This is a genomic window from Rothia sp. HMSC069C03, from assembly GCF_001811075.1.
GTDB lineage: Bacteria > Actinomycetota > Actinomycetes > Actinomycetales > Micrococcaceae > Rothia > Rothia mucilaginosa.
The window spans coordinates 114,443-172,113 of record NZ_KZ627135.1 but is presented as its reverse complement, the minus strand read 5'-3'; the positions used below and the strand labels follow the sequence as shown (position 1 = coordinate 172,113).

Below are 57,671 nucleotides of genomic sequence, written 5' to 3'. Positions count from 1 at the left end.
CTCAGATTCAGCTGACTTCCACTACCGGTGGTCGCGTGATGAGCGAGGCTCAGGTTCCTTCTTCTTCCTCAGCTCTCGGCCCGGTGAAGATGGGTATTGTTGGTGCTGTTGCCGGTCTGCTGATTGGTGCTGTGCTGGCGTACGGTCGTGACCGCACCATGCGTCACGTTGGTTACGCTGATCGCCTGGAGGATGCTGGTATCCCCGTTCACGAGCTGGGTTCCACCTCTGAGGCGAATGACGCGTTCATGCTGCTGCGCACCATCGGTGCTCCTGACGGCGATGTGAAGAGCGCGGGGGCTTCCGGCATTGTGATTCTGCCCGGCACCGACCGCGGTGTTGAGCACCTGTACCAGATGCTGCAGCGTGTTCTGCCCACTGAGTACGCACGTTTCACCGATTACGCTTCGGTTCGTGACGCTCTGACCCGCCACACTCCCGAGTCGCTGGTTGAGAAGAGCGAGACTCCTCTGGTGATTAGCCTGAGCACCGCTACTCCCCTGTCGACCCAGCTGCGTTTCGTTCAAGCTGGCGGCGTGGCTCTGATTCCGGTGACTGCGGCTACTTCTCTGCAGCAGGTTCGTGAGCTCTTCGCTCAGCTGGATCAGCTTGAGGGCGTGAACGCTCTGGCTGTGTTCCTGGACCGCGAGTAATTGCGGGTAATCGGGTTTCTGTTGATGGATGCCTCGCTTCTGTGCGGGTTAGTCCTTCGTCCTTGAGCGTGGGGTGAGGTAACGCCTGTTGAGGCGGATCTGTTGCGGCAGGTCTGTTGATACAGGTGTTGCCGGACCCGGCAGCTCACCCTTATCTTCTCTTCTTATTTTTCTCTTGTATTGGGGCTTTAGGAGAACACTATGACTGAGGCAACTTCCTCTCAGGCACCGAAGAAGAAGCTTCTGCTGGTTTCTAGCAGTGGCGGACACTTGAAGCATCTGACGGCTACTTCTGCTGCGTGGCAGGATTATGACCGTGTGTGGGTTAGCTTTAAGCAGCCCGATGTTGAATCTTCTCTTGCTGATGAGAAGACCTATTGGGCGTATTACCCGACCACTCGAAATATTAAGAACGCTATTCGTAATTTGTTCTTGGCATTTCGTATTTTCCCGAAGGAACGCCCGGATGCGGTTGTTTCTGCGGGTGCGGGTGTTGCTGTTCCTTTCTTTGTTGCGGCTAAACTTTTTGGCGTAAAGACTCTTTATATTGAGTGTTTTGACCGCCCGACTCTGCCGACGATGACCGGCAAGATGCTGTACACCTTTGCTGATCGAATTATTGTTCAGAGTGAGGAGCAGCAGGAGAATTTCCCTGATTCTCGTGTGATTCATCCCATTTTCTAAGAGTGATGAATTTATCCTGGAAATGGCGTCCCCGTGTGTGCTGGGGGCGTTATTTTCAGGGTATAGTATTTATTAAACATACAGATACGCATAAGTCGTGCGCTCCACTGTGGACTCACCATCCAAGCGAACTAACCACTCGCCAGAGAAGCGTATGCGGAGATTACTCACCATTTTCTCCGGCACGACGCCGCCGCGTATACCCATGATGCCCTCCGGATTTTTGCGTCAGGTATACGGGGTTACTACCGATAAATACATAGAGAGGAATAGGCGATGTCTATTCAGAACTTCCCCCACGTCAGTGTTGATACTTCCAAGTTCGACCTGCCCGTATTTACCCCTGCCGTCGCGCCCGTTCGTATTCCTACCAAGACTTACGATTTGGTGGTGTCCCTCGGCACCGACGTTCACACTTTTGATCGTCTTCTGCGCTGGGTTGAGGCTTACCTTGAGGCTCACCCGCAGGTCACCTGCCTCGTGCAGCACGGCCACACTGCGCCCATTAAGCACGCAGACAACCTTAAGCTTCTTCCCGCCTCCGAACTGCTGGACTACTACGCAACCGCACGCGTAGTGCTGGTTCAGGGCGGCCCCGGTTCCATCCAGGATGCACGCCGCACCGGCGCTCTGCCCCTGGCTGTTCCGCGCCGCGCAGAGTTCGACGAGGTCGTTGACAACCACCAGGTCCCCTTCACCGCTCTGATGGAGAAGCGCGGTCACGCTGTTGTTGTTGAAAGCCGCGAAGACCTCTTCGACAAGCTGGATTTTGCTCTGGCGAACCCCTCTCTGTTCCGCACCGCTGAGCCCTACATCTCCACCCCGGAGATTTCTGCAGCGCAGCTGGGCGAGGAACTGCAGAATCTGCTCGCTGGCAAGACCCACCGCAAGGATTCCTTCTGGGGTCGCCTGAAGCAGGCTGCTCGCGCACACCGTGCGGGTAAGGCTGAGATGGCTCGCATCGACGCAATGGCTCCTAGCACCTAACCAGCGTCTAAAAGCTTTAGCTTTCTAAACCCAGCATCCTTAGTGATGCGTTGTGGGAGCCACTCGGAGGTGTTTCCCGCATTTTTAGACCGGCATGCGAATCCTCCACCCCCCTGTGAGAGGCTGCGAACGTTTTCCCTTGTTCACGGCATATTCTCAGGTGGATTCGCGTCTTTACATTGGTTGCGAAACCCCGCGCACCGTATCCTTAGTAAGGGATAATGCGCGGGGTTTTCGCGCACTACGAAAGGAACAATTATGGCAGTTCAGGAATCGACCGTTATCAACGCAAGCGTTGAGCAGGTTATCGAGGCGTTCTCCAGCGAGGACTTCGCACGCTTCGTCTGCTCCGAGGTTGGCGTTGAGTTCAACAGCTTCTCCGTTTCCGGTGACACCTCCGCTGAGTTCACCGCAACCACCGAGCGCACCGTGCCCGCTGATCGCGTACCGGACATCGCTCGTAAGTTCGTCGGTAGCGGCGTCTCCATGACCCAGGTGGACACCGTGAGCGCACCGGCAGCTGATGGTGCACGCACCGTCTCCACCGAGGTGAAGGTCAACGGCGTACCCGTGTCCGCTCAGGCTACCCAGCACCTGATTCCCGAGGGTGACAAGACCCGCCTGGACGTCAACGGTGAGGTTTCCTGCTCCATCCCGCTGGTGGGCAAGAAGATTGCTGCCGCTGCTGAGCCGCAGGTTGGCCGTGTGCTGAAGGTTCTGGGCACCTCCGCTGAGAAGTGGCTGGCACAGCGCTAAAGCTTATGAGACGCTCGCCTTTGAGGTGTAGCTGATATACGGCTAGATACGCCAATATACAGAGGATCCCCGTCGTAAGTAATTACGGCGGGGATCCTCTGTTCTTTATGTGTCTCTATGAGCTCTAGCGCCCTGATAAGGGCCTATGCACGTTAGGAAGCGACAATCGCCTCGGAGTACTCGCGCTCACCGAGCAGCTCGGCGAAGCGGCGCATCTCTACGCGCAGGTCGTGCTCTGCTTCGAGCAGGTCAACGACCTTGCGGAGCTTGGTGCTGGAGGTGTGCTCGGTGTAGGGGAAGTAGTGTACTTCCACGCCGACCTCTGCGAAGCGTGCTTCGAGGGCGTTGCCCTTGTCGGTGCCCTTCCAGTCATCGCCCTTGAAGAAGACGTTGAAGGGCTTCTGCTTCCAGGTTTCGAGTTTGTCGGGGGTGGTTTCGACGTGCACTTCGTCCACGTAGTCGATGTGGCTGACGATAGCGGCACGCTCTTCGATGGGGATGACGGGACGGCGGCCCTTGGTCACTTCCAGGACGTCATCGTGCACAACGCCTGCAATGAGGTAGTCGCAGTTTTCCTTGGCCTTGCGGAGAATCTCGAGGTGGCCGTAGTGGAAAAGGTCGTAGGCGCCTGCGGCGTAGCCAATAATCATGGGGCTTCCTTGTGGTTGGTAGCGGCGATGGGTATTCCGGTGTGGTTGAGGTACCGGAGGGTGAGAAACATATCCGCAGTCTGGGGTGAGAGCCTAAGAATAAGTGAAGAATGTGCAATATTGAGAAAATATTTTCTTATTATTGCCCTATTTCTTCTCTCTGTCGTCCCAGAGTATGCGGGTCCGAAAAGAGTTTCTCGAGGGTGCTGGTTGGGCGCCCTTCGTCCTTTTATTTTACCAGTCACCTTTTTGGAGGAAAAAGGGAAAGATATAAATATGAGGCGGATACAGTGTAGTATCCGCCTCATATTTTCTATACGTCGCTTGAAATCAAAGAAAGCTTATATAGATAAACAATTAACCGCTAGATTTTAGCGAAGAGTTTTAGCCAGTATTTTCTGCAGGCTTTGACCGCACATGCTTACGTTCTCGTGCAATATTTTAGGTTGAGTAGCCATTCGGTATTTTCGATTGGCGTTCAAATACTAGCTACTCCCCCGCCGTTTCCGCCTACATTCTCAGCGAAGAGTTAGTTCTTGGCTGCTGCTTCCTTGGTAGCTTCTTCAACAGCAACCCACGAGAGCATTGCGCACTTCACGCGCGCCATGAACTTCGAAACGCCAGAGAATGCCGCCATGTCGCCGTACTCCTCTTCGTCCAGAGTCACCTTGCCACGCGAGCGTAGCATCTCACGGAACGCATCCACGTGGCTCTGCAGCTCGGAGATAGTCATACCGGGAGCCATCTCAGAAAGCACAGAAGCGGCAGCCATCGAAATGGAGCAACCGTCGCCTTCCCAAGAGATTGACTCGATGGTCTTCTCGCCATCCTTCAGCTCGTCAGAGAGCACCACGCGCAGGTTGATTTCGTCACCGCAGGTGGGGTTGTACTGGTGGTTATCGGCGCTTGCGTGACCGGCGGGTACCTCTACGAGGTGCTCGCCGCTACGCTGCTTGGAATGCTCCAGAATAATTTCCTGGTACAGGGATTCAAGAGACACGGTGATCTTCTTCCGTCAGTTGGTATGCTGAAAAATTGGGGCGTTAGCTTCTAACGCGTCTGCTTTAAAAGCCGAAGTAGGGGCGTACCTCGGCGAGTGCCTTCAGGAAAGCGTCCACATCTTCGGTGGTGTTGTAGATGTAGGTGGAGGCACGGGTCGACGCGGTCACGCCGGCGTAGCGGTGCAGCGGCTGGGCACAGTGGTGACCCACGCGCACGGCGATGCCCCGAGTATCGAGCAGCTGCCCCACATCGTGCGGGTGCACGCCGTCGATTGCGAGGGCTACCAAGCCAGCACGCTTGGAGGGGTCGGCGGGGCCGAGCAGACGCACGCCTTCAATCTTCTGAACACCCTCAACCAGGCGAGCGCCCAGTTCGTGCTCCCAGGCCTCAACATTCTCCATACCCAGGTGCTGCAGGTAGCGCACAGCGGCGGCGAAAGCTACCGCCTGGGAGACGCGCTGGGTACCCGCCTCAAACTTAATGGGGGCGGGCATGTACTCGGCGTCCTGCAGACCCACGCGGGTAATCATGGAGCCACCGGTCAGGAAGGGTGGCAGAGCCTCAAGCAGTTCCGCACGGCCGTAGAGGGCACCGATACCGGTGGGTGCCAGCATCTTGTGGCCGGAGAACGCCGCAAAGTCGACGTCCAGGGCGTGGAAGTCTACGGGCATGTGCGGCACGGACTGGCAGGCATCCAGCACAACGAGAGCGCCGTGCTTACGAGCCATGGCGACCATGCGGGGCACGTCGGTAATCGCGCCGGTCACGTTCGAAACGTGGGTGAACGCCACGATGCGGGTCTTCTCGTTGATGATGCCCTCGGCAGCTTCGTAGTCGAGCTGACCGTCCTCGGTGGAGGGAATGTGGCGCAGGGTTGCGCCGGTACGCTGGGCAAGAATCTGCCAGGGAATGAGGTTCGCGTGGTGCTCAATCTCGGTGGTGACGATTTCATCGCCGGGGCCCAGCGCGAAACGCTCAGCGGCGGGACCGCCAATACCCTGCGAGGCGTTACCAATGGAGTAGGCAACCAAGTTCAGTGCCTCGGTTGCGTTGGAGGTCCACACGATCTCTTCGTCAGTGGCACCAACAAAGTTCGCGACGGTAATGCGCGCATCCTCAAACAGGTCGGTTGCTTCGACCGCGAGGGTGTGGGCACCGCGGTGTACTGCGGAGTTAGCGTGCAGGTAGAAGTCGCGTTCTGCGTCGAGCACCTGAAGGGGTTTCTGGCTGGTCGCCCCCGAATCCAGGTAAACCAAGGGATGCCCGTTGACCTCGGTGTTGAGGATCAGGAAATCCTGGCGAAGCTGGCGTACGATGTCGTCGCTCAGCGGGGTGTTGGCGGGGGTGGAGTATTCAGCCACGGGTACCTTCTTCTCTCGCTCATACGCTCCACGGGTCGGGTATTTTCCTGTCGTGGAGCGTATAACGTCATTCTTTTCTAGCTTATTCCCTCACCGGGCTCTTGCATAGTTAGGTAGAGCCTAGTTCACGCATCGGCCCGCATCATGCGTCACCCCAGTTCCGCATTTACCCGGCACAGGTCATAGGGCTAGGAGCCTGCTCCGTGGTAGCGCTGCTGGGTTGCCAGCAGGCCTTCCTTCACGAGCATCATGGTTGCATCCGCTGCGTTTGAGATGAGGAAGGGCAGGTCCTTCGCTTCGGTGCTGCTGAAGGGCTTGAGCACGAAGTCTGCGGTGTCCATGCGTCCGGGAGGTCGACCGATGCCGGTGCGCACACGGTAGTAGTCCTTGGTGCCCAGTGCCTTGGTGATATCGCGCAGACCGTTATGACCGCCCTCTCCCCCACCAATCTTGAGCTTAATGGTGTCGAAGGGGATATCGAGTTCATCGTGCACAACAATGATATGGTCGGGGTCGATACCGTAGAACTTGGCGACGGCGCTGACCGGGCCGCCGGAGGTGTTCATGTAGCCGAGAGACTTCATGAGGATGACCTTGGGGCCACCAAAACCGAGGCGCCCCTCCACCACAACCGCGGAGGCCTTGGAATGCTTCTTGAAGCTGCCGCCAACTTCCTTGGCGAGCTCGTCCAGAACCATCTGACCAATATTGTGGCGGGTTTTCTCGTACTCCGGGCCCGGGTTCCCCAGACCAACAATGAGCCACGCATCAGACATATCTTCGCCCTTTCCACGGCGCTGTAAAAGGTTTTTTAGAAAATTCATGGACTACACCATTCTATGAGTATGGCCCGCTACCACCTCAGAAGAGAGGTAGCGGCGGGCCATCCACAGATCACTGTTGCGCTAGGCGCAGGGCGCGGTCTTAGTGCTTTGAGTTATCTGAGTCGTGAGCTTCGCCAGCCTAATCTGATTCCTCGGAAGCTTCAACGATGTCACCCTCGGGTGCGTTTTCGCCTTCTTCACCGGGCTCGGGAACGTCGAGTTCCTCGGGCTCAGAAACGTTAACGATCAGCAGTTCAGCGTCTGCAACCAGGGTTACGCCTGAGGGCAGTTCAACATCTGATGCCAGAACGTGAGCGCCAGCTTCGCGGCCTTCGATGCTCACGGTCAAAGCTTCGGGTGCCTTCAGTGCGTCAGCTTCAACCAGAAGAACGGTTTCTTCCTGGTTAGCAACGGCGCCAACAGCGGGCTCGCCTTCAACGTGTACAGGAACCTCGATCTCAACGCGCTCGCCGCGCTTAACGGTCAGCAGGTCGATGTGCTGCAGTTCGGGGCGGATTGCGTGACGCTGGATGTCCTTGATCATTGCGAGGTGTGATTCACCTTCGATGTCGAGGTCGAGGATAGCGTTGGGGACGCGGGCAGCCAGGGTGGTTGCGTGGCCGGGGAGTACTACGTGCTTGGGCTCTTCGCCGTGGCCGTAGATGACGGCGGGGATGTCGCCTGCCATGCGGATGCGGCGCGCGTAGCCCTTGCCGAAGTCGCTACGTACGGTAGCTGAAATTTTGATGGTATCTGACATGAGTTGTCCACCCTTTCTTGGTTAGAAGTTATGCGCCAAGTGGAATAGGGACTGGCGCCAGAAATCTCTTTCCAACCAGCCACCGTCAGTTACGGACCTACACGTTTCGTGTATTCCACCGCCTTGGCCAAGACAATATTGTACAGGTTCCCGGCTCTTCTTCAAGGGCCGGGAACCTGTGATATGGCGCTTTTCACGCCTTTTATGCTGTTGTCAGCAGATATAGGGCCAAATCCTAGAGGATTAGGAGCCCATTTCTGCAAGGTAGGCGGCGAGCGCCTCGCGGTGATCGCGCGGGGTGAAGCCTGCAGCAATCAGCTTGGACAGGTCCATTGCCGAGTTCGTCGGACGGTGAGCGAAGAGCTCAGCGTTGGCGAAGTATTCCTCGCTGGTGGTGTCGCTCACTCGTGCCGGGTCGTGGCCGGTGCCCTCGTACACTGCACGAGCGAACTGTGCCCAGTTGATGACTTCACCGGTGTTCGACACGTTGTAAGTGCCGTATTCAGCGCCGGAGAAGAGCAGGTGCAGGGCTGCTGCTGCCAGGTCCTGGGTGAAGGTCGGGCGGCCCCACTGGTCGGCGACCACGGAGGGGTCGATACCTCGCTCAGCCAGGGATGCCATGGTGCCAACGAAGTTCTTGCCAGCGCCAACAACCCAGCTGGTGCGCAGGGTGTAGTGCTTACGCCATGCGGTAGCGGCAACCTCACCGGCAGCCTTGGACGCGCCGTAGACGCTCAGCGGTGCCAGGGGGTAATCCTCCGGGTATTCCTCGCCCAGGGGCAGGGATCCGTCAAAGACGTAGTCGGTGGATACGTGAACCAGCGGCAGGTTAGCTTCTTCACAGATGGAGGCAAGAGCGCTCACGCCCAGGGCGTTAGTTGCCCAGGCGTCGCGGCGACCCTCGGGGGTTTCTGCCTGATCCACTGCGGTGTATGCTGCAGCGTTGATGACCGCGCGGAAGGAGCGCCAGCGGAATGCGTCGCGCCACTGCTCGGGCTTGCCCAGGTCGAGGCGGTCGCGATCCACAGCCAGGAAGGGTACGTTCTGCTCGGTGAGCTGGCGAACCAGCTCGGTGCCGAGCTGACCGCCCGCGCCAATGATCAGGATCGGGTCGGCTTCCAGGGGCTTGATCTCGTTCAGACGCGGATGGTTACGGTCCTTCTCGGAGAGCTCTGCCTTCGCCAGGTCGATGGGCCAGTCGATTGCGACGGTCTCATCGGCAAGGTTCAGGAAGCTGTAGCCGGATACTGCGTCCGCCGACCAGTGGTCGTTCACCAGGTAGGTGTAGGCGGTGTTCTCTTCCAGGGTCTGGAAGGAGTTACCCACGCCGCGGGGCACGAAGATTGCGGTGTCCGGGCCCAGCTCCACGGTGACGACCTTGCCGAAGGATTCGCCGGCACGCAGGTCAACCCACGCGCCGAAGATACGGCCGGTCGCGACAGAAACGTACTTATCCCACGGCTCGGCGTGGATACCGCGGGTGGTACCTACCGAAGCGTTGAACGAGATGTTGTTCTGGACGGGGTTGAAGTCGGGCAGACCGGCTGCGACCATCTTCTCGCGCTGCCAGTTTTCCTTGAACCAGCCGCGGTTATCACCGTGAACCGGCAGGTCAATGATGAGCAGGCCGGGAATCTCGGTTTCAGTAACCTTCAATTCCTTGGTCATTACTGGCCAGCCTTTGCGTACTTCGCCTCAACCTCAGCCTTCAGGGGCTCCCACCAGCCGCGGTTCTCGGTGTACCACTTAATGGTGTCGGCAAGACCGGACTCAAAGTCGGTAAACTTCGGCTCCCAGCCGAGCTCTGCACGCAGGCGGCTACCGTCGATTGCGTAGCGTAGGTCGTGACCGGGGCGGTCAACCACGTGCTCGAAGTCGTTCTCGTCCTTGCCCATCAGGCGCAGGATGGTGCGCAGAACGATGATGTTGTTCTCTTCGCCGTCTGCACCGATGAGGTAGGTTTCACCAATCTTGCCCTGCTCCAGGATGCGCAGCACAGCAGAAGAGTGGTCGGATGCGTGAATCCAGTCACGAACGTTCAGGCCCTCGCCGTACAGCTTCGGGGTCAGACCCGAGAGGATGTTAGTAATCTGGCGGGGGATGAACTTCTCGATGTGCTGGTAGGGGCCGTAGTTGTTGGAGCAGTTAGAGATGGTTGCTTCAATACCGAAGGAGCGGACCCATGCGCGCACGAGCAGGTCGGAGCCTGCCTTAGTGGAGGAGTAAGGGGAAGAGGGGTTGTAGGGGGTGGTTTCGGTAAACTTTGCCGGATCGTCCAGCTCGAGGTCGCCGAAGACCTCGTCGGTGGAGATGTGGTGGTAGCGAGTGCCGTGCTTACGGACTGCTTCCAGGAGGCTGAAAGTACCGATGAGGTTAGTGTGAATGAACGGTTCAGGGTTGGACAGGGAGTTGTCGTTGTGCGATTCCGCAGCGTAGTGGACAACAGCGTCTGCCTTGCCGACCAGTTCGTCAGCCAGCTCGCGGTCGGCGATGTCGCCTACGATGAGCTTGAAGCGGGATTCAGGAAGACCCTCCAAAGACGCAGCGTTTGCGGCGTAGGTCATCTTATCCAGCACAGTAATAGTATGATCAGTGTTATCGATGAGGTGGTGAACAAAGTTCGAACCAATAAAACCAGCACCGCCGGTAACAAGAATGTGAGCCATACGGTATATTTTACCTGCCTAAATAGCAATTTTTATGCCTCAACGAAGAGATAAACATGACACAATAAGAAGTTATGAAGGGAATTATTCTTGCCGGCGGCACCGGAAGCCGTTTGCACCCTATCACTCAGGGTATTAGCAAGCAGCTTACTCCGGTCTATGACAAGCCGATGATTTACTACCCGCTGTCCACTCTCATGCTGGCGGGTATCCGCGATATTTTGATTATTACCACCCCTACCGATCAGGAGCAGTTCCAGCGACTGCTCGGTGACGGTTCCCGTTTCGGTATTAATCTCGAATACAAGGTGCAGCCTTCTCCGGATGGCCTGGCACAGGCATTCATTCTCGGTGCCGACTTTATTGGCAACGACCCTGTAGCACTCGTGCTCGGTGACAACATCTTCTACGGCCCCGGCCTGGGCACTCAGCTTGCCACCTACGAGCAGAAGGACGGCGCGACCGTCTTTGCTTACCAGGTTGCTGATCCTCGCGCCTACGGTGTGGTGGAGTTCGATGAGGACTTCAATGCACTGTCCATTGAGGAGAAGCCTGAAAACCCCAAGAGCAACTACGCTATTCCGGGCCTGTACTTCTACGACTCGAAGGTTGTAGAGTATGCACGTCAGATCAAGCCTTCCCCGCGCGGTGAGTTGGAAATCACTGACCTCAACCGCGTCTACCTGGAACAGGGTAAACTGAAGGTTGAGGTTCTGCCTCGTGGTACCGCGTGGCTCGACACCGGGACCTTTGATTCACTCGCTGACGCCACTAACTTCATCCGCACTGTTCAGAGCCGTCAGGGCCTGTCAGTTGGTTGCCCGGAGGAAATTGCATGGCGCCACGGTTGGCTTTCCGATGAGCAGTTGCGCGACATTGCTACCCCCCTCGTCAAGAGTGGTTACGGTAGCTACCTGCTCGGATTGCTCCGCTAATAAACACCAGGGGATCTTCGCATCCCTTCACCGCCTGCAACAACACTCCACGTTGCAGGTACACTAACTCAAACTTTCTGGAGTATTCTCACTACCATGACCATCTTGGAATTTTTCCGCACCACGAGGGCTAACCTCTGGCTGCTGATTATTGGCATCGTTGTCGGTGCCGCAGCGGGCTTCGGCTATGCCTCTCTTCAGCCGAAGGTCTACGCTGCATCATCCTCGGGCTACGTGACCGTGGGTGAGTCCGGTACAGTGGATGTTCTCTCGGGCTCTACAGCCGCTAAGGAGCGCGCTCGCTCCTACGCTGCTATCGTCTCTTCCGAGGCTGTGGCACAGAAGATTAAGCAGAACAACCCCGAATTGTCGATGACCACCGGTCAAATTCGCGGTAGCCTCACCGCAACTGCAGGTGAAAATGCTGCACTGATTACCGTGAACGCTAAAGCTTCTTCCCCGAAGAACGCACAGTTGCTCGCTAACAGTGCTCTGCAGGCTACTGCCGACTACATCAAGGAAATTGAGCAGAACCCCGGTAACGCTCAGGCTCTGGTAAACGGCGACAATGCTGTTGTTTCTCCAACTGGTGGCAACACCGTTCGCGTGATTCCGCTGAATAACGCGAGCGTGAACCCGCCGCTGGTAGCTCCGAACTACAAGCAGAACGTGCTCATCGGTGCTGGCACCGGTTTGGTTCTGGTCTACGCGGCAATCTTCCTGCGCCGTGCACTGGATCAGCGCATCCGTACCCGTGACGACGCTACCAAGGCAACCGGCGCAAGCATCCTCGGTGTTCTGCCCATCAGTGACGACCTGAACGAAGAGAATATCGTTAACGGTGACACCGACGACCATATCGCTCAGGAATCCATTCGTCAGTTGCGCACCAACCTACGCTTCGTGAATGTTGACACTCCCCCGCGTTCGTTCATCGTCACCTCCGCAGTGCCCGGTGAAGGTAAGTCGACCGTGTCGCTGTCGCTGGCTCGCGCAATGGCTGATGCGGGTTCGCCCGTCATCCTCATTGACGCCGACCTCCGCCGCCCGACCGTGGCTAAGAAGCTGAAGCTGGACGCTAAGGTCGGTCTGACCCAGGTTCTGGCTGGCCAGGTTGAGATTGCTAACGCTGTACACCAGCTCGGTGAGTCGAACCTCTTCGTCCTGCCTGCAGGCCGTATCCCCCCGAACCCCTCCGAACTTCTGGGCTCGGATAAGATGCGCCAGCTGATTAACGAGCTCTCCGAAGAGTTCATCGTGGTCGTTGACGTTCCGCCGCTACTGCCCGTGACCGACGCTTCGCTGCTCTCCCACTCCGTGGATGGCGTGATTCTCGTTGGTTCTATCGGCCGAAGCCACCGTGAGCAGATGACTGAAGCTTCCAACATCCTGAAGAAGGTCAACGCTAACCTCCTCGGTATGGTTCTGAACCGTGCGCCCCGTAAGGGCCTGGGTAACTCCTACTACGGCTTCGGTTACGCAAGCGCCTACGTTGGTTATGCAACCTACTACGGTTACGGCAAGGAAGGCGACAAGAAGTCGTCGAAGAAGTCCTCGGCTAAGAAGTAATAACGTAATAAGCGCCCTAAACTATAGGGAGCGACTTAGGGGCGGGATGGGCAGTTTTTCTGCCCGTCCCGCCTTATACTTATCTGGTATACATGTGCACCGAAAGGCTATTGTGACCACTCACTCACCCAATACCCCGGAGCCGCAGACTACTCCTCTGGCGGCACGGATTCGGCTTGCGCACGCCTACTTCCAGCGAATGGCTGACATGCACTCCATCGATATTCTGCATGTCAAAGGCTACGCTTTCTCCCAGGAAATTTACCGCAAGGGTAGGTACAGCTCCGACGCTGACCTGCTGGTCCGTCCCTCTCATGTGGACCGTTTTGTAGAGATTCTTCTGGCAGATGGATGGCGTATTCAAGCGCACTTCGAGACAGGCTCAGTGTTCGAGCACGCAATGACGCTCTACCACGCTTCATGGGGCCTGACCGATATTCATCGTTTCTTCCCCGGTCTTGGACGCCACGGCGATTATGAGAAGGCGTTTGACCGCGTCTGGGCTGCACGTAAGACCCGCATGATTGCTCACCGTCCCTGCACTGTCCCCAGTGATCTGGACGCGCGTCTTCTCGTGGTGCTTCACCGCGCCCGTGCGGCATCACGCTACAGCGCGGATATTAACTATCTGGTTTCTCTGCTCTCCTATAGCGATTGGCAGCGCCTACGAGCCCGCGCGGAGGAGCTTGACTCATCCCTCGCATATAGCGCGGCTATGGGCGGTCTAGAGCAGTACCGTGACAACCGCGACTACCTGCTGTGGCTGTCGGTCTCCCAGGATGTGCCCCACTATATTCAGTGGATTGGGCGCCTGCAGTCGGCGACCACCCTGCACGATAAGCTACGCACCCTCAAGAATATTTTCCTCGTGAATAAGGACCATCTGGCGATGCAGCTGGGACGCACTCCCACTAAGGCAGAGATACGTGCAAAGTTCTTTGAGCGTTTCGGAATCAAGGTGAATAAATGAGCAATCCAGTAGATTCCCGTCAGACCGTATACGGTATCCCCGAGAACATCGCGTACGTTCATTCTGAAGAGTTCACTAAGTACTCCCCCACGGCAACTTATCTCGCGAATCTTGCCAACGGTGAGTTGTCTGTTCTTCAGGATTCAGCCTCCATTATTTGGAGTATTTTTGAAGATCCGATGTCTCTGCAGGATGCTATCGATGCGCTCTGCGAAATGTATGAACAGCCGGTAGAGATTATGGGACCGCAGATCGAGGGTTTTATTCCCGAGTTGCTCTCCAAGGGGCTCCTAGAAGCCCGCTAAGGCTCTCAGAATGCATAAGAAGGCGGGGCGGTAGAACTTATATATAGTTCTACCGCCCCGCCTTCTTCTATGAGCTGTCTAGGTCTTTTAGTCTTCGGGCAGAGCCTGCACGTACCTCTTCAGACGGGTGATGAAACGAGCCTCCGAGAAACCGTCAACGTGCTCACGGATGTAGTCGGCATCCCAGTCATCCGGGTTGAAAGCTTTGAGAGCTTCCACCAGCTGCTCCACGGTCGGCTGGTTGATGAACATACCGGTCTTGCCTTCCTGAATGGTATCCAGGAAACCGCCCGCACGGTAGGCAATCACGGCCTTGCCGCTAGCACCCGCTTCCAGCGGAGTAATGCCGAAGTCCTCATAAGAGATAGCCAGCAGTGCCAGGCAATGACGGTACGCGTAACGTAGCTGCGCGTCCGAAACGCCCGAAACGATACGAACGGTCGGGCCCGCAAGCGCTTCCAGGCGTTCCTTCTCCGGACCGCGACCAATCACCAGCAATTTCTTACCTAACTTGTTGCAGGCTTCAATAGCCTTATCAACATTCTTGTAGGGCAACAGGCGAGAAACGACCAGGAAATAATCATCCGATTCGGTGAACTCTTCCAGACCTGGGATAGGCTCAACCGGTGCGGTGGTGTCTACCGAGTGCGGCGGGAAGAAAATCGGAACATCTTTCTTGCCGTACACGTTCTCGATGCGCTTCTTAATCATGCTCGCGTTCGCCACGTACACCGCCGAGCGGTGAGCCGCACAGTGGTCCCAGAGCATCAGACCAGGACGCAGGGTCTTCAGCAGCAGCGGTACGGGGCCGCTGCTCTTCTCGCCCAGGTACTGATCGCTCAGGTACAGCCAACGCGCCGGTGAATGGCAGTAAATGAACTTACGGCCGGCGAAGTTGAAGCCGTGCGCCCAACCGGTCGTCGACACCACAGCACGCTCAGCCGGCACCTTCAAGAAAGAAGAAGCAAACGGCAGAATCGGTAGAGCCATGCGGTGGTTACGACGCAGATAACCAATCTTGTTCAAAGGACTTGTGATAATCTTCGCGTCCTTGAACTCGGGGAAGGTACCCTCCGGGTCGTACAGAGTAGTGTAAATCGGTGCGTCCGGGAACGCACGGTGCATCGCCAGAACAACACGCTCCGCGCCGCCGCGCTGAGTCAGATAGTCGTGGGCAATTGCAATCTCTTCAGTAGCCTCAGGCTTGACCAGCGGCACGTAACGGCGCGCCAGGCGGCCAAGCTTCTTGAGGCTCTTCGGGATATCTGCAAGCACCGCGTCGGGGTTCTTCGGTCCGGTAAACGGAGCGGAGGTCAAGAGCTGCGTGAGTGACATTTTCTTTTCCTCCTAGAAAACTTTCTGAGCGCGCTCAGGATAGTGAATACCGGCGTAAGATGCAGCCTCAACCTGGAGTGCCACAAGCTTCTCAGCCGCCTTAGCGGGCAGTTTGAGCAGAATCTTATCGCTCGCGTCTCCCAGAGCCTTGATGGTCTTCTCGGTGGTGAAACGAGCGAGAGTCTTGACCAAGAAACCCCAGAGACCGGTCGGGTTCGGGGCAGGGTGCGCCGCATCGCCGTGCTTACGCACGAAGATGGTACGGGCAGAACCCGAGTGTAGGGCACGCAGGGCACGCACTGCAGTGGTGGTAGCCTCTGCATAGTGCTTGACCTCAACTTCATCAGAGATGATGATGTGGCCACCAACGTCATGGACCATTTTGCCCATGTCTACGTCTTCCCAACCGTAGAGACGGTACGCGGAATCGTATCCGCCGGTACGGTCAAAGTACTCCGCAGAAATAGACGAGTTACCGTTCCAGTACAGCCAACGGCCCTCTTCAGCTACGCTGAGGGCACCTTCTTTGAATCGGGCATCGCGGAAGTTACCGTACACACGAGAATAGGGAGTGTCCGGGTACACGTTCTTCAAGGTACCAATTACGCCGTCATAATCACGGTGCAGGCGAATCTGCGCCTCGACATAGTCGGCAGCAGGCTCAAGATCGTCATCGCAACGGATGAGGATATCCGCATCAGCCGCACGGTGGCCAGCGTTCAGCGCTGCCACACGACCGCGGTTCTCCTCGAAAACGATCTTGGTCAGGTTCAGCTTGCCTTCCGCAATGTAGCGGTCAAGCACAGCTTCGCTGTTGTCAATATCTCCGTCGAGGACCACGATAACCTGGAAGTCCTTCTCTGTCTGGGCGGCAAGCGCATCCAGCGGGTAATGCAGAATATCTGCACCACCGCGAGAGGGGATGATAACCGCAGCCTTGTAACGGTGGGTAGTCGTCATATTTTTCCTTCGGGTTTGAGTGAGAGGATGTCCGTTGGGAATGATCTATAGGGTTAGAAGCACCTTAGCGGATAAAACGTTCCAGAATCTCACCAACACGGACCTTACCTGCTTCAGGCGAGTAATTCTCCTGCCAACGCCAGAACAGCTCGGAGGTTCGCTCCGCCAGGGCATCCGTATCTTCTCGAAGCTCAGTACCCAGGCTCTTAATAGCCTGCGCAAGAGCTACCGGCTGATCAGCAGGCACAACGTACGGGTACGATGCGCCGCCCAGCACCTCCGACAGAGCACCCGCGTCACTGACAATCACAGGGACGCGTGCGCTCATCGCTTCAGTAACCACCAAGCCAAAGGACTCGGGGGCAATCGAAGGTACAACGAGCATATCGATGTCACCGAAAAGACGGTCCGGGGTAGTCCACCCCAAGCGGGTACTGAAGGTAGCAACACGGGCTAGCGCGTCCTCAACCTCAGCGCGTTCCTCGTCAGATGCGAAGACAGGCTCGCCGCCAATCACCAGGTCATATTCGATGCCGTTAGAGTTCAAGGAACTCATCGCCTGGCACAGGGTCGCGATGCCCTTAGACGGAGTTAAACGCCCCAGGTAACCGACGCGAAGTCGGCGCTCCCCCACACGGTGGTCCAGCTCGGTGGATACGCCGCTGACCCAGTTCGCAAACAGCTCGCTGCCAGGGCAGGCACGAGCCACATAGCGGCTCGGAACCAAGGTGACAGATGCCTTATGGCGGGCAAAGGATACGAGCTTCGCGTTCACGCCGGTAGGAAGCTGATGCAGGTGCACGATGCGGTTCTTACGACCGCCCGTTGCCGCTGCGGGAACCAGACCGTTACACCACAGCAGAACATCCTTGTGGCGAGCGTGCCAGCTACGCAGAGCCACCATATACTGTGCGCGGTTCTTAGCCGGCAAGACAATGCGGGGGAACCCCTCATCCGCAGCGGCTTCTACAAGCTGCTTCGGTTCGGAGGGACCCACAATAGTGACCTTGTAGCCAAGGCTACGGGCCGCGCGGGCAATATTCAGGAGCATGACCTCGCCGCCGCCAATGTCACCGTTATTAGTAGCGATGTACAGTTCTTTCTTCAACGTTCTACTCCTAGAGCAAATGACGAGGGGAATAGTTCTTCTAGGGAATCATTAGTACTCCCCAGATACGCCACAACAAGGCGCTCCAATAAGCGTTTCAACAAATATGTAGCACGCTATGCTGGAGACTTAGAGAAACTACCTGCCGAGGCAGACGACACAATATGAATATCCTCTACGCCTTATGGATGTTCTGGGTCGCTAGCACGTGGTTATCGGCTTCTTCAGCATCACGAATCTCAATTCGCTCGTCGAAGCCTTCGATACTTGCCTCATCGTGGCCAGTGCCCAAACGCTGTTCGCGTTCAATCAACAACACACGCAGAGCCAAACCACAGGTGACGGCCCACGGCCAGGTGTAGAACACCTCACCCAGACGAGAAGCACAAATCATGATGGCAACACCAGCGCCCTGTACAACATAGAACTTTGTAGGTAGTGTCTTCTGGCCGCTAAACACATTCACGATAAAGAGCAGCGTGATGGTGACAACCAGAATCATCCACGGCCAGCCGCCCTCAACCAGAGCAGACCAGTACGAGTTATGGAAAAACCAGGTCTTCGAACCAGTATGGGCTAGATAAACGTATGCCTCACCCAAACCCTGACCGAAGAAGCCAGAAGCCTGAACCTTAATCTCAGATGCCTGGTCAATCAGCGAACGAAGCGCATCCGTACCGGTACGATCTGCGAAGACACCGGACTGTGCGTAGTCACTGGTCAAAATATCAATCAGCCAGTACAGGGCCACACCCAAGGCGATGCGACCGAAAGTCTTCAGACGGTTCGCGATGACAATCCAAATCAGGCCTGCAACATACGCCGCAATAGAGGTACGAGAACCCGTAGCCCATAGCAGACCGGAGAAAACAACAATGGCGCCGATAACTTCAAACTTGTTACGGGCAAAGCTCAGAATCAACAGACCAAACAGACAGTACACCAGACCCGAGAAGTTCTTGTCACCCAGCCAACCAGTCAGGTAACCGTAGTATCCCGTCACCGGAGCAAAACCAGCAAAGTAAGCTACCGCGTTGAAAAGAATCGCTGCTGAGTATCCCAGAACAATAGAGCGAATATGCAGGCGTCCGGCTGCAATAGCCCAAATCAACACGGTTGCAGCCATAAGACGGAGCAAACGTCGAGTCCAATCCGATGCGTCCTCGGAATGTACACCGTAGAACGAGACAATTGCGAGGTAACCCATTGCAATAAACATAATTGCGCGCAGACCCGAAAAATGACTCACGTCAAAAGTTGGCTTACGGGTCAGACCGTACGCTGCCAAAACAAGAATGACCACCTGGTTAAAGGGCAAACCGAGGCCAGGCACAGCATCACCAAAAAGCAGAAGGAACGCCATAATGAACTCGGGCATACGAATCTGGCTAGTCTGATGGCGGACATAATCGCTACTGCGAGACACCGCTTCAGAGAAACGTGAAGCTTCCGGCTTCTCAGCGGGCTCGTTCAAGTGCGCGTAAACCTGCGAAGTCTGGCTCATGAGCTGCCTCCTCGAAGTACACGTGCGTATACATCAACCGTCTGAGCGGCCATCTGCTCATTCAAAATCCAGGTGAAAGGCTCAGCCTCACCCTTCTGCAGCTGCTGGCGCATAGCCTGCAGAACATCCTGAGTTAGGGTTGTGCTCTGGCGGTCCACCAGCTCGTCGGCACCCAAAATCTCCGGGTTACCACCCACAGCGGTAGCGACCGTCTTCAGGCCAGCAGCCTTAGCATCCAGCAGAGTATAGGAGCAGTTCTCCCACACCGACAGCTGAACAATCATGTCGCTACGGCCCATCGCCTCAATCGGGTTAACAAAGCCGCTGAAAGTCACCGAATCACCCAGGTTCAGACGCTGCGCCTGAGTCTGCAACTCGGACGCCAAATCGCCAGAGCCCGCAATCTCAAGATGAGCCTGCGGGTAATCAGCACGAAGCTGCGCAAAAGCGTCCAGCAACACATCAATACCCTTCTCAGGGGACAGACGAGACAGCGAAAGAATACGCGGACCCCCCTCATCGGGTGCACGCTGCTGCTCAACAGCCGCGTGCACTTCGGGGATGTCCACGCCGTTGTACACCAGCTCCACGCCACGAGCGCCCCACTTGGCACGCATCTGATCAGCGGTGGAACGGGAGACAGCAATCGCCTGGTCGGTGCCCCACAGGCGCACACGGTGTACGGTCTCCATGAGCTTAGAACGCCAGGAGCTACCGTGGTATACCGAGTCATTACCGGCGATACCGTGTTCAGTGGTCAGAAGCTTCGGCACGCAGGTGCCACGCTTGATAACGCTACGGATACGCAGAGCATTCACCACGGCGGTCGCTACAACGTCCGCATACGCCAGGTGGCTGTGCACAATATCCGGGCGGAGCTGCTCAATAGCCTTCTGCAGAGAGGTAAAGGAAGTCTTAAAACCGTAGTCGGGGCCAAATTCAGCCTTGATGACGGTGACGCCCAGTTCCTCAAGGCGGCTTGTGAGCTTACCCTCGGGTGCGAGAACCACCAGGTTAAAGCCGGGGAGCCCGGCACGTACCATATCGACAACGTGCCGAGCTACTCCACCAAACTCGGGAACCGGAACGACCCACAGGGCAGTGGGAAATCCGTTTGAATTCATGAGTGAGTGTCTACTTTCTACAGCCACTTCTCGAGGCGGTCCAGTGCAGTGAAGAAGCCCTCACCGTTGTTGATGTGGCCCTGCCAGATTTCGGGAATGAAGGAAGCCTTCGGTGCCAGCTCACGCAGCTGCTTACCCAGGGACGCCCAGTCGACATCGCCTTCGCCAACCTGAACGCCCTCACCGTCAACGCCGGTGCCGTCCACCAGGTGCAGGTGGATGGACAGCGGTGCCAGCTGCTCAACAGCCTCCGACAGCGGAATGTTCAGGAAGTTGCAGGCCAGCATGGTGTGGGAGATGTCCAGGCAGAGCGCGGTGTCGAATGCACGCGAGAACTCTGCGGTGTCCTTCGGATCCAGGAACAGGTTGTGGTACTGTTGACCACCCATCAGCCAGGGGTACGGGGGCAAAGTCTGGGCAGCCAGGCGAACGCCGGATGCGTCCAGACGCTTCAGCGCCTCACCGATACGCTCGTACTTCTCAGCACGTGCAGCAGCGGGGATGTGGTTGTCCTTGGTGAAGCCACCCATGGTCACGACCATGACCGGATCCTCATCTACGGTGAAGTAGCGGGTCAAATCACGGGTGATGTCAATGGTGCGCTGAACCTCAGCGATGGAGCGCTCCCACACCTCGGGGTCCTTGGACGCGAGGTCCACCAGGAAGTCGCCTGCGAACAGGTCGGGCAGGTGGGTGGTGAAGCTCATGTCCAGTTTGGAGTCAAAGACGTCGTCGATGTTAATCTCGAGGTCCTTGTATGAGAAGTGGAACTCCAGGAAGTCCGGCTTCGCCTCTTCAATCAGCGGCTTGTAGTCGTGGTAACGAACCGGCAGGCCCCAGGGACGGTCAAACTTGAAGTCGCGGCGGGTCACCAGGTCGTCCTTCAGGTCGCCCTCGAAGAAGAACGAGCCTTCTTCAACGTCGCGCTGCATGGTACGGCCCAGCAGCTTCGGCAGGTAGTTCGGCTGCAGACCGCGGCCGGGGGACTTCACAGCAACGTCAGCCTCGGTCACAACCTCGCCCTTAGCAATGTGGCGGGTAGCAACCAGGGACTTAGCCAGGTTCACACGGTTCATCAGCTCACCGGTGGACACCTCGCGAGGAGCAGCGGAACCAATAGCAGTCTCAACCTCACGAATCTGCTGAACCATTGCCTTGAATTCCTCAGGCAGCAGGGATACGGTGTGGTCGTTACCCTCGAGGGTCTTGTCGGTGGTGAAGTGCTTCTCAATAATCTTCGCGCCGCGAGCAACAGCAGCAATCGGCACGTGGTAGCCACGCTCGTGGCCGGAGTAGCCGACCAGGCACTGACCAATCTCAGCCAGGCGGTCCATGTACGCCAGGTTGACGTCCTTGAAGGGTGCCGGGTACGCGGACTGGCACTGCAGCAGAGCGTAGGATGCGCCAGCGTTACGCAGCAGAGCCACGGACTCGCGGATCTCTTCCTCACGGCTCATACCGGTGGAAACCAGCATGGGCAGGCCGCGGGAAGCCACGTCGCGCAGCAGCTCGTGGTTGGTCAGGTCAGCAGAAGCAATCTTCATGCCCTGGATACCGTAGTCAACCAGTGCCTGCACGGAGGGTGCGTCCCAGGGGGTGCACATGATGTCCATGTCGTGCTGCTTGACGTGGTCGAAGACCTCGTACATCTGGTCAACGGTCAGGGAGAAGCGGGACAGCAGGTCCAGGGTGTACTGAACGCCCAGGTCCTCACCTGCGGTTGCTGCGCCGCGCTGGCGGTACAGAGCGTCCATGTCACGCAGCTGGAACTTCACAGCGTCCGCGCCGGACTCAACAGCCAGGTCCACCAGTTCCTTAGCGAAATCAACGCTACCCTGGTGGTTGTTACCAATCTCAGCAATGATGAAGGAGGGGGAATCCTCGCTGATGGTGTGCTTACCGATGCGCAGGACGTCCTGCTCATCCATTGCCAGTGCCACGAGGTGACCGCGCTCGTCGGTCAGCGGCACGTGGTTGATGCCCTTCGCGAAGTATGCGCGCAGGGTCTCGGGATCAGCATCAGCGGGTGCGGTCTGCGGGTTGGTGTTCGCTGCCTCCAGCGCACTGGTCTCCAGGGATGCGGTCGGGTTAGCAATCAGCCAACGACGGAAGTCGCCGTCAGAGAGCGAACCGCGCAGAATACCGGACTCGTTCACCAGGAAGATGATGCGCTGGCCGTTAGCAGAAATCTTCTGCAGAGCGTTGAGGATCGGGTCTTCAGCAAAGACCACGTAGGGGGCAATATTGCGTTCAATAATCACGATTTGACCTTTTCGTTTGAGTGTTTTGGTTGAATGCCTGAGTGCCGGTCAAGCCGGGAGCGGCAGACGAGGTACTGCTGCGGGTGAAGGTTACTTGCCTTCGGCCAGGATCTGAGTGAGCTGGTGTTCTGCCACGGAGAAGTCAATCGGTGCGTCGATGTCGACGCCCTCAACCTCGTCCAGCATGAACAAATCAATAGTACCGCCGGGGTAGCCCGCCAGGCGGTTGTGGTGGTCCATGTACACGTGGGTCTTGGTGACGTACATCGAACCGTTCTCACGGTAGCGGAAGGTTTCCTTGGTCAGCTCCTGGCGGCGCGGGCGGGCCATAATCTCGAACGCCGCGGTGGGCTCACCGTCAGCGTGCCAAGTCCAAATAAACGGGCCAATCGGAATCACACCGACCATGGAGTCCTTACCGTTCTCCGCGAACTGGCGGACCGCACGAGCCAGGGTACCGGGCAGACGTACCGGGCTGGTTGCCTGCAGCAGCATGACAGCTTCGGGTTCCCAACCGTTTTCGGTGTAGAACTCGATGGCGTGCTCGATGACCGGCTCGGTGGCGGTGGTGTCTTCAGCCAGGTGTGCCGGGCGCATGAACGGCACCTCGGCACCGTACTCGCGGGCGATATCAGCCAGCTCAGCATCGTCGGTGGAGACGACAACACGCAGCTCGTGCTCGCCGGCTACTTCTTCCTTAGCAGCCAGTGCCTGCTCGATGGTCCATGCGACCAGCGGCTTACCTGCAATGGGGCGCAGGTTCTTACGCGGAATGCCCTTTGAGCCACCGCGCACGGGGATGACGCAGAGAATACGCATTATGCCTCCAAAGTTTCAATCATTAGTTCAGCGATACGCTGTGCCGGTTCCTTCTTCGGCTGAACCGGTGCCGGGGTCGGTTCCTGACCCCACTGGTTCATGCCGTAGCGGTCCCAGAATTCCACCAGCCATGCCGGCGGTGCCGGGTGGTAAACCCACGCCGGGATTCCGCGGATTGCAGCCTCAAGAACCCCGGTAGAGAAGATCGATACCACCGGGTTCGGCACCTCGTTCAGCGGGGTGCCGGAGCGGTCAATGCGGATGCCTTCCTTTTCCCACAGCTGGTGGGTCAGTACCGACAGCTTATCCTTCTCGCTCGGGTGCGGGCGGTAGCTTCCACCGAACTTCTTCAAGAAAGAGTGGGAAGCGTACGCGAAGGATGCGCGCGGCAGTTCCGCTCCGTGCATCTGTCCCAGGAAGATCGGTTCCAGGCCGTTCTGCTTCTGTGCCTCAGCACCGGCTGCCTTCTGCGCTGCAAGGTAGAGCAGCTGCGAACCCACCGCGTGAGTGGTGACGTCGCGGCGACCCGATGCCCAGAACTGTGCGTCAGCTTCGCTGAAAGCCAGCAGGGTGCATCCGACCGGTAGCGGCGGTGCCTGAGGCACCAGCAGACCGTGCTGAACCACCCAGTACTCAGCGCCGATTGCACGAGAGAACTCGTAGGCTGCCGCACCACGTGCCAGGTAGTGACCCAGGGAGAGCACTACGCGAACAGCAGGAAGTACGCTCTGCAAATCCTGTACAGAAATTTCACGGGTGCTCCATGTCTGGTGGGTGTACGGTTCGGTAGCGTACTGACCGTTCAGGTGCTCAAAAGCGCCTTCCTCGGGAACCCACAGAGCCACATCGACGTTCTGCAGGTACTTGAGCGGCTCCAATAGGGAGTTACGGCTCGTCGGCGAGAACGAATCGAGCACGATGAGCACGCGGGGTACGGCACCGCGGGTGTACAGCACGCCGCCGACGGGGCCTTCCTGTTCAGCCGCGCCTCCGCGCAGACGTCCCACAAGAGCGCGAGCCTCGCTCTTAGCCCATCGCAGGGTGTTTTGGCGCTTTTGCCAGGTAGCCCATGCGTCAATATCAATGGGATAGGTTAGGCCCATAGTTGCTCCAAAATCTTTACACGCTGATCGAAGGTGTGGTCGGCCAGAGTACGCTTCTGTCCGGCTTCACGAATCTGACGGGCCCATTTCGGCTCACGGAAAATACGGGTACAAATCTCGATGAGCTCATCAATGCTCTCGTAGACCAGAACCTCTTCACCAGGAATGTAGTAGCGATCCACATCGGCACGGTCAATCACCTGCAGAGCGCCCACGCCGGGAGCCTCAAAGGTGCGCATGGTGAAACCATCCTGGTTATTGTGGATGTTCAGCGTTGCCGGGGAGGACGCCATAATACCGTACGCCTCAGCGCGGTCAATATCGCGGCCTGCGGGCACACCGGAATCCTTGAACTGCTTAGTGCGCAGAATGTCGTAGGGGTGACGCGACCAAGCACGACCGTAGGCACGCACCGGCAGGCCAGCTGCAACCAGCGCCTGCAGGGTCTCCTCACGGTTGGGGTACTTAGCGCCCACAAAGTTGATGGAGTCCTCGCGCATGGGGACAACAGGGCAATGGGTGTCGTAGGCGTTGGGCATGTCGAACACCTCGAAGCCCTGCTCACGCAGGTGCTGCGCGTCCAGTGGACTGTAACTTGCCAGCGCGCCCAGGTGGTGCAGGTCCTCTTCGGTGTAGCTCATGCGGCGCATTTCATCGTAGAGCCAGGTACCGTAGCGAACACCGGAAGTCTCCAGCAGATCCCACCATTCGCGGGAGAGCATATCGCCCTTAATGACCAGCACAATATCGGGGCGGAATTCGTTGAAAGCATCAATCGCCTTACGAGTAGCCTGAGCAGCGAAGCTTTCAGGGCGGTACTTCTCGGGCAGCTCATGGGCAAGCTTGTTAAGGATACGCTCGGGCAGAGTACCCGGCGCATCGTAAATGTGGGTGCGCACTTCGTATCCGTGCACTTCCAGGGATGCCTGAATTGCCTTCCAGTACCCGTGGAATGCAGGTGAGAGCAGTAGAAGTTTAGGCTGAGTCATATGAGGATTGAATCCTGTCGGCATTTGCTATAAGAACCCGCAGGGTAGAACCGTGCGGTGCTATGTGTTGGAGCGAAGAGGAACGGAAAGTTTCACCTGCAACTTGAGGCAAAACATACCTATTGAAATTTTACAATGAAAGCAGGAGACGACACACTCGAGTGCACTGTGTCGCCTCCTACGTTCTATATGCACCTTCTGACGAAGAGGACTAGAAATCTTGCGGAACTACCGCTGTAGATTCCGCACGTTTCGCCCCTAGTTCTCGCGGCGCTCTGCCTTGGCGATACGCTCCAGCTCGGTGGCGAGGAATCCACGAGCGTCCACATCCTTATTACGCAGGCCGCGCACCGAGTTCACCAGGAAGTTCACGTAGCTGGTCACACGTAGTAGGTTCGCGAGTTTCTTCTCCCAGCCCCACTTATCCGCATAAATGAAGCGAGCGGTGGTTAGCCACTGCACACGGCGCTCGGAGGGCGAAGATCCTCCTCCCTCGTGGGTGACAGTCACAGAAGGAATCAGGTAACGGTCCACACCAGCGTTCGAGAGGCGGTACTGGAAATCCACCTCTTCGCTGTTCATGTAGAAACGCTCATCCATACCACCAATGCGGTTGAAGGTCGCGCGAGGAACGACCATGCACGCACCCATAACCCAGTCGACCTTCGCGTCCGCGGTGCCGGTGCATGCTTCAACATCGTGGCCAACGCCGCGGTGCCACCAGTTGGTCGGCTTAAAACGAGCCAGCGGAGTGAACCATTCCCACGCCACATGCGCTGCGGTGGGGAACTTACGTGCCACCCACTGCTGCTTACCATCGTGGCCAATAATCTGCGGGCTAGCCAGCACCTCGCCGTGGCGTTCCACGGCTGCGAGCATGCGCGAGACGAAGGTGTTATCCAGCTCCAGGTCGCTGTTGAGGATGAAAACCCATTTACCGGTCGCGGCATCAACACCGGAGTTCACAGCTTTACCGAAACCACCATTCACAGGGCGGCGAACCACGGTCACGCCCTCAACGTCGGGGAAGGGAGTGGGCGAAACGTCATCCGAGACAACGATTTCAATATCGGCGGGGTCAATACCCTGCTGAGCACGCAGAGTGTCAATAATGGCAAGAACCGGCTCCGGCTCGCCGTAGAAAGGAATAACCGCAGAAACACGGAGGGTATGAATCACAATAATGTCCTTTGAGTGAGGTGCCTAAAAATCACAATCGATAGAAGGCTAAATTATGGGGGGCGACCGTACTTACTTCTGCATACGATCACCCCCCATAGTTTCAATTAGTCGGGCAGCTGGCCCAGGCGAACGAGGTTCGCAAATTCTTCGTTGGCAGCCTGAACTTCCTTGAAAGTTCCCTTATTCGCGATGCGGCCCTGGGAGAGGTACACCAGCTGGTTAACGTTACGCACCGTGGAAAGACGGTGAGCCACGATAATCACGGTAATCTCCTGGGAGATGCGGTTAATGGTCTGAGTAATCTTGTGCTCAGTCTCATTGTCCAGTGCGCTGGTTGCCTCATCCATAACCAGCAGGCTCGGGTTACGGTACATCGCACGCGCAATACCCACACGCTGACGCTGACCACCGGAAAGACGGTTACCGTTTTCGCCAATCGGAGTGTTAATGCCTTCTTCCAGAGTCTCGACAACGGGCATCAGCTCCGCCAACTCAAGGCAGTAGAGCACACGGTCATCGTCAATGTGCTTGTCGGGGATACCGAAGGCAACTGCCTCACGCAGGGTGCCATTACCCAGGTAGGGATCCTGAGGGACATAACCAATCTTCTGGTACCAGGAAGGCAAATCAGTATGGATATCCTTACCCTGGCTAGAAATCGTACCGCTCGCCGGGATCAGCAGACCAAGAATCAAGTCAACCAGAGTAGTCTTACCCGAGCCGGAACCACCCACGAAAGCAACCGAGGTACCAGCCGGAACATCCAGCTGAATGTCCTTGAGAACATCCTTATCACCATCCGGGTAACGGTAGACCAAGTTATCGATCTGAACATCCACGAGTTCAATACCCGAGTTGATAATGGTTGCCGGGTCAACTTCACTCTTGGCTTTAACCATCTGCAGACGCTGCTCTTCGGGGCTCATTGAGCGGATAACCTTAGCAACCTCTTCACTAGCGAACTCGTTCGCACGAATGCTGCCCAGAGAAGCAACCATACGGGTGGCATTCGGCAGAATACGGATGCATGCGGTTGCGAAAAGCATCAGAGCTGGCAGACTATCGGCTCCCTGGGTCGATGTCATCAGACCCAAAAGACCTGCAATACCGACAATGAAGATAATTTCTAGAGCGTACTTGGGGAAATCAGCGAAGAAGGAAATATTCACATCGCTATTCACGCTACGCAGCGCGTACTGGCGGTACTCTTCAACGGTCAATTCACGCGAATTAGAAATACGAATCTCGCGAAAACCCTTGATGTTGTCGAAAAGCGAGAGGAGAGCGTCACGACCGGCACGAGCAGAAATCTCACCGTACTTAGCGTTTCCTTGACGCAGGAAGAACTGCATCACAGAGATAGTGATACCGAAATAAGCAAAGGCAATCAAAGCCGGAATCGGCATAACGCAGAGAATCATCACCAGCAACACAAGAACCGACAGTAGGTCACCGATGAAGTTAATAATTGAGCCGACGTAACCGCGGTAAGCAAAAACCACATAAGTACCAATCAGATACACAGTATCTTCAGGTTGGGACTTCCTATGATTGAAGTAGCTATCCTTCATGTAGTGGTTAAGGATAGTCGAAGAAGTTGCCAACTGCTGGTAACCGGTGAATTTCAGGCTCCAGCGCTTAAAGATGAGCGATGCAATGCCTTTAATGACAAAGACGAGCACCAGAACACTGCCCAGATAGAGCGCCAGCTCAGATCGCTGAGGATTACCAAAAGCATCCGAGAGAACAGCCAGATAGCCGGTAATTTCCGCGCCCATCGCAATATTCACGATGGGAAGAACAGCAGCAACACCGACCATCTCCATCAAAGACAGAACGAACAGGCCGATCAGGTTAAAGACAAGTAGCGTAAAGCTCCGTCCGGGAAAAAACAGGCGAAGCTTAGTATAAATGCTCTTCATTGGTCCTCGTTGGTGAGTGTACTCGCTGGCCCCTGAGCGAGAAGAAGACCAGCATTTCACGCCAATTCTAGCACGCACCCTCTAAACATTTTCAGCATCAAGCTTGTACTTTTGGTCATCTTTAGCGGAAAGAAGCACCTCTAATTCGTAGCTAAAACACAAGACATTTATGGGTATTCGCCACACACAGGAAAAGGAACCGTTGAAGGTGCAAGTAACTCGGTATGATAGATACTATTCATTCAGCAAACCCGACACTTCCGGCTTCCCTGTTCACTGTTGGGTACGTCAATTAGAAAAGGCTTTTTGATGGGCATCTTCAACATCAAGTCCCTCAAGGACAAGTACGCGTGGGGCTCCTCCGAGGACAAAACCAACTCCACAGAAACTGCCGAGGAGCAGCAGGCAACCCCCGCTTCTTCCTCCGCAAATATTGCCGACGGAGTCCGTTCCCTCATTAAGAGCAACCCCGAACTGGCGGGCAAGAACCGCCGCGGGGTAGCCAGCCGTACCATCACCCCCGACGGTTCGCTCCGCGAAGCCATCGAAGACTACAAAGTCCGTTCCCCCGCCGAGGTAGCCAGCCAGGAAGTCACGCCTGAAGAAGAGCTGAGCGCCGACGGCACCGCAACCGTCTCGCAGCCTCTCACCCACACCGACATCGAGGCCACCCCCGGCGACATCCTCGACGTAGACGGCAAGACCACCGGCCCCAGCATCATCCGCGTGGGCCACCACAACGCGCCCACGGTCGATGCCGAAGAACTCGCCGACCCCGAAGAAGCCAACAGCCAGAGCGCAGGAAACGTACAGTCCTCCCCCGCTACTGATTCCCGAGGCGAGCGCACCCCGCTGTTCAGGCTCTCCCCCAAAACCCTCAACCGTACCGGCAGCACGAGCGGCGACGGCCCCTTCGAAGCTGTCTTCGTCTGCACCGGCAACATTGCCCGCAGCGCATCCGGTGAGGTGATTTCCAAGCACCTCGCCGCAGAATACGGTCTGGAAGACAAGTGGATTTTCGCCAGCGCGGGCACCGGCGCACTCGTTGGCCACGGCGTCTACGAGCACGTAGCCAACGAACTTATTGAACGCGGCTACAACCCCGAAGGTTTCGCCTCCCGCCAGCTCAACGGCCAGATCGTCGAGAACGCCACCATTATCCTGGTCGCGGAGAAGGTACACGCCGACTGGATCGTGCGCGAATGGCCCCAGCACCACGCCAAGATCAAGCTGCTCAAGCAGGTTGCACGTATCCGTGAGGATGCACGCCGCGCCGAGCCGCTCTCTTACCTATACTCGTACGGCGCTCGTCCGCTCGATAGCGACAAACTGGAAGACCCCTACCGCCGCGGCCCCGCAGCAGCGAAGGTTGCCGTGGACGAGGTGGAGCAGTCCCTCCGTGTGATTCTGCCCTGGCTTGCACAGGCACACCGCTAAGCACACTGCACCGTATAGAGCGCTAACCCGGCAGGGACAAGTATCTGTCCCTGCCGGGTTAGCTTTAGCCTCATACAACAAAAAGTCCCCCACCGACCAACGGTCAGCGGGGGACTTTCTTCATGCTTTCAGAAAGCTTAGTGATCGAAAATCTCGGTCACAGAGCCCTCGTCGAAGACCTCGCGGATAGCACGAGCAATCAACGGAGCGATGGAGAGAATAGTCAGGTTATCGAACTGCTTCTCCTCCGACACGGGCAAGGTGTTGGTCACAACGACCTCCACCGCGCCGCACTGAGACAGACGCTCAGCAGCCGGATCGGACAGAACCGGGTGGGTTGCTGCGATGATAACTTCCTTCGCGCCCTTGTCCATGAGGACCTTCACAGCGCCAGCAATGGTGCCGCCGGTGTCAATCATGTCGTCAATCAGCACGCAGGTACGACCCTCAATGTCACCCACAACAGTCTTAGAAACAGCCTGGTTGGGGACGTTGATGTCGCGGGTCTTGTGCACGAACGCCAGCGGTGCGCCGTCCAGCAGATTAGCCCAGTGCTCAGCCACACGCACACGACCGGTATCCGGGGACACGACGGTCACGTTCGACAGATCTTCAACGCGATCACGGATGTGCTTCGCCAGCACCGGAATCGCGAAGAGGTGGTCGACCGGGCCATCGAAGAAGCCCTGAATCTGCGAAGTGTGCAGGTCCACGCACATCAGGCGGTCAGCGCCAGCGGTCTTGTACAGGTCCGAAATCAGACGTGCCGAGATAGGCTCGCGACCCTTGTGCTTCTTGTCCTGACGAGCGTAGGGGTAGAAGGGAGACACCACGGTAATGGAACGAGCGGATGCACGCTTGAGCGCATCGATCATAATGATCTGCTCCATGAGCCATTCGTTGATGGGTGCCGGGTGCGACTGAATCACGAAAGCGTCCGCACCGCGCACTGACTCCTCAAAGCGGACGTAGGTCTCGCCATTGGCGAAGGTGTATGAGGAGGTGGGCAGCAGGTCGTGATCAAGTGCCTGCGCAATCTCCTCGGCAAGCTTGGGGTGCGCTCGACCGGAGACCACTACAAGCTTGCGCTCACCAGGGTTGGTAATCTCGCTACTCATGGTGTTGTTCTTTCCTCGAATTAGGATTCTGCCGGTTCCTGCGCACCAGCAGCTTTAGCTGCCTCGGCGGGTTCAGTACCGGCACGGTTCTTCAGGACCCAGCCGTCGATAGTGCGCTGGGAAGTCTCAGAGTAGGCGAGGGCGCCCGCAGGAACATCCTTACGGATTAGCGCGCCCGCGCCGGAGTAGGCACCGTCACCGACAGTAACAGGTGCAACATAAATGCCTGCAGCACCCATACGGGCGTGCGCGCCAATAACGGAGCGGCTCTTCACCAGGCCGTTGTAGTTCGCGAAGATAGAGCCAGCGCCAATGTTCGCGCCCTCACCGATGGTGGCGTCGCCAACGTAGGACAGGTGCGGAATCTTTGCGCCATCACCAATCTGCGAGTTCTTAGCCTCGCAGAAGGTACCAAGCTTAGCGTCCTTGCCCAGGGTGGTGCCGGGGCGCAGGTATGCGAACGGACCAACAGCTGCACCTTCGCCAATGACAGCGCCGTGACCGTGCGCGCGGATGACGGTAGCGTCAGCCTCAACGGTCATGTCAGTCAGGGTGGTGTCCGGGCCAATGGTAGCACCGGTAGCGACGGTGGTAGAACCGTGCAGCTGCACACCGGGCAGCAGGGTTACGTCGTTCTCAATGGTGACGGTGACGTCAACCCAAGTGTTCTCAGGATCAACGATGGTCACGCCGTTACGCATGTGAGCCTCGAGGATGCGGTTGTTGAGCATACGACCCAGCTGAGCCAGCTGCACGCGGTCGTTAGCACCCTCAACCTCCCAGCGGTCCTCAATAGCCAGAGCGGAGGTACGGTAGCCCTTAGAACGAGCGATGGACAGAACGTCGGTAATGTACTTCTCGCCCTGTGCGTTGTTGGTGGTCACCTCGAGCAGTGCCTCACGCAGAACAGCGGCGTCAAAAGCGTAAATACCGGAGTTAATCTCGGTAATTTCGAGCTCTTCGGGAGACGCGTCCTTCGCCTCAACAATGGCGGTCACTTCGCCAGCCTGGTTACGGACAATACGACCGTAGGCGCCGGGCTCATCAATGTGGGTGGTCAGGACGGTTACGGAGTTCTTATCCTCTTCGTGGAAGGCAATCAGTTCGCGCAGGGTCTCGGGGCGCAGCAGAGGAACATCGCCGTAGGTCACCAGAACGGTGCCGGAGACGGGTGCCTGCGCGTCCAAGGCATTCAGACCAACCTCAACCGCGCGACCAGTACCCGGAATCTCATCCTGATCAACGATGGTTACCTCAGGGTCAAACGCAAGCACATGCTCAGCGACCTTATCGCGCTGGTGGCGCACCACAACAGCGAGGCGCTCGGGGTTCAAATCGCGTGCAGCAGCGACGGCGTGCTCAACCATGGATCGACCACCAATGCCGTGCATGACCTTGGGGGTAGCGGACTTCATGCGCGTACCAGCGCCTGCAGCGAGAACAATCACTGCAGAGGGTGCCAGATCAGTGTTCACTGGGAAGACTCCTTAGACGAGGTTGTAAGAGTGAGGAGTGAGCGCGGACCGCTAACTCTCTATCAACGGTGCCGTTGAGTGCTTACGCTCCGCCACTAGGACTCGAACCTAGACAAACGGCTCCAAAGGCCGCTGTGCTGCCATTACACCATGGCGGATTATCCTTACATTCACGACAAGCCCCCGCTAACGGGTCCTCATCGTCATGGCCGCAATTTTGGGCACAGAACAACGCAATGCAGGAAATGCTTTCCTCAGTTTATCAAATATCTGTGCTCAACTTAGCCGCACACCCCGCAATCCCCACAGCTTGTCTCACCGCCATCAAGTACCCCCTCATCAAAATTTGGAGCGCTACTTGAAGTAAAGACTCACCCTGTACCCTAGAAGGCGTGGCACATCTACTTGGCGGCGAATCGCTGCACCTCGAATTCCCTACCCGAACCATCTTTGAAGGCATCACAGTCGGCCTGAACGAAGGCGACCGCATCGGCATTGTCGGTCGCAACGGCGACGGCAAGTCCACCCTCATGAAGATTCTTGCCGGCCGGCTCGAACCGGACTCCGGCCGGGTTACCGTGCGCGGCGACACGCGCATCGGTTACCTCGACCAGTCAGACATCCTCGACGACAACCACACCGTCGGCTACGCAATTGTGGGTGAAACCCCCGAATACGAATGGGCCTCGCAGGCACGCATCCGCGATGTCATCTCCGGTCTGGTCTCTGACCTTCCCTGGGATGCACCCATCTCTTCACTCTCCGGCGGTCAGCGCCGACGTGTAGCAATCGCCTCACTGCTCGCGCAGGAGTGGGACGTGCTCATGCTCGACGAGCCCACCAACCACCTGGATGTTGAAGCCATCACCTGGCTCGCCAACCATCTGAAGTCCCGCTGGGCAAAGAATGCGGGCGGCCTCATGGTCGTTACCCATGACCGCTGGTTCCTTGACGAAATCTGTACCGATACCTGGGAGGTGCACGACCGCATCGTCGAACCCTTCGAGGGCGGCTACGCGGCGTATATTCTGCAGCGTGTAGAACGTGACCGTCAGGCAGCCGCAGCGGAGGCGAAGCGTCAGAACCTGATGCGCAAGGAGCTCGCTTGGCTGCGCCGCGGTGCGCCCGCGCGTACCTCCAAGCCGAAGTTCCGCATTGATGCCGCCAACGCCCTCATTGCAGACGTCCCGCCCGTACGTGACACCGTTGAGCTAAAGAAGATGGCGGTATCCCGCCTCGGCAAGGACGTGGTCGACCTCGAGAATGTTTCCGTCGTCTATGACGACCCCTCGATGCCCGGCGGCAAGCGTCCCGTGCTGAAGAAGGTCACCTGGCGTATTGCCCCCGGCGAGCGCACCGGAATCCTGGGCGTGAACGGCGCGGGTAAGTCCACGATGCTCTCCCTGGTAACCGGTGATCTGAAGCCGACCGAGGGTCGCGTCAAGCACGGTAAGACTGTGAAGATTGCGACCCTGACCCAGCAGCTCGATGAGCTCAACGAGGTCGCTAACGACCGTGTCTCGGATGTGATTGGGCGCAAGAAGCGTAGCTACATTGCCGATGGTAAGGAGCTATCCACCTCACAGATGCTGGAGCGTTTGGGCTTTACGAGTGCGCAGCTGTCCACTCCGGTCAAGGACCTTTCGGGTGGTCAGAAGCGTCGCCTGCAGCTCATGCTGATTCTGCTGGATGAGCCGAACGTGCTGATTCTCGACGAGCCGTCCAACGACCTGGACACCGATATGCTCGCGGCCATGGAGGATCTGCTGGATACCTGGCCGGGTACCCTGCTGGTGGTTAGCCACGACCGCTACCTCATGGAACGCGTGACCGATCAGCAGTACGCCGTGATTGACGGTTCGTTCCGTCACCTGCCCGGTGGTGTGGACGAGTATTTGGCGCTCTCGGCAGCCGGTACTGGCGGTTCTGCTGCCGGTAGCGCGCAGGCACGTGCCGTCTCCTCGGCGCAGGCTTCTGCTGAGCCGGATACCCCGAAGGTCTCCGGTGCCGAGCTGCGTGCGGCACAGAAGGAGTCCGGTGCGATTGAGCGTCGCCTCGCCAAACTCTCTACAGAGCAGGAGAAGCTATCCGAGCAGATGAGCGCGCACAATGCCGCTGACTACGCCGGTTTGGCGGCGCTCGGCGAGCAGCAACAGGCACTTCAGGATGAGATTGACGAGCTAGAAATGCGCTGGCTCGAACTCTCCGAACTGCTGGGCTAACGCCAACTTCATATGCCATATGTAACAGCGGATTTCTCATCTGCTTCTGCAGGATACCGCCTCGTTTCGGGACGATATCCCGTTACTATAGGTATTAGCTTTTAACACTTTTAGGGAGTAATTTTCCCGCTCGCCCTTATGAAGGTATCTATTGCTCAACACTCTCAAACAGCTCAAGCATCAGCATTTTCTGAAGCAGAAAACCAAGCGTCGCGCGGCACGCATTGAAAAACTCCGCGCTGCTGGCGTCTCCATTGGTGATGGCACCTACGTGCATCCCAGCTCCGAAATTCTTCCCGGTGCCCAGATTGGCGCCGGTTGCTGGGTCAACCGCGATATCTTTATCGACCGTGCCGCGCAGATCGGCGACCGCGTCTACCTGGGACCGCGCGTTACCCTGTGCACCGCAAGCCACGAGATGGGCCCCTCACGCCAGCGTGCAGGCAAAAATATTGAGGCTCCCATCGTGATTGGTGACGGTTCCTGGCTTGGACAGAATGTATCTGTCATTGCCGGCGTGACCATTGGCGCCGGATGCATGATTGCAGCGGGTGCCGTAGTAGTCTCCGACTGCGAGCCGAATGGCCTTTATGCTGGTGTCCCTGCCCGCCGTATCAAGAAACTCGGTGAATAATATGAGCGAAAAGTACGAGTACGAGGCATCCGTCGTCATCCCCGCATACAACGCAGCCCGCTTCATCACAACGCAGCTGGAGGCTCTAGCTAAGCAAACCACCACCCGCTCTTTTGAGGTGGTCGTCAGCGATAACGGCAGTACCGATAACACCATCGCCCTGATCGAAGCCTTCGACGCCCCCTATCCCCTCCGATGGGTGGATTCCAGCAATATTAAGGGCCCCGCCAACGCCCGTAATGTCGGCGCATGTGAGGCACGCGGCAAGATTCTCGTCTTCTGCGACTCCGACGACTATGTAGAAACCGGATGGCTGGACGGTCACTTGGCGGTCCAGGATGAGCACGGTCCGGCACTTGTTTCGGGCGCCAACCTGCACAACGACAACCCCGTCGAGGTGCTCAAGGCCTACGGTGTTCCGCTCGACTCGGACGAGAAGGTCCTAGCGAATCCCTCCCTGGTAGAGACCGAAGCGGAGATCCCTCCCTTCGCGGGTTTCCTGCCCTCAATTACCGGCTGCAACTTCTCCGTTCCCCGCGATGTATACCTACGTATCGGCGGCATGGACTGCAGCTACATCGCGGGTTCCGAAGAGACCGACTTCTCCTGGCGAGTCAGCCAAACTGGTATCCCCTTCTACAAGACCTACGCCTCGCTGGTGCGCTACCGTCTCCGCTCCACCCCGAAGAAAATCTTCCGTCAGCAGCGCAACTACCAGCACTACCGCATACTCCTGTGGATGCGTTTCAAAGATCAGGGTATGAACGGCCCCAGCATCAAGTACTCGGTCATAGCCCTGGCGAAGTCCCTGCCACTTCTACTCTCCCCCGCCACTCGCCTGGTGGGTGCGCGAGAAGCCGGTGCGAACCTGGGTGCTCTTGAAGGAATGTTCCAGTACCGTTTCCGTGCGGTTCACGAACGTCAGCTCATGAACAACCCCTAAGCGCGCATAGAAGAATGCCGGTTCTAGATATCTAGAACCGGCATTCTCTTATATTCAGGTTTATATTCGCGCCCTAGACTAGCGCTGAATCGAGGCGAAAACTTCTTCCCAACGGCGAACAATATGCTCCGGGGTGTATTCCTGAGCCTTCTGGAGGCAACGCTCGGACTTCTCCTTACGTTGCGCATCATCGCCCATCGCAACACGCAACTGTTCGGTCAGCGCTTCTATGCTACGCTCCTGAGCCAAGTAACCCACCTGGGGAAGCACATCACGCAAAACCCAGCATGAGGGGTACGACACCATAGGAGTACCCACACGCATCGCCTCCTGCAGTGCCATCGGTGCACCCTCAAAGTCTGAAGCACCAATGGTCAACGACGCTTCGGCATACGCCTCAAGTACCTGCTCAGAGTTCAACGGCCCATCCACCACGATACGCTCAGCTAGCACAGAATCCAGAGAAGCAATACGCTCCTTCAGCTGACGCTCAATCGCTTCACCACCGCTACCGTTAAGCTTCAAAATCCACTCGGGAAACTCCGTCGCACACGCGATAAAGCTCTCTAGGATACGCATCAGGCCCTTCTCCTCAGAGTAGCGGCCGATATACTGCACCACCGGTTTCTTCTGCTCAGCCAACGCCAGAACCTTCCGCTCAACGGCAGGGTCCAACGATGCGTTCAGGTTCGATACGGCATCCACCGGGCGGTTCAGCCACTGGGCGAAAAGCTGCGCGTCACCTTCAGAAAGCGCAACGAAAGAATCAAAGGTATCGGAAATCTGACGCAACTCTTTCTCTGCGTCCAGACGGTATGAGCTGTCATAGCTACTATGGAACTCGTATAGGTAGCCAATCCCCTGTTTCTGAGCAGAGCGCGCATAATCCACCAGGTACGTGGCGATACTGGTCATCGTCGTCAAAATGACAGTCTCCTCGCCCAAAGACTGCAGGTAACGACGGGTACGCACCGCGTTGTAACGGTCCCACAGCGCGGTAAATCCCTTTTTGGCAGTCAGCACAGCGCCCAGGGGGCCGGGGTTGTTGTACACCAGATTGTTATGAGTGGTCTTCGAAACAAGCGAACCAGATCGAACAATAAAATCAGGAGTGACTGCGTCAGGGTTATCTCCCATATTGTCGTAGAGAGCCAGGTAGCTAACGTTGTACCCTGCTTCTTCGAAAGCCCTACCCAAAATCCTGTTAACTGTCGTAATACCGCCAAGAAGGCTAAAACGGTCCTGGGCGACAACAATATTTTTAACCTTCATCGTATCCTCCCTTTCAATCAGAGAACGGTAGAAGTCAGTGAGTGATAAATCGTTATCTAGTGTGACAGATAAAAAAGCTATGCACTAGTTACTTCGGTAGCTACAGCATGGTTGCCCGCAGCGCGGAGAGAGGCAGCCAGAGCCTCCGCCCGAGCCTGCGAAGAAACCAGCAGAAGCACCGTCGGACCGGAACCGGACACCAGGGACGCGTACACGCCCTCGCTATCACACAGGTTCAGGGTCTGTTCCAGCTGCGGGGCGCACGAAAGTGCGGGAGCCTGCAGATCGTTATGTAGCAGCGGTGTCAAGGAGGCGAGCGCCGCCTCTGAACCGTCGTAAGAGTTCAGTGCTTCGAGAAGCTCTGCGGGTTCTAGCAGCTCACCGGAGGCGGGGTACAGCGCCGAGGCGCGGCCGGCGTCCAACTGTTTGAAGACACTGGGGGTTGAGAGGCCAAACTGCGCGGCAACAATCACCAGATGCAGGGGTTTCCGAGGAGCCGCAACGTTCTGCAGCTCGGTACCGGTCCCCTGCCCCAGTGCGAGGGTCTGCCCGAGCGCGGCACGCACGCTAAAGGGAATATCGGCGCCCAGTTGCGCGGCAAGACGTTCATAATCTGTCTGGGTCAGGAGCGCCCCGGTGCGGCCGGTTGCGTGCAGGTAGCGGTCTGTAGCAATGAGGGCGGCAGCTGCATCCGCTGAGCCGCCTGCCATACCGCCTGCCACGGGTACAGCCTTCGCAATATGCAGGTGCAGCACCGGGGCAGATTCGATACCGTGCTCCGCAAGAATCAGCGCAGCGGCACGATACACGAGATTCCGCTCATCCATCGGCACAGCGGCAGAGTCGAACTGCCCCGCCTGCATCTGCTGATCCACCAGGGAGCCGGGCACAATATCCATGCTCAAGCTCAGCCCCGGTATCTGCCTCTCAGAGACCGTGATGGTCTCCATCAAAGAGACCGCCGCAAAAAGCGTAGTCAACGGGTGGTAGCCGTCCGGACGAACATCCCCCACGGCAAGATACAGGTTGACCTTACCTGGAGCATCAACCGAAATAGCGACCTGGGAGGCGGTACTCATCAGCGTATACACCTTTCGCGCGGGAACTCGCGTGAGAACGTTAGTGAAAAATTCAGAGCGGGAAGAAGCTACTCCGTTACAGGCTCAGCCGGGACAGTCAGCGAAGCCTCCGCAATGCGGATAAAACCGTGAATATCCAGCTTCTCACCGCGCTCCGTCGGAGCGATACCGGCAGCCATTAAAATCTGCTCCGCACGCGCACCCGAGCCCGCCCAGGAGCTCAACGCAGCGCGCAGAGTCTTACGGCGCTGAGCGAAAGCGGCGTCCACAATCGTGAACACCAGGTCGCGGTCAACGGTGGAGAGAGGCTCCTCGCGCATACGGAAACCCACCAGGCCCGAGTTAATCTTTGGTGCAGGCCAGAACACGTTCTTGCCAATCACGCCCGCCTTATACACCTCGGCATACCAATTAGCCTTCACCGAGGGCACACCGTAGATCTTCGAACCCGGGGTCGCCGAAAGACGGTCGGCGACCTCGTCCTGAACCATCACCATGGCGTGACGAATGCTCGAGAACTGCGCAAATAGGTGCAGAAGCACCGGAACCGCCACGTTATAGGGCAGGTTCGCCACCAGGGCGTCCGGGGTGCGGGGCAGCTCGGTGACCTTCAGAGCATCCATGAGCACCACATCAATATCGCCCGCTTTCTCGGGGCAGAACTTCTCAATCGTGTGCGGAAGCTGCTGAGCCAGCGGCGGGTCAATCTCAACCGCAACCATATCCTTCGCAGCATCCAGGATGCCGAGGGTCAACGAACCCAGGCCCGGGCCAACCTCCAGCACCGTCTCCTCCGGTGAAATCTCTGCCGCGCTGACAATACGACGAATCGTATTCGGATCAATCACAAAGTTCTGCCCAAGAGTCTTCGTCGGGCGAATACCCAGCATCTCGGCAAGCTCACGAATCTCAGCGGGGCCGAGCAGGGGCAGATCGTTCACGGTGTTCCTTCGGTAGGTGTAGGTTTCTACACTCCAGGTTACCGTGCCAGGCGACGCTTCACATCTTCAACGGTAGACAGCAAGGCGTTCTTAGCGTTGGCCAAACGTGCCTTCGGCGCTAGCAAAACACGCAAGCGACCAATAATGTTATTAGCTTGCAGACCCCTATACAGCGTTTCAACGTGGCGAATGCCAAGGTCTTCGATGAGGCTAGAGCCTTCCCAATCGCATAGGCCAGGCTGTACGTAGCGCACGTCCATGCCCCATTCCTCGTACAGGGGGTAATCATCAGCCACAGTACCAGGGGTTCCCTTATCAAAATTCTTCAGAAGAAGTTCAGCACCGGAACGCGAAATTAGGTATAGACCAGTACCGGTCAAGCGGGTCAGACTGTACTTCCCTCCCATACGGTATTTACCGTATACGAACGGAGAGAGCAAAGAGATACGAGGATATGTCACCCGCGGGTTCATCTTACCCGCTTCGAGCGCGAAGGCATCACAGAGAACAACCATCTGGACTTGCGGATACTTAGCAATAATATTCTGCACTACGGGCTCAGCATCTGCGGAGATAATAATGTCGTCCTCAGCAATGAGGGCCCAGTCAGCATCACTTGCTAGAAAATCACGCCACATATTCAGGTGGCTGAGCATACATCCTCGTTCGGCGTTTTTCGGGTCACGATGCCAACGGGATCGAAAAAAATCAACATCAAATTCTTCATCAGTGACATGGCCGTCAAGGTTATCTACGGCAGAGTAGCGCACAAAATCTTGGGCAGGCGCACCCGCCGAATAGAAAGATTCAAAGCGATTCTTATTGTCCATACCAAGGACGTATTTTAGGACTTTTGCCATGGTGTTCCCTTTTCTGTGGCACGCCCATACAGCCTTAGCGTGAAACGACATGCGCCCTGCATGAGTTGCCGAAGTATTGACTCGGCAGCAGCATATACGGGGCACGCCGAAAGCGCACGCGCACCATGACATACTGCCTAGTTAGTGAGTGAATGATATGTATAAAATACCCTATCACCCAAGCTAAGATAGCCCCAGTAATTGGCGCACAGCTTCCTGTTATGTCTCACACTTTGTGCACAATCTCACACGCAAAATATGAAATACCCGTAAAAAATCCCTCCCCACCATATATGTGACGGAGAGGGACTGCGCAAAAAAGCTTGTTTACTTCACCTTGCCCAGGCGCTGCTTTACCTCATCAAGAGTGGCGTCCAGAGCGTTCTTAGCGTTCGTAATACGCTTCTTCGGAGCCAAGGCAATACGCAGGCGATCCAAAGCGTTCACACCCTTCTGCTTCTCAGTCAGCATCTCCAGGTGACTCTTACCGGAATCTAGGATGACGCTACTACCCTCCCAATCACACAGGCCGGGCTGCACAAAACGCGCATCCACACCCCACTGCTGGTACAGCTTGTAATCGTCAGCCACAGTGCCCGGCACCTTATCCTCAAACTGCTTAAGCAGCAGCTCAGCACCCGAACGGGAAATCAGGTACAGACCGGTGCAGGCCAGACGAGTCGAACCGTACAGCTTACCCATACGGTACTTACTGTGTACAAAAGGAGACAGCAAAGACAGGCGAATATAGTCCATGCGCGGGTTCATGGTGCCCGCCTTGAACGTGTGCCCATCGGACAGGTTCACCATCTGAACCTGCGGGTACTTGGTGATGATTGCATTCACCACCGCCTCAGCATCCGGAGAAATAAGGCTGTCATCCTCAGCAATCAGAGCCCAGTCAGCATCCGAGGCGACAAAGTCCTCCCACATCTTCACGTGGCTGAGCATGCAACCCTTCTCCGCGGGGCTAGGGTCGCGATGCCAGCGATTGCGGAAAAACTCAACGTCAAATTCGTCATCAGTGACGTGATCATCACGGTTATCCACCGCAGAATAACGAACAAAATCCTTCGCGGGTACGCCCACCGAATAGAACGATTCAAAACGGTTCGCGCCATCCAGGCCCAGAACATACTTCAGAATCTTTGCCATAGTGTCCTCCTAAAGCACCAGCCATGGGGTGCTCAACATAAACTCTTGCAGGGATGTTTGCAGCACCAAATTTTGAACACGTTATTGAGGCACCATACGTGCCTAAATACAGCAGACCAGATCATGGCATAGCTGTTTGAGTGAATTGTTTGTAGTTGCTACAGTCTAGCACACAGACACGCACCGCGAGGCGACTCAGAGTAGCTACCCGCTACAGGGTGTACTACACGCCTACCACTGACCGTAAACCCGCTCCGAATTCTCACGGATACGGCGGCAGAGCGCCTCCAGTTCCTCGCCGCGGTGAGCCGCCATGAACCGCACCGTGTAGTTCGTCATGTAGGACGCATTCGGGCGGCCACGGAACGGATGCGGGGTCAAGAACGGTGCATCCGTCTCAGCCAAAATCAGCTCCGGGCGAGACATCGCCAACGACTCCTGAATACCCTTCGAATTCTTGAAGGTCACTGTGCCGGCAAAGCTCATGTACCAGCCGCGCTCATTGCAGATTGCGGCAAGCTCCGGGCCACCCGAATAGCAGTGGAACACGGTACGTTCCGGTGCGCCCTCTTCATCCAGGATGCGCACAACATCCTCGTGCGCATCGCGGTCGTGAATCTGCAGCGCCAGGCTGTGCTTCTTCGCAATGCGAATATGCTCGCGGAAGCTGTAGTGCTGCGCCTCCATGCCTTCTTCACCGGTGCGGAAATAGTCCAGGCCGGTCTCACCAATAGCGCGTACACGGTCGGCGGTGGCGAGCTCGTCGAGGGTGGCTAGCGCCGCCTCCAGCTGACCGGTTGCAGCCAGTTCGGGGGCGGTGTTGGGGTGAATCGCGATGGCAGCGAGGACACGCTCATCAGCCTGCGCGGCGGCGACCGCGTACAGGGAGGAGGGGATATCGCATCCGACCTGCACAATGGCGGCGATGCCGAGCTTTTCACCAGCGTCGAGTGCGTCGCGGGCGCTGATTTCTACTTCGCCGTCGAGCAGATCCATGTGGGTGTGGTTATCCACGATGGGGTACGGCAGCGGCTCGGGGGCGGGCGGGAATACCAGGTTGCGGCTGCGGCCGTTCTCGCCGGTGGTGGAGCGGCGGCGGGTTCCTTCTCCGCCTTCGGCGTCGCTGATGCCGGTGTAGAGTTCCGCCTGATAGGGTGCGGGTACTTCACCGGGGACAGGTGCCCAGCCGTTAGGCAGGGCGGTTGCCTGGAGTGCCGCGGGGGTGGGCAGGGTGTAGTTCACCAGGGTGGCGAGGGAGTTCAGGTACTCCTGGGTGATTTCAGGACCGGGATGGCTCTGACACATTGATAAATCCTCGGGATAAAACTGCGGGGTAAAACTTGGGGGGGGGTAAAGCTACGCGGTGAATCTGAGTTATTCGGAGCGGGCAACCAGTGCCGCCTCGTACAGGTCACGCTTGGAGGTGCCGGTCTCAGCGGCAACCGCGGCGCAGGCGCTCTTGAGACGCTCGCCGCCAGCTACACGGTCGAGGACCAGCTGCACGACGTCCTGCGCTTCGGGGGTTTCGGGGGCTTGTGCACCCTCAACGATAATGACGATTTCGCCGCGGACGCGTTCAGACTCAGCCCATTCGGCAAGCTCTGCCAGGGTACCGCGTCGAACCTCTTCGTGGAGCTTGGTTAGCTCACGGTTGACAGTTCCGCGGCGGTCGGCACCGAAGGTCTGCACGAAGTCTGCCAGGGTTGCGGCGGTGCGGTGCGGGGATTCGTAGAAGATCATGGTGCGCTCCTCCCCCGCCAGCGATGCGAGGCGGCGGGTGCGCTCGGAGCCCTTGCGGGCGAGGAAACCTTCGAAGGTGAATCGTCCGGTGGGTAGGCCGGAGAGCGCAAGCGCGGTCAACGCTGCGGAGGGGCCGGGCACAACGGTGACGGGCAGGTCGGCTTCTGCGACGGCTGCGGCGGCAACGTAACCGGGGTCGGAGATGGTGGGCATGCCCGCGTCCGAGAGCAGCAGCACACGCTGACCATCCTGTACCGCCTGCACGATGGTTTCGCTGCGTTCGGCTTCGTTGTGGTCGTGGTTGACAATGATGCGGCCGCGGGTGCGCACACCAAGCCCGGAGGCGAGGGTTCGTAGCTTGCGGGTGTCTTCCACGGCGATGAGGTCTGCGGTGGCGAGGGCTGAGCGCAGTCGATCGGAGGCGTCGGCGAGGTTACCGATGGGGGTGCCGCCGAGGATGAGCACGCCGCCTTCTTCGGAGGTGACGGCAGTATCAGCGGTATCAGCGGTGTCAGTCTGGGGTGCCTCGACCGTTTCTGAGGGGTCGGTGGTTTCTTCGGTGTATTCTGCGGGTGCGGTCATGGCAGGCCTCATGTGTGTGTCTGGTCTTCGTGTACCCACTAAGTGTAACGCCCGCGCTCAATCCGGTGCCGGGTGAGCTCGCCGGTAGAAGTAGCTAGCGTGGGCGGGCTTGCCGGGTGCGTCATATATGCCGTTCACGGGCTGAAATGGTGCATCGTGCCTTCTGACCCTTTAGGATTGATGGGGTGAAGATACCTAAGCTACTTTCTCCCGCATCTGCCGCTCCGGCTGGTCCGGCTGTTTCGACCCGTTCTTCGTCTGGACGTAATCGTTACAGCCTCGATTCTCTGCTGGATGCGCTCGCTGTTGCCTATATTCGTGCCCCGCGTTGGGGTTGGTTGGCGCCTGCATTGATTGTGCTGGTTGCCGGCATTCTGCGTTTTTATAATTTAGCGCATCCGAATGCCATTGTTTTTGATGAGACGTACTACGCCAAGGATGCCTACTCGTATGTGCATTATGGCTACGAGTTGAGCTGGTCGAAGGAGGCTAATGCTTCCTTTGTTGCGGGTCACCCGTCGGGTCTGTTGACGGATTCGCCGGAGTATGTGGTGCATCCGCCGTTGGGTAAGTGGATGATTGCCGCGGGCATGGCAATTTTTGGTGATAATAATCCCTTTGGTTGGCGTGTTTCTGCTGCGGTGATTGGCACCCTGTCGGTGGCGTTGATTGCCTATGTTGGCTGGTTGCTGTTCCGTTCGATGACGGTGGCGACTATTGCGGCGCTGCTGGTTGCTGTGGATGGTCTGATGCTGGTGGAGTCTCGTTTGGCTCTGCTGGATATTTTCCAGATGTTCTGGATTTTGGCGACTTTTGCGTGTCTGGTGCTTGACCGTATTCAGGCGCGGCGCGTGTTGGCGCGCAATATTGCGGAGGCGGCACGTCAGAATAGCGGTGTGCTTCCGCCGATGCCGTGGAGCCCGATCATGGGTCTGCGCCTGTGGCGTTTCACTGCCGGTGTGTGTGCCGGTGCCGCGGTGGGCGTGAAGTGGAATTCGTTGTTCTTCATTGCGGCGATGGGTCTGCTGACGGTGTTTTGGGATATTAATGCTCGCCGTATTGTGGGTCTGAACAAGTGGGGTTTGACGGCGCTGGTGCGTGACGGCATCCCCGCGTTCTTCCAGATGATTGGTGTGGGCCTGCTGGTGTATCTGAGCACCTGGGCGGGCTGGTTCCAGTCCTCGAATGCGTATTTCCGCCGCTGGGCGGTTGAGAACCCGGGCAAGGGTGTCATGTGGCTTCCTGAGGATTTGCGTTCCCTGTGGGAGTACCATGTCTCGGCATTTAAGTTCCATTCTGGTTTGAGCAGCCCGCATACATATTCTTCGCAGGCGTGGCAGTGGCTGGTTTTGGGCCGCCCGACCTCGTACTACTATGAGTCGCCGAAGCTGGGTTCTTCGGGTTGTACCGTGAAGTCCTGTTCCGAGGCTATTTTGAATATCGGTAACCCGGCGATTTGGTGGGCTTTTATTCCGGCTATTATTGTGGCGCTTCTGGTTCTGCTGCTGAAGCGGGATTGGCGTTTTGGCGCGCTGCTGGTTGTGTTCGGTGCGGGCTATTTCCCGTGGTTTATGTACCCGACTCGCACGATGTTCTACTTCTACGCCCTGTCCTTTGAGCCGTTCCTGATCCTGCTGTTGGCGGGTGTTTTGGGTCTGGTGCTGTCGGGTTCTCGTGGTTCGGTGTTGCGTGCTCGTTTGGGCGTGACGCTGGTGGCGATTTACCTGGTGGGTGTGCTGGTGTTGAGCGCGTACTTTATGCCGTTGTGGACTGCTCAGGTGATTCCGTATGAGCAGTGGTATTCGCATATGTGGTTTAAGTCCTGGATTTAAGCTCGGTTTTTGGGCATGGGTTTTAGGCGGATCTAGGCTGGTGTTTTAGTCCTGGTTCTAGGCTTGGTTTTAGGCCCGGGCCGCGGCGCGAGCGATGCAAACTTAGGTATAGCGAAGGGGGCTGGGTTCTACCGTGTGGTAGAGCCCAGCCCCCTTTGTTGTGCCCTTTCCGCACTGGCTTGCACGGTGAAGTGGCTGATGATTTTTAGTTGTCGCCGACTCGTGCGGAGGCGAGCTTGACGCGCAGCTCCTGGCGTTCCTGGCGGCGGCGTTCTGCCTTGAGCTTGCGGTATTTGGTAGGCCAGGTGGTCACGAGCAGGAGGATAATCTGCGCGGTCACGAGGACCGCTACGGCGATTGCTGCATCGATCCAGAATTGCGGCGGATAGAGGCGGATGAGGGAGCTTCGTACGGAGAACTCCCAGTTGCCCTGCGGGAAGAATACCTGGTGGAAGGTAGTGAACAGCCATTCCCAACCGAAGAAGCCCACAACGCCGAGCACCGCGATGAGTCCCAGGGTAATCCACGCGCCACAGAAGAGGCTGCGGCGGATGGTTCCGGGGGCGCGCTCGCGCAGGGAGATGCTACTCAAGAGCGTCAGCAGGAAGAGTGCGGCAACAGCTACGGTGGCGATGAGCAGTACCCATTTCACGTCGTGCATGTGGTTCACTTCTGCTTCGGTGAAGGCGAGGGTATTGTCGGCGCCGGTGGTGACGCGGGCGAGGTATTCTCGCGGCGCGAAGTTGTTGATGTAATCCACACAGTAGGAGCCCAGGCGCATCCTCTCGATAAGGTAGTAGCCGTAGCTGTCTTCGGGGAATCCGGAGCGGTGGTATTCGAGCCAGAGGAAGGGTGCGGAGGCTACAGCGCGGATCGCGATCATGAGTACGGTCAGCGGTACGGTGAGCGCGATGAGGGTAGCGCGGAGCTTGAGGAAACGCGGGGTGTCTTCCACGGCGTCTTCGCGAGCTGCAGCGCGTTCTGCTGCTTCGGGCGAGGCCGCCAGGGAGGACAGCGGCGCGTTGGGGTCTGCGACCGCGTGGGTGTGACCGGTGCGGGTGGTTTCGGTGCGGTACTTGCGTCCGGCGGTGGAGGTACTTGCCGCATCCGCGGTAGCGACGGCTTCTGCTTCAGCCGCATTTTCGGCTTCTGCTGCTGCAGCTGCTTCTGCTTCGGCGGCCTTCTGCATGGTTTCGCGGTTGAGGTCGCTGAGCGTCGGGTTTTTGGGGGTGCTCTGCGAATCGCGTACGAGGGGCACGAAGCCGGTGGAGACGTTGGTGCGGGTGCGTACGCGGGTGCCGACGCCCTGTTCGCGGAGTTTGCTGCGTGCGGGGACGACGGGTACGGAGCCGGTAGGCAGGTCGGGTTCTTCGGCGACGGTGGGTACGTCTGCTGCGATGCGGCCGAAGGCTCCGGTGTGCGGTGCCGGTTCGCTGGTCACGGTCTCTGCTCGGCGAGCTTTGAGGAGTTCTTCGGCGCTATTTCGGCGGATGGCCGGGCGCAGTGCGCCCCACATTCCTCGGTGTGTTTCTTTGCTCATGGATCTCGCGTTCTTTTCGAGTGATCGGTGTTTGAGTGAGTTGCGGGTGTCTGTACTATCTGCCAGTTTCTCATACGCAAAGAACCTTCCGCATGAATTCGCGGAAGGTTCTTTGCATTCGGGTGTTTAAATTCTTGGGTTCGAATTCTAGGATTCGGTGGTGTCCGAACCCTGGACGGGTACCTTGTAGACCACTCGCCAACCCTGCGGTGCCGTCAGCCGTGCGGCGTGTTCGTCGCAGAGGTCGTAGGCGTGGGGTTCGCGGAATTCTGAGAGTGCGTCAATGATTGCCGTGGAGTCTGCGTAGGAGTAGTGGAGAGTAACAGTCGCCTCTCGCTGGCAGGTTTGGCGGGAGCACAGTCGTGCGGTCTGCATGTGGGTGGTACCTTCCTGGCTTAGCTCGCCTGCTTGCGCAGTCGGCGGCGTTCACGTTCTGACAGCCCGCCCCAGATTCCGAAGCGCTCGTCATTGTCCATTGCATATTGTAGACATTCTTCGCGCACGGGGCATACACCGCATACCCTTTTGGCGTCTCGGGTGGAGCCGCCCTTCTCGGGGAAGAAGGCTTCGGGATCGGTCTGGGCGCAGAGTGCTTCAGCTTGCCAGGCGAGTTCTCCGTCTTCGCCTTCGGTTCCGTAGCACCCTGCCGCTGCGGTCCATACGTCGGTGCAGGCAGGCATGTTTCGTTCTGCGTCTGCGAGAAAGGCGTCGGAGGCTTTTTCGAGAGATTGAGTGGGATTCATGCTACGGTGCTGAGCGCCTGATGCGCGCGCGGCCGCGATGGAGCGGTCCGATGCAATGTAGGAGCCCATGGGTTTTCCTTCTGTGTTCTCATTGTGAGCTTAATGAGTCTGCGGATCCGTCGTGGACGGAATCTTAGTGTGTATGGTATGGCATGGTTTGCCTTGGCCTCTACTGTCCCTTCCAGAGCAAACACGCTTATATATCTATTAGACGTGCGACACGCCGTTTCGTCAAACTAGACTTAAACAATATTTAGATGTATGTGTTAGGGGCGTCATATTTAATGTAAATTTGACCTTTATATATTTTCAAGCATGCCACTTGCCCTCACTCACACCTAAAGAGCACCTCAAGTTTCCCCTTCTCCAGGGTTAGTTTCCACCGCCTGCAAATTTCGCATCCTGATTGCAAATATAAGGGCTTACGGCGACCACCCTCACCCATCCCATCTCAAGCTCGGGGAAAGAATCTAATAATTAGATAAGGAAAACTTATCTTTTTCACTATGCAGTTTCTGAATATTTTTCCGAGGCATTGCGAAGCATTTACATTTCCAACTTATTTTTATACCACATTACCAAAATGAGGCTTTAGGACTGTCAAACATTTTGAACCATTAGGTTTTTAGGGCACCCTTAGGCGTTTTTACTTTACCTTTGCATCTTTTAGTACCGAGCGCATTCTCCCTGACCGCTCCACCCCCGGTGCGGTAGAGTGAAACCCATGGTTACTCTCTCCCCCACCGGCGCATCCGTGCCTACAACTCTGAACCGCTTCTTTGAGAAGCTCAGCAGCCAGCAGACCCCCGCCCTCATCTGGTACTCGGCAAACGGCGAGCGCATTGAACTCTCCGGCAGGGTCCTCATGAACTGGGTAGATAAGAGCGCAAACCTGCTAGTTGAAGAATGTGAACTGGCGCCCGGCGAGGGTTTTGATCTTCAGGCTCCCCTGCACTGGCGTACTATTGTTCTGGGCCTGGCGGCGCTGCGCGTGGGTGCTCTCCTCGATCAGGATGAGCCGCTGGTTGCCGCGGTCTGCACCGAGCAGGAGGCGAGCTATACGAATGACTCCGCGTACCTTCTGGCGGTTGACCGTGCACCGCTGGCGCTTTCCTACACCGGCGATCTGCAGGCACTGGCTCCGCACGCCGAGGAGGTGCTCGATTACTGCGCTCTGGTGCGTAGCTTTGGCGATCAGTACTCGGGCCTGCTTCCCGATGGTTCGGCAGAAATCATTGAGGGTTTCAGCTACGCGGAAGCCTACGAGCAGGCTCTCACGCAGGCACAGGCCTATCGTACGGTGGGCTATACGCTACCTTCGAGGCAGCGTGCGCTCGCTTTGGAGTTGAGCCCCGACTACGGTTTTGATGCCTCGGAGGCGACCCTGAACGCCCTGCTGGAGGTGCTAGCTATTTTGGTCTCGGGCCATGCGGTGTTTGTGGCTGACCCGAGCGTCAACTGGCAGGATGAGCAGCTGGCGTCTTTGATGGTTGCCGAGCGTGCGGCGGAGATTCCCCACGCATAGCATCCCTCCCCTGTTGCCTGAAAAATCACACGGAAAGCTACCAATCATACGGAGCGCGAACAAACATATAGGTCTTTAAACGATTCATCCCCCGACACCGTTCGTGTCGGGGGATGAATCGTTATACCACGTTCTAACTAAGCTACTTCTACAATCTGAGGAGTTCAATCCGAGGAGCTTAGGAGTTCTGCGAGCCCGGCTTCGACTGTACCTCAGGTGCAGTTGCTTCAGAGGTTGCCTTACGTGCTGCAGGTTCTTCGCCGTCAAGAATGGCGGCGGCCTCATCAAACATACGGCCGAGCTCCTCGTGGTCGGTACCTTCGCCCGCTTCAACCTTCTGGCGGTGCGAACCGTATACCCAGAAGCGGTAGAGGAAGTAGCGAAGAATGGTGCCCAGAATGGTACCGATGATCGTACCGGAGATGAAGGACGCCTCGGGGGTGCGCAGGTTCAGCACGTAGGTGCTGAATGCCACACAGCCTGCTTCAACGAGAATACCGAGCAGGTTGACCAGACCGAATTCGACCGCTTCACGCTTCCAGTTTTCGGAGCGGGAGTCGCGGAAGGTCCACAGTCGGTTCATGAGCCAGGAGAAGATAGTTGCGACAATACTTGCAACGACCTTCGCCTTGGTGTGGGACTCCGACATGATGGTCATCATCAGCACCCACACCGTCACAGAGTTCACGATGAAGGCTGCACCGCCCACGGTACCGAATTTGAGAACCTCAATACCGTAGCTGTCCCAGAGGGATTTCAAGCGTTCGGTGAGGGTCGGTTTCGTCTGTGCGCTCATGCGGGACCTATCTAGCGGAGATTTATCGGGAAAAAGGTGCCAATGCTGCGACGGTGAGCGTTGGTTACGTTGTCACTGCGTGGTGCTTCGGCCTCTTTTACAAGCTCTTATATGTTAATACAGTCCCGGTGCGTTGTTTGTCCCTTTGGGAGTTTTTCCATAGACCTCTCAGCTACCGGGTGGATTCTTTTCATCATGCGCTGATAGTTTCCTCTCTCCCCGGCCGCGCAGAAGGCAGGTTTTTACGATTTCTTCCGGTATTCACGCCCAAATATTGGGCTCCGCATCCCCATTGAACTTATTCTGTGACCTTATTGTGGTCTTGCTCCCACAGGATCTCCGAACCCGGTACACTTAGGTGATGTGACTTACCCTGTGACTGGACCCGTAATTGGCGTCATCGGCGGAGGCCAGCTGGCCCGCATGATGGCTCCCGTAGCAACTAACCTTGGCCTGAACCTGCAGATTCTCGCGGAGGCGCCCACCGTTGGCGCCGTGGCAGCGGTACGTACCGCACCCGTCGGGGACTACAAAGATCTGGACACCCTCCGCGAATTTGCTCGCGGCAAGGATGTCATCACTTTCGACCATGAGCATGTGCCCACCGAATTTCTGCGCACCCTCATGGCGGAGGGTGTGAATGTTCAGCCCCGTCCCGAAGCTCTCCAGTACGCTCAGGACAAGCTCCTGATGCGCACTGCCGTTGAGCGTCTGGGCCTGCCGAACCCCCGCTGGGCTAAGGTTTCTACCCTGGACGAACTGCTCGCCTTCGGCGATGAAATTGGCTGGCCCGTAGTGCTGAAAACCCCGCGCGGCGGCTACGACGGCAAGGGCGTACTCGTTCTGGATTCCCCCGAGGAGGCTCGCGAGCGCAGCGCCGAATGGTTCGAGCAGCTGCCTTCCCGCACTGATTTCTCGGCTCTGCTTGCCGAGGAGAAGGTTCCTTTTACCCGTGAACTCTCCGCGCTGGTGGCTCGCCGTGAAAGCGGCGAGGTGCGCCCCTGGCCGGTTGTTGAGACCATCCAGGTGAACTCCATCTGTGATGAGGTCATTGCACCCGCACAGGACCTGGACCCCGAGATCGCTGAGGCTGCCGCGGCCGCTGCGGTGACCATTGCCTCCGAGCTGGGCGTGACCGGCGTAATGGCTGTTGAGATGTTTGAGGTGCCCGGCTCCCCCGCGGGCTTCTACATCAACGAGCTGGCGATGCGCCCGCACAACACCGGCCACTGGACTCAGGACGGCTCGGTGACCAGCCAGTTCGAGCAGCACCTGCGTGCGGTACTCGACCTGCCGCTGGGTGATACCTCCGTGCTGGAGGGTGTTGCCGTAATGAAGAACTATCTGGGCGGCGAGAACGAAGACATTTTCGGTGTCTACCCGCTGGCGCTTTCGGCTGAACCGCGCGCAAAGATCCACTTCTACGGCAAGGAGACTCGTCCGGGCCGCAAGATTGGTCACGTGAATATTTCTGGCACGGTGGCTGAGCTTGAGGCGCTGCGCCATAGCGCCGCGAATGCCGCCTCCATTTTGCGTGACGGCCGCCCCCTGTAGCCCCTGTTTTAGCCGGTGCGTGGGGTGAGAGCATCCTGCGTATCCGACGCACCCTGTTGATGGTGGTTCGCCACCGCATCCTGAAAGGATATGAGGATTATGTCTCAGTCTCCCTATGATTCTTCCCAGCCCATTGTTGGCATTGTGATGGGTTCGGATTCGGATTGGTCGGTCATGGAGGCCGCAGCCGAGGTTCTGGACGAGTTCGGCATCCCTTACGAGGCTGATGTTGTTTCTGCACACCGCATGCCCGAGGACATGATTGAGTACGGCAAGAAGGCTCACAGCCGCGGTATTCGCGTGATTATTGCCGGTGCCGGCGGGGCCGCTCACCTGCCCGGTATGCTCGCTTCCGTCACCGCGTTGCCCGTGATTGGTGTTCCGGTACGCCTGAAGAACCTCGAGGGTATGGATTCGCTGCTGTCGATTGTTCAGATGCCCGCTGGTGTTCCGGTAGCTACCGTCTCCATTAACGGTGCTCGCAATGCGGGTCTGCTGGCTCTGCGTATTTTGGGTTCGGGTACCGATGCATTTGCTCAGCAGGTTCATGCTGATTTGCGTCAGTTCTCTCAGGATCTGCGCCAGAGCGCCATGGACAAGGGCGCGGCTCTGCGCACCCGCGTTGCTGATGCAAAGGCTAAGGCAGCCGCTGAGCGCGAGGCGGAGGAAAGCTCCTCCGCACCCCGCCCCGCTTCCGCTCCCGAAGCGTCGTCGGAGCCCCAGGCTTACGTTCCCTAAGCTCGGATACACTAGAAGGATGAGCAATATTCTTCAGTCCGATATTTGGGCACGTTTTCAGGAATCTAATGGTCACACCGTAATTCGTAAGAGCGGTAACGGCTGGTCGTACCTTGCAACCGTTGAGGGCGGCGCTACCGGCCGCTACCTGTACAGCCCGTACGGACCGGTCGCCTCCAGCGCTGTGGCTTTTGATGAGGCTCTCGCGTCGTTGAAGGAAGAGGCCGCGAAGCTTCGTTGCCTGTTTGTGCGCATTGAGCCTACTGAATCCGCTATTTGGGGCGATCAGGATGCGGCTGCTTTCTTGGCTCGTCGCGGTGCGGTTCTGGCTCCTCGCCAGGTGCAGCCTTCGCACACTCAGATTATTGATCTTTCGGGCACTGAGGACGAAATCCTCAAGGGAATGAGCTCCAGTTACCGTAATCGTCATCGTAATCTCCACAAAAAGGGCGTGACCGTTGAGGTGTCGACCAATCCCTCGGATATGACGATTCTCTTCGGCTTCCTCGAGGAAACCGCGGACCGTAACGGTTTTAACCGTCAGCAGGATGAGTACCTGATGCAGGTTGCTCGCGTGCTGATGCCCGCCGGTGCGGCGTCCCTGTACATTGCGAAGCTGACCGATGAGAACGGTAAGAGCACCCCGATTGCGGCGGCGTTTGTGTACGATTCGGATGACACCCGCACCTACGCGCACGCTGCGGCTTCCTTCGAGCACCGCAACCTTAGTGCAGGTGTTGTGGTGGTGACGAACTTTATCCTGGACGCTAAGCGTAAGGGTCTGAAGTACGTTGACCTCTTCGGTATTGCGCCGGAGGATCAGCCGGACCACGAGTGGGCTGGTTTCACCAAGTTCAAGAAGTCCTTCGGCGGCGAGTCGGTGGAGTACCCGGGCACCTGGGATGTTCCGGTAACCTCGCTGGGCTACCGCGCCTACACGCTGGCGTACAAGGCTCGTCCGGCTGTTCGTGATGCTGTGTCGAAGGCGAAGGCGAAGGTTCAGTCTTTCCGCTCTCGCTAACGGGTTCAGGCGCACCGCTACTGGGGCGTATCCTGAGAACTAAAAGCTAAATATACGAGGGAGCCGCCCTCACCGAGTTCTTCGGTGGGGGCGGCTCCCTGTGTATGTATGTGCAATGTTTGAGGAGTCTTAGCGCGGCTCCTCAGCCCTTGCGGGGGCGAAGATTACTGCTCTTCGAAGATTACTGCTCTTCGGGGCTCTTGGTGTGCGAGAGGATCTCGCGCAGGCGGGAGAGGCGGTGTTCTGCCTCAACGGTACGCACGGTACCGGAGGAGGAACGCATAACCAGCGACTGGGTGGTCACAACGTTCTTGCTGTAACGCACGCCGCGCAGCAGCTTACCGTCGGTGATACCGGTTGCGGCGAAGAAGCAGTTGTCGCTGGTGACCAGGTCGTTGGTGGTCAGCACGCGGTCGAGGTCGTGGCCGGCTTCCAGTGCCTTTTCACGCTCTGCCTCGTCGGTCGGTGCCAGGCGGCCCTGGATAACGCCACCGGTTGCCTTGATAGCGCATGCTGCGACAACGCCTTCGGGGGTGCCGCCGGTACCGAGCATGAGGTCCACGCCGGTGTTTTCGCGGCAGGCTGCGATAGCGCCGGCGACGTCACCGTCGAGGATGATGCGGGTACGGGCGCCTGCCTCGCGAATCTCCTGGATCAGCTTGGCGTGGCGGGGGCGGTCCAGCACGCATACGGTCAGCTCGCTGACCTTCTTGCCCTTAGCCTTAGCGACCAGGTGCAGGTTCTGCTTGACGGGCAGGCGCAGGTCGACGAACTCTGCGGCTTCGGGGCCGGTGACCAGCTTCTCCATGTAGAACACTGCGGAGGGGTCGAACATGGTGCCGCCGTCTGCCACAGCAATCACGGAGAGGGCGTTGTCCATGCCGAGTGCGGTCAGGCGGGTACCGTCGATGGGGTCAACCGCCACGTCGAGGGAGGGACCGGAGCCGTCGCCGACGTTCTCGCCGTTGTACAGCATGGGAGCCTTGTCCTTCTCGCCTTCACCGATGACAACAGTTCCGTTGAAGTTGACGGTGGAGAGGCGGTAACGCATTGCGTCTACGGCTGCACCATCTGCGAGGTTCTTTTCGCCTGCGCCGACCCAGGGGCCTGCAGCAATTGCTGCAGCTTCAGTCGCGCGGACCAGTTCCATTGCGAGGTTGCGATCGCCGTGGTTGTTGTTCGTAGTCATAGACTCACCTTCGAGATTTCTGAATACACCGTCGGCTGGCTGGTTCTTTCCAGCACGAAGTCGCCGACGCAGTAGTGCTCCTTTCAGGATAGCGCGCGAGCGCTTCGTTTTTCTTGTTCTGAACGAGTTTGCGTGCGTGTTGACTTTAAGGTGAGCAGATGCGGCAAATCTGTGAGGGCTTCATCTCTCTTCGGCACTTCATACACTCTGAGGCACTGATTTTGGGTGTTGTGAAGGCGCGCCAAACTAGCTATTTTTCGCATATTTAAGGCATATTTGAGGTAGGTTCTTTCTCCGGGAGGCTCCCGGCGAGAAACTCAGCTTCAGCGCGAGCGCCTGAAGCCCCACATACCCGTTCGCAGATTCGCTGGCTCCGACGGCACGCGTTATCTGTATTTGTCCGCTAAGGAGCATCACATGGCTGGCATCCAACCGACTCCCGCAGAAGCATGGAAGCGTCTGAAGGACGGTAACCGCCGTTTTGTTGAGGGTAGCAATGAGCACCCCAACCAGGACACGATTCGCCGTACCGACCTGGCATCGGGTCAGTTCCCGTTCGCCTCGATTTTCGGTTGCGGTGACTCTCGCCTCGCGGCAGAGATTATTTTTGACCTGGGCCTGGGCGACGCGTTCGTGGTGCGTACCGCCGGCCACGTCCTGGAGAACGCGGCGCTCGGTTCGTTGGAGTACGCGGTTGATGAGTTTGAGACCCCCATTGTGATGGTTCTCGGTCACGACTCCTGCGGTGCTGTGACTGCGGCCAGCAAGTCCCTGGAGTCCGGTGAGATGCCGCACGGCTTCATCCGTAACCTGGTGCAGCACATCCTGCCTTCGGTGATGTCCCCGAAGCTGCCGGAGAACCCGGTCGTTAACGACATGGTGCGTGAGCACACCCGCCAGACCGCCATCCGCATTATTGAGCAGTCCCACATCATTTCGGATGCGGTGGTTGAGGGCAAGGTCGCCGTGATTGGTGTCTTCTACCATCTGAAGGAGGGTAAGGCGGAGCTGGTGTTCAGCTCGCAGGACCTGACCCTGCCGGAGGAGAAGAACGACGCGCAGAACCCGCCGACTCAGACGCTTCCGGTGGTCGTGAAGACTCCCCCGCGCGTTGTGGTTGCTGAGAACCTGGACTAGGTTTCCTCTTCTCCGCTTATTACGAGCCTTAGCGCGAGAACCCACATGCTCGCACTTAACAACAGATTTTTCTATGGGATACCCCCGCCACGGTAGCGTGTTCGCACATCTACCGGGGCGGGGTTTTTACACGCCTTCTCACGCCTCAAAATTTATGAGCGTTTTTCCTCTTTTGACACCTTTTCGAGGCGACGTAAGCCACTTTGAACGCCTATCCTAGAGATATGGCTGAAAACATTGAATACCGCATTGAACATGACACCATGGGCGAAGTTCGCGTTCCGGCTGATGCACTCTACCGTGCACAGACCCAGCGCGCAGTCGAGAACTTCCCGATTTCGGGTCAGACCCTCGAATCCGCCCATATTCGTGCGCTCGCCCTCGTGAAGAAGGCAGCCGCGACCGCCAATGAGGAACTCAAGGTGCTCGACGCTGAGCGCGCCCAGGCTATCCGCGACGCAGCGGATCTGGTAGCAACCGGTAAGTACGACGCCCACTTCCCCATTGACGTTTTCCAGACCGGTTCCGGTACCTCCTCGAACATGAACACGAACGAGGTTCTGGCAACTCTGGCATCCCGTTCCCTGGAGTCCAAGGGCATTGAGGTTCACCCCAATGACCACGTGAACGCTTCCCAGTCCTCCAACGATGTCTTCCCCACCTCCGTGCACGTTGCTGTGACCGAGGCTCTGGTGAAGGACCTGATTCCCGCTCTCGAGGTGCTCGCTGAGTCCCTGGAGCGCAAGTCCGTTGAATTCAAGGACGTTGTGAAGTCCGGTCGTACCCACCTGATGGACGCAACCCCCATCACCCTGGGCCAGGAGTTCTCCGGCTACGCCGCAACCGTGCGTTACGGCATTGAGCGTGTGAACGCTTCCCTGCCCCGCGTGGCTGAGGTTCCCCTGGGCGGTACCGCTGTGGGTACCGGCATTAACACCCCGGACGGCTTCTCCGCTCGCGTGATTGAGCTGCTCGCTGAGGAGACCGGCCTGCCCCTGACCGAGGCTCGTAACCACTTCGAGGCTCAGGCTAACCGCGACGGCCTGATTGAGGTTTCCGGTCAGCTGCGCACCCTGGCGTACGGCCTGATGAAGATCAGCAACGACATCCGCTGGATGGGTTCGGGCCCGAACACCGGTCTGGGCGAGCTGCACATCCCCGATCTGCAGCCCGGCTCCTCGATTATGCCCGGTAAGGTCAACCCCGTGATTTGTGAGGCTACCATCATGGTTGCCGCTCAGGTCATCGGTAATGACGCAACCATTGCTCTGTCTTCCACTAACGGCGCGTTTGAGCTGAACGTGGGTATTCCGGTGATGGCTGCTAACCTGCTGCAGTCGATTCGCCTGCTCGCTAATGTTTCTCGCGTTTCGGCTGAGAAGATGATTGACGGTCTGACCGCTAATGTTGACCGTTGCCGCTTCCTGGCTGAGGCTTCGCCGTCGACCGTGACCCCGCTGAACAAGCTGATTGGTTACGAGGCTGCTGCGAAGATCGCTAAGTACTCGGTGGCTCACAAGGTGACTGTCCGCGAGGCAGTTGTGGCTCTGGGCTATGTGGAGCGCGGCGAAGTGACTGAGGAGCAGCTGGATGCGGCTCTGGACGTCACCAAGATGCTGGGCAACTTCTAATCTCACCCGCCTGAACCTCGCCTGAGGTTCGCGGCTTAACCATAGAGGGAGGGGCGACTCGCCATGACGGCGGGTCGC

51 protein-coding genes and 1 tRNA gene (1 of these 52 cut by a window edge) are annotated in these 57,671 nt (G+C 57.6%); 19 read left to right on the top strand and 33 right to left on the bottom strand.

The features are described from left to right. The 4 genes from HMPREF2779_RS09115 to HMPREF2779_RS02855 form a co-directional block, all read left to right on the top strand. Positions 1–653, top strand: partial view of a Wzz/FepE/Etk N-terminal domain-containing protein gene (locus tag HMPREF2779_RS09115; RefSeq protein ID WP_049355037.1) — the 3' portion only. 580 nt of this gene lie to the left of the window's left edge; the window shows 653 of its 1,233 coding nt (coding positions 581–1,233); its start codon lies beyond the left edge, outside the window; the stop codon is at positions 651–653. A 201-nt stretch (positions 654–854) separates the two neighbouring features. Next, a complete protein-coding gene (gene pssD, locus HMPREF2779_RS02865) occupies positions 855–1,337 on the top strand; it encodes a PssD/Cps14F family polysaccharide biosynthesis glycosyltransferase (RefSeq protein WP_049327955.1) in 483 nt (160 codons plus the stop codon). A 276-nt stretch (positions 1,338–1,613) separates the two neighbouring features. After that, a complete protein-coding gene (locus tag HMPREF2779_RS02860; protein WP_105360775.1) occupies positions 1,614–2,324 on the top strand; it encodes a glycosyltransferase in 711 nt (236 codons plus the stop codon). Between the two features lie 258 nt (positions 2,325–2,582). Then, positions 2,583–3,080, top strand: a complete 498-nt coding sequence (locus HMPREF2779_RS02855; protein ID WP_049327953.1) for a DUF2505 domain-containing protein — start codon at positions 2,583–2,585, stop codon at positions 3,078–3,080. 152 nt (positions 3,081–3,232) lie between these two features. Here HMPREF2779_RS02855 and HMPREF2779_RS02850 read toward each other — a convergent pair whose 3' ends face one another. From HMPREF2779_RS02850 to rfbB, 7 genes are all read right to left on the bottom strand, one after another. Continuing rightward, a complete protein-coding gene (locus tag HMPREF2779_RS02850; protein WP_005508886.1) occupies positions 3,233–3,730 on the bottom strand; it encodes an FAD synthase family protein in 498 nt (165 codons plus the stop codon). Positions 3,731–4,259: 529 nt separating this feature from the next. Then, positions 4,260–4,730 carry a Fe-S cluster assembly sulfur transfer protein SufU gene (sufU, locus tag HMPREF2779_RS02845; RefSeq protein ID WP_049355035.1) on the bottom strand — a complete coding sequence of 157 codons (471 nt, stop codon included), beginning with the start codon at positions 4,728–4,730 and terminating at the stop codon, positions 4,260–4,262. 64 nt (positions 4,731–4,794) lie between these two features. After that, complete coding sequence (locus HMPREF2779_RS02840; RefSeq protein WP_105360774.1) at positions 4,795–6,093, bottom strand: cysteine desulfurase; 1,299 nt, start codon at positions 6,091–6,093, stop codon at positions 4,795–4,797. A 188-nt stretch (positions 6,094–6,281) separates the two neighbouring features. Further along, on the bottom strand, positions 6,282–6,869 hold the full coding sequence (gene pth / locus HMPREF2779_RS02835; protein ID WP_005506954.1) for an aminoacyl-tRNA hydrolase: 588 nt from the start codon (positions 6,867–6,869) through the stop codon (positions 6,282–6,284). 187 nt (positions 6,870–7,056) lie between these two features. Then, a complete protein-coding gene (locus tag HMPREF2779_RS02830; protein ID WP_005506952.1) occupies positions 7,057–7,677 on the bottom strand; it encodes a 50S ribosomal protein L25/general stress protein Ctc in 621 nt (206 codons plus the stop codon). A 243-nt stretch (positions 7,678–7,920) separates the two neighbouring features. Then, entirely contained in the window at positions 7,921–9,345 is a 1,425-nt protein-coding gene (gene rfbD / locus HMPREF2779_RS02825) for a dTDP-4-dehydrorhamnose reductase (RefSeq protein ID WP_070686328.1), read from the bottom strand. Continuing rightward, complete coding sequence (rfbB, locus tag HMPREF2779_RS02820) at positions 9,345–10,343, bottom strand: dTDP-glucose 4,6-dehydratase (RefSeq protein ID WP_105360773.1); 999 nt, start codon at positions 10,341–10,343, stop codon at positions 9,345–9,347. Before rfbB ends, rfbD begins: the two co-directional genes overlap by 1 nt. A gap of 74 nt (positions 10,344–10,417) precedes the next feature. On the opposite strand from rfbB, the gene rfbA reads away from it, so the two are divergent. The 4 genes from rfbA (at position 10,418) to HMPREF2779_RS02800 (ending at position 14,122) form a co-directional block, all read left to right on the top strand. After that, entirely contained in the window at positions 10,418–11,278 is an 861-nt protein-coding gene (gene rfbA, locus HMPREF2779_RS02815; RefSeq protein ID WP_105360772.1) for a glucose-1-phosphate thymidylyltransferase RfbA, read from the top strand. A 96-nt stretch (positions 11,279–11,374) separates the two neighbouring features. Continuing rightward, positions 11,375–12,847, top strand: coding sequence for a tyrosine-protein kinase domain-containing protein (locus HMPREF2779_RS02810; protein ID WP_070686322.1), 1,473 nt, complete (start codon positions 11,375–11,377; stop codon positions 12,845–12,847). A gap of 112 nt (positions 12,848–12,959) precedes the next feature. Further along, a complete protein-coding gene (locus tag HMPREF2779_RS02805; protein WP_070686320.1) occupies positions 12,960–13,817 on the top strand; it encodes a nucleotidyltransferase family protein in 858 nt (285 codons plus the stop codon). Continuing rightward, entirely contained in the window at positions 13,814–14,122 is a 309-nt protein-coding gene (locus HMPREF2779_RS02800) for a PqqD family protein (protein ID WP_070686317.1), read from the top strand. Before HMPREF2779_RS02805 ends, HMPREF2779_RS02800 begins: the two co-directional genes overlap by 4 nt. An 87-nt stretch (positions 14,123–14,209) precedes the next feature. Here HMPREF2779_RS02800 and HMPREF2779_RS02795 read toward each other — a convergent pair whose 3' ends face one another. From HMPREF2779_RS02795 to HMPREF2779_RS02745, 11 genes are all read right to left on the bottom strand, one after another. Further along, positions 14,210–15,457 (bottom strand): glycosyltransferase, encoded by a 1,248-nt coding sequence (locus tag HMPREF2779_RS02795; protein WP_105360771.1) that lies wholly within the window; start codon positions 15,455–15,457, stop codon positions 14,210–14,212. Between the two features lie 12 nt (positions 15,458–15,469). After that, entirely contained in the window at positions 15,470–16,417 is a 948-nt protein-coding gene (locus HMPREF2779_RS02790; protein WP_105360770.1) for a glycosyltransferase family 2 protein, read from the bottom strand. A gap of 64 nt (positions 16,418–16,481) precedes the next feature. Then, positions 16,482–17,525: a glycosyltransferase family 4 protein gene (locus HMPREF2779_RS02785; protein ID WP_105360769.1), complete on the bottom strand. Its 1,044-nt coding sequence runs from the start codon at positions 17,523–17,525 to the stop codon at positions 16,482–16,484. A gap of 175 nt (positions 17,526–17,700) precedes the next feature. Beyond that, complete coding sequence (locus HMPREF2779_RS02780; RefSeq protein WP_105360768.1) at positions 17,701–19,029, bottom strand: O-antigen ligase family protein; 1,329 nt, start codon at positions 19,027–19,029, stop codon at positions 17,701–17,703. Then, positions 19,026–20,153 carry a glycosyltransferase family 4 protein gene (locus tag HMPREF2779_RS02775; RefSeq protein ID WP_105360767.1) on the bottom strand — a complete coding sequence of 376 codons (1,128 nt, stop codon included), beginning with the start codon at positions 20,151–20,153 and terminating at the stop codon, positions 19,026–19,028. Before HMPREF2779_RS02775 ends, HMPREF2779_RS02780 begins: the two co-directional genes overlap by 4 nt. 17 nt (positions 20,154–20,170) lie before the next feature. Next, on the bottom strand, positions 20,171–22,414 hold the full coding sequence (locus HMPREF2779_RS02770; protein WP_105360766.1) for an N-acetylneuraminate synthase family protein: 2,244 nt from the start codon (positions 22,412–22,414) through the stop codon (positions 20,171–20,173). A gap of 90 nt (positions 22,415–22,504) precedes the next feature. Next, positions 22,505–23,233, bottom strand: coding sequence for an acylneuraminate cytidylyltransferase family protein (locus HMPREF2779_RS02765; protein WP_070686309.1), 729 nt, complete (start codon positions 23,231–23,233; stop codon positions 22,505–22,507). Then, entirely contained in the window at positions 23,233–24,336 is a 1,104-nt protein-coding gene (locus tag HMPREF2779_RS02760; protein ID WP_070686306.1) for an RNA-binding protein, read from the bottom strand. The genes HMPREF2779_RS02765 and HMPREF2779_RS02760 overlap by 1 nt, the downstream gene beginning before the upstream one ends. Next, positions 24,327–25,325 carry a CgeB family protein gene (locus tag HMPREF2779_RS02755; RefSeq protein WP_070686303.1) on the bottom strand — a complete coding sequence of 333 codons (999 nt, stop codon included), beginning with the start codon at positions 25,323–25,325 and terminating at the stop codon, positions 24,327–24,329. Before HMPREF2779_RS02755 ends, HMPREF2779_RS02760 begins: the two co-directional genes overlap by 10 nt. Before the next feature lie 258 nt (positions 25,326–25,583). Further along, positions 25,584–26,504, bottom strand: coding sequence for a glycosyltransferase family 2 protein (locus HMPREF2779_RS02750; protein WP_070686302.1), 921 nt, complete (start codon positions 26,502–26,504; stop codon positions 25,584–25,586). Positions 26,505–26,611: 107 nt separating this feature from the next. Beyond that, positions 26,612–28,429 (bottom strand): ABC transporter ATP-binding protein, encoded by a 1,818-nt coding sequence (locus tag HMPREF2779_RS02745; protein WP_070686300.1) that lies wholly within the window; start codon positions 28,427–28,429, stop codon positions 26,612–26,614. 309 nt (positions 28,430–28,738) lie between these two features. Here HMPREF2779_RS02745 and HMPREF2779_RS02740 point away from each other — a divergent pair, with 309 nt between their 5' ends. Then, a complete protein-coding gene (locus HMPREF2779_RS02740) occupies positions 28,739–29,866 on the top strand; it encodes an arsenate reductase/protein-tyrosine-phosphatase family protein (protein WP_105360765.1) in 1,128 nt (375 codons plus the stop codon). 137 nt (positions 29,867–30,003) lie between these two features. On the opposite strand, the gene HMPREF2779_RS02735 is transcribed toward HMPREF2779_RS02740, so the two are convergent. From HMPREF2779_RS02735 to HMPREF2779_RS02725, 3 genes are all read right to left on the bottom strand, one after another. Then, positions 30,004–30,984, bottom strand: coding sequence for a ribose-phosphate diphosphokinase (locus tag HMPREF2779_RS02735; RefSeq protein ID WP_105360764.1), 981 nt, complete (start codon positions 30,982–30,984; stop codon positions 30,004–30,006). A 20-nt stretch (positions 30,985–31,004) separates the two neighbouring features. Next, positions 31,005–32,459: a bifunctional UDP-N-acetylglucosamine diphosphorylase/glucosamine-1-phosphate N-acetyltransferase GlmU gene (gene glmU, locus HMPREF2779_RS02730; RefSeq protein WP_105360763.1), complete on the bottom strand. Its 1,455-nt coding sequence runs from the start codon at positions 32,457–32,459 to the stop codon at positions 31,005–31,007. A gap of 87 nt (positions 32,460–32,546) precedes the next feature. Then, a tRNA-Gln gene (locus tag HMPREF2779_RS02725) sits at positions 32,547–32,617 on the bottom strand. Between the two features lie 234 nt (positions 32,618–32,851). On the opposite strand from HMPREF2779_RS02725, the gene HMPREF2779_RS02720 reads away from it, so the two are divergent. The 3 genes from HMPREF2779_RS02720 (at position 32,852) to HMPREF2779_RS02710 (ending at position 36,258) form a co-directional block, all read left to right on the top strand. Further along, positions 32,852–34,681, top strand: coding sequence for an ABC-F family ATP-binding cassette domain-containing protein (locus HMPREF2779_RS02720; RefSeq protein ID WP_105360762.1), 1,830 nt, complete (start codon positions 32,852–32,854; stop codon positions 34,679–34,681). A 151-nt stretch (positions 34,682–34,832) separates the two neighbouring features. After that, a complete protein-coding gene (locus tag HMPREF2779_RS08955; protein WP_158676576.1) occupies positions 34,833–35,315 on the top strand; it encodes an acyltransferase in 483 nt (160 codons plus the stop codon). A 1-nt stretch (position 35,316) separates the two neighbouring features. Beyond that, positions 35,317–36,258, top strand: coding sequence for a glycosyltransferase family 2 protein (locus HMPREF2779_RS02710; protein ID WP_105360761.1), 942 nt, complete (start codon positions 35,317–35,319; stop codon positions 36,256–36,258). 78 nt (positions 36,259–36,336) lie between these two features. Here the strand turns inward: HMPREF2779_RS02710 and HMPREF2779_RS02705 are convergent, their stop codons facing one another. The 7 genes from HMPREF2779_RS02705 to rsmI all read right to left on the bottom strand — a co-directional run bounded on the left by HMPREF2779_RS02705 (position 36,337) and on the right by rsmI (position 43,887). Continuing rightward, the gene (locus HMPREF2779_RS02705; protein WP_105360760.1) at positions 36,337–37,530 is read right to left on the bottom strand and encodes a glycosyltransferase; all 1,194 of its coding nucleotides are present in this window, start codon (positions 37,528–37,530) and stop codon (positions 36,337–36,339) included. Between the two features lie 77 nt (positions 37,531–37,607). After that, complete coding sequence (locus tag HMPREF2779_RS02700; RefSeq protein WP_070686284.1) at positions 37,608–38,609, bottom strand: 4-(cytidine 5'-diphospho)-2-C-methyl-D-erythritol kinase; 1,002 nt, start codon at positions 38,607–38,609, stop codon at positions 37,608–37,610. 68 nt (positions 38,610–38,677) lie between these two features. Continuing rightward, positions 38,678–39,550, bottom strand: a complete 873-nt coding sequence (gene rsmA / locus HMPREF2779_RS02695) for a 16S rRNA (adenine(1518)-N(6)/adenine(1519)-N(6))-dimethyltransferase RsmA (protein WP_070686282.1) — start codon at positions 39,548–39,550, stop codon at positions 38,678–38,680. 38 nt (positions 39,551–39,588) lie between these two features. Beyond that, positions 39,589–40,410 (bottom strand): glycosyltransferase family 25 protein, encoded by an 822-nt coding sequence (locus HMPREF2779_RS02690; protein ID WP_070686280.1) that lies wholly within the window; start codon positions 40,408–40,410, stop codon positions 39,589–39,591. 327 nt (positions 40,411–40,737) lie between these two features. After that, on the bottom strand, positions 40,738–41,565 hold the full coding sequence (locus HMPREF2779_RS02685; protein WP_070686278.1) for a glycosyltransferase family 25 protein: 828 nt from the start codon (positions 41,563–41,565) through the stop codon (positions 40,738–40,740). A gap of 231 nt (positions 41,566–41,796) precedes the next feature. After that, a complete protein-coding gene (locus HMPREF2779_RS02680; RefSeq protein ID WP_070686276.1) occupies positions 41,797–42,870 on the bottom strand; it encodes a TatD family hydrolase in 1,074 nt (357 codons plus the stop codon). 69 nt (positions 42,871–42,939) lie between these two features. Then, positions 42,940–43,887: a 16S rRNA (cytidine(1402)-2'-O)-methyltransferase gene (gene rsmI, locus HMPREF2779_RS02675; protein ID WP_105360759.1), complete on the bottom strand. Its 948-nt coding sequence runs from the start codon at positions 43,885–43,887 to the stop codon at positions 42,940–42,942. 185 nt (positions 43,888–44,072) lie between these two features. Here rsmI and HMPREF2779_RS02670 point away from each other — a divergent pair, with 185 nt between their 5' ends. Then, complete coding sequence (locus HMPREF2779_RS02670) at positions 44,073–45,719, top strand: dolichyl-phosphate-mannose--protein mannosyltransferase (RefSeq protein WP_105360758.1); 1,647 nt, start codon at positions 44,073–44,075, stop codon at positions 45,717–45,719. Positions 45,720–45,924: 205 nt separating this feature from the next. Here the strand turns inward: HMPREF2779_RS02670 and HMPREF2779_RS02665 are convergent, their stop codons facing one another. The 3 genes from HMPREF2779_RS02665 to HMPREF2779_RS02655 form a co-directional block, all read right to left on the bottom strand. Next, positions 45,925–47,235, bottom strand: coding sequence for a TIGR01906 family membrane protein (locus tag HMPREF2779_RS02665; RefSeq protein WP_233992222.1), 1,311 nt, complete (start codon positions 47,233–47,235; stop codon positions 45,925–45,927). Positions 47,236–47,406: 171 nt separating this feature from the next. After that, positions 47,407–47,634, bottom strand: a complete 228-nt coding sequence (locus tag HMPREF2779_RS02660; protein ID WP_070686268.1) for a DUF3499 family protein — start codon at positions 47,632–47,634, stop codon at positions 47,407–47,409. Positions 47,635–47,654: 20 nt separating this feature from the next. After that, positions 47,655–48,071: a WhiB family transcriptional regulator gene (locus HMPREF2779_RS02655; protein WP_070686266.1), complete on the bottom strand. Its 417-nt coding sequence runs from the start codon at positions 48,069–48,071 to the stop codon at positions 47,655–47,657. Positions 48,072–48,726: 655 nt separating this feature from the next. On the opposite strand from HMPREF2779_RS02655, the gene HMPREF2779_RS02650 reads away from it, so the two are divergent. After that, a complete protein-coding gene (locus tag HMPREF2779_RS02650; RefSeq protein WP_070686264.1) occupies positions 48,727–49,527 on the top strand; it encodes a TIGR03089 family protein in 801 nt (266 codons plus the stop codon). Between the two features lie 178 nt (positions 49,528–49,705). Here HMPREF2779_RS02650 and HMPREF2779_RS02645 read toward each other — a convergent pair whose 3' ends face one another. Further along, positions 49,706–50,323 (bottom strand): GtrA family protein, encoded by a 618-nt coding sequence (locus tag HMPREF2779_RS02645; RefSeq protein ID WP_070686262.1) that lies wholly within the window; start codon positions 50,321–50,323, stop codon positions 49,706–49,708. Positions 50,324–50,686: 363 nt separating this feature from the next. On the opposite strand from HMPREF2779_RS02645, the gene HMPREF2779_RS02640 reads away from it, so the two are divergent. The 3 genes from HMPREF2779_RS02640 to HMPREF2779_RS02630 all read left to right on the top strand — a co-directional run bounded on the left by HMPREF2779_RS02640 (position 50,687) and on the right by HMPREF2779_RS02630 (position 53,636). Continuing rightward, entirely contained in the window at positions 50,687–51,877 is a 1,191-nt protein-coding gene (locus HMPREF2779_RS02640; protein ID WP_070686260.1) for a 5-(carboxyamino)imidazole ribonucleotide synthase, read from the top strand. 99 nt (positions 51,878–51,976) lie between these two features. After that, positions 51,977–52,615: a 5-(carboxyamino)imidazole ribonucleotide mutase gene (gene purE, locus HMPREF2779_RS02635; protein ID WP_049346784.1), complete on the top strand. Its 639-nt coding sequence runs from the start codon at positions 51,977–51,979 to the stop codon at positions 52,613–52,615. Between the two features lie 19 nt (positions 52,616–52,634). Further along, complete coding sequence (locus HMPREF2779_RS02630) at positions 52,635–53,636, top strand: lipid II:glycine glycyltransferase FemX (protein ID WP_105360756.1); 1,002 nt, start codon at positions 52,635–52,637, stop codon at positions 53,634–53,636. A 181-nt stretch (positions 53,637–53,817) separates the two neighbouring features. Here HMPREF2779_RS02630 and glpX read toward each other — a convergent pair whose 3' ends face one another. Then, positions 53,818–54,825, bottom strand: a complete 1,008-nt coding sequence (gene glpX / locus HMPREF2779_RS02625) for a class II fructose-bisphosphatase (RefSeq protein WP_049327916.1) — start codon at positions 54,823–54,825, stop codon at positions 53,818–53,820. A gap of 417 nt (positions 54,826–55,242) precedes the next feature. Between glpX and HMPREF2779_RS02620 the strand changes: the two genes are divergently transcribed. Both HMPREF2779_RS02620 and HMPREF2779_RS02615 read left to right on the top strand, forming a co-directional pair. Beyond that, complete coding sequence (locus tag HMPREF2779_RS02620; RefSeq protein WP_005508935.1) at positions 55,243–55,962, top strand: carbonic anhydrase; 720 nt, start codon at positions 55,243–55,245, stop codon at positions 55,960–55,962. A 224-nt stretch (positions 55,963–56,186) separates the two neighbouring features. Further along, positions 56,187–57,593, top strand: coding sequence for a class II fumarate hydratase (locus tag HMPREF2779_RS02615; RefSeq protein WP_105360755.1), 1,407 nt, complete (start codon positions 56,187–56,189; stop codon positions 57,591–57,593). Positions 57,594–57,671 lie beyond the last annotated feature (78 nt).

What these genes read in the sequence shown, in the direction of transcription:
- pssD (WP_049327955.1), top strand. Translation starts at nt 855, where the DNA reads ATGACTGAGGCAACTTCCTCTCAGGCACCGAAGAAGAAGCTTCTGCTG.
- HMPREF2779_RS02860 (WP_105360775.1), top strand. Translation starts at nt 1,614, where the DNA reads ATGTCTATTCAGAACTTCCCCCACGTCAGTGTTGATACTTCCAAGTTC.
- HMPREF2779_RS02855 (WP_049327953.1), top strand. Translation starts at nt 2,583, where the DNA reads ATGGCAGTTCAGGAATCGACCGTTATCAACGCAAGCGTTGAGCAGGTT.
- HMPREF2779_RS02850 (WP_005508886.1), bottom strand. Translation starts at nt 3,730, where the DNA reads ATGATTATTGGCTACGCCGCAGGCGCCTACGACCTTTTCCACTACGGC.
- pth (WP_005506954.1), bottom strand. Translation starts at nt 6,869, where the DNA reads ATGTCTGATGCGTGGCTCATTGTTGGTCTGGGGAACCCGGGCCCGGAG.
- HMPREF2779_RS02830 (WP_005506952.1), bottom strand. Translation starts at nt 7,677, where the DNA reads ATGTCAGATACCATCAAAATTTCAGCTACCGTACGTAGCGACTTCGGC.
- rfbD (WP_070686328.1), bottom strand. Translation starts at nt 9,345, where the DNA reads ATGACCAAGGAATTGAAGGTTACTGAAACCGAGATTCCCGGCCTGCTC.
- rfbB (WP_105360773.1), bottom strand. Translation starts at nt 10,343, where the DNA reads ATGGCTCACATTCTTGTTACCGGCGGTGCTGGTTTTATTGGTTCGAAC.
- rfbA (WP_105360772.1), top strand. Translation starts at nt 10,418, where the DNA reads ATGAAGGGAATTATTCTTGCCGGCGGCACCGGAAGCCGTTTGCACCCT.
- HMPREF2779_RS02810 (WP_070686322.1), top strand. Translation starts at nt 11,375, where the DNA reads ATGACCATCTTGGAATTTTTCCGCACCACGAGGGCTAACCTCTGGCTG.
- HMPREF2779_RS02800 (WP_070686317.1), top strand. Translation starts at nt 13,814, where the DNA reads ATGAGCAATCCAGTAGATTCCCGTCAGACCGTATACGGTATCCCCGAG.
- HMPREF2779_RS02795 (WP_105360771.1), bottom strand. Translation starts at nt 15,457, where the DNA reads ATGTCACTCACGCAGCTCTTGACCTCCGCTCCGTTTACCGGACCGAAG.
- HMPREF2779_RS02790 (WP_105360770.1), bottom strand. Translation starts at nt 16,417, where the DNA reads ATGACGACTACCCACCGTTACAAGGCTGCGGTTATCATCCCCTCTCGC.
- HMPREF2779_RS02780 (WP_105360768.1), bottom strand. Translation starts at nt 19,029, where the DNA reads ATGAGCCAGACTTCGCAGGTTTACGCGCACTTGAACGAGCCCGCTGAG.
- HMPREF2779_RS02775 (WP_105360767.1), bottom strand. Translation starts at nt 20,153, where the DNA reads ATGAATTCAAACGGATTTCCCACTGCCCTGTGGGTCGTTCCGGTTCCC.
- HMPREF2779_RS02765 (WP_070686309.1), bottom strand. Translation starts at nt 23,233, where the DNA reads ATGCGTATTCTCTGCGTCATCCCCGTGCGCGGTGGCTCAAAGGGCATT.
- HMPREF2779_RS02760 (WP_070686306.1), bottom strand. Translation starts at nt 24,336, where the DNA reads ATGGGCCTAACCTATCCCATTGATATTGACGCATGGGCTACCTGGCAA.
- HMPREF2779_RS02755 (WP_070686303.1), bottom strand. Translation starts at nt 25,325, where the DNA reads ATGACTCAGCCTAAACTTCTACTGCTCTCACCTGCATTCCACGGGTAC.
- HMPREF2779_RS02745 (WP_070686300.1), bottom strand. Translation starts at nt 28,429, where the DNA reads ATGAAGAGCATTTATACTAAGCTTCGCCTGTTTTTTCCCGGACGGAGC.
- HMPREF2779_RS02740 (WP_105360765.1), top strand. Translation starts at nt 28,739, where the DNA reads ATGGGCATCTTCAACATCAAGTCCCTCAAGGACAAGTACGCGTGGGGC.
- HMPREF2779_RS02735 (WP_105360764.1), bottom strand. Translation starts at nt 30,984, where the DNA reads ATGAGTAGCGAGATTACCAACCCTGGTGAGCGCAAGCTTGTAGTGGTC.
- HMPREF2779_RS02710 (WP_105360761.1), top strand. Translation starts at nt 35,317, where the DNA reads ATGAGCGAAAAGTACGAGTACGAGGCATCCGTCGTCATCCCCGCATAC.
- HMPREF2779_RS02705 (WP_105360760.1), bottom strand. Translation starts at nt 37,530, where the DNA reads ATGAAGGTTAAAAATATTGTTGTCGCCCAGGACCGTTTTAGCCTTCTT.
- HMPREF2779_RS02700 (WP_070686284.1), bottom strand. Translation starts at nt 38,609, where the DNA reads ATGAGTACCGCCTCCCAGGTCGCTATTTCGGTTGATGCTCCAGGTAAG.
- HMPREF2779_RS02690 (WP_070686280.1), bottom strand. Translation starts at nt 40,410, where the DNA reads ATGGCAAAAGTCCTAAAATACGTCCTTGGTATGGACAATAAGAATCGC.
- HMPREF2779_RS02685 (WP_070686278.1), bottom strand. Translation starts at nt 41,565, where the DNA reads ATGGCAAAGATTCTGAAGTATGTTCTGGGCCTGGATGGCGCGAACCGT.
- HMPREF2779_RS02680 (WP_070686276.1), bottom strand. Translation starts at nt 42,870, where the DNA reads ATGTGTCAGAGCCATCCCGGTCCTGAAATCACCCAGGAGTACCTGAAC.
- rsmI (WP_105360759.1), bottom strand. Translation starts at nt 43,887, where the DNA reads ATGACCGCACCCGCAGAATACACCGAAGAAACCACCGACCCCTCAGAA.
- HMPREF2779_RS02665 (WP_233992222.1), bottom strand. Translation starts at nt 47,235, where the DNA reads ATGTGGGGCGCACTGCGCCCGGCCATCCGCCGAAATAGCGCCGAAGAA.
- HMPREF2779_RS02660 (WP_070686268.1), bottom strand. Translation starts at nt 47,634, where the DNA reads ATGCAGACCGCACGACTGTGCTCCCGCCAAACCTGCCAGCGAGAGGCG.
- HMPREF2779_RS02655 (WP_070686266.1), bottom strand. Translation starts at nt 48,071, where the DNA reads ATGGGCTCCTACATTGCATCGGACCGCTCCATCGCGGCCGCGCGCGCA.
- HMPREF2779_RS02650 (WP_070686264.1), top strand. Translation starts at nt 48,727, where the DNA reads ATGGTTACTCTCTCCCCCACCGGCGCATCCGTGCCTACAACTCTGAAC.
- HMPREF2779_RS02645 (WP_070686262.1), bottom strand. Translation starts at nt 50,323, where the DNA reads ATGAGCGCACAGACGAAACCGACCCTCACCGAACGCTTGAAATCCCTC.
- purE (WP_049346784.1), top strand. Translation starts at nt 51,977, where the DNA reads ATGTCTCAGTCTCCCTATGATTCTTCCCAGCCCATTGTTGGCATTGTG.
- HMPREF2779_RS02630 (WP_105360756.1), top strand. Translation starts at nt 52,635, where the DNA reads ATGAGCAATATTCTTCAGTCCGATATTTGGGCACGTTTTCAGGAATCT.
- glpX (WP_049327916.1), bottom strand. Translation starts at nt 54,825, where the DNA reads ATGACTACGAACAACAACCACGGCGATCGCAACCTCGCAATGGAACTG.
- HMPREF2779_RS02620 (WP_005508935.1), top strand. Translation starts at nt 55,243, where the DNA reads ATGGCTGGCATCCAACCGACTCCCGCAGAAGCATGGAAGCGTCTGAAG.
- HMPREF2779_RS02615 (WP_105360755.1), top strand. Translation starts at nt 56,187, where the DNA reads ATGGCTGAAAACATTGAATACCGCATTGAACATGACACCATGGGCGAA.